The organism is Microbacterium sp. SYP-A9085 (assembly GCF_009649635.1).
In the GTDB taxonomy this organism is placed as follows: Bacteria; Actinomycetota; Actinomycetes; order Actinomycetales; family Microbacteriaceae; genus Microbacterium.
Genome location: NZ_WJII01000004.1, coordinates 57,672 through 113,871, shown reverse-complemented (window position 1 = coordinate 113,871; position 56,200 = coordinate 57,672). Strand labels below are relative to the sequence as shown.

At 71.3% G+C, this 56,200-nt stretch carries 59 protein-coding genes and 1 tRNA gene (2 of these 60 only partly in view); 46 read left to right on the top strand and 14 right to left on the bottom strand.

What is annotated here, in order from left to right:
• From GH740_RS09665 to mutM, 6 genes are all read left to right on the top strand, one after another.
• Positions 1-1,323, top strand: the 3' portion of a protein-coding gene (locus GH740_RS09665; protein ID WP_153745898.1) for an ATP-dependent DNA helicase RecG. 831 nt of this gene lie to the left of the window's left edge; the window shows 1,323 of its 2,154 coding nt (coding positions 832-2,154); its start codon lies beyond the left edge, outside the window; the stop codon is at positions 1,321-1,323.
• Positions 1,324-1,386: 63 nt separating this feature from the next.
• Positions 1,387-1,884, top strand: coding sequence for a pantetheine-phosphate adenylyltransferase (coaD, locus tag GH740_RS09660; RefSeq protein WP_367641342.1), 498 nt, complete (start codon positions 1,387-1,389; stop codon positions 1,882-1,884).
• 83 nt (positions 1,885-1,967) lie between these two features.
• A complete protein-coding gene (locus tag GH740_RS09655; protein ID WP_153746038.1) occupies positions 1,968-2,495 on the top strand; it encodes a DUF177 domain-containing protein in 528 nt (175 codons plus the stop codon).
• Entirely contained in the window at positions 2,485-2,694 is a 210-nt protein-coding gene (rpmF, locus tag GH740_RS09650) for a 50S ribosomal protein L32 (RefSeq protein ID WP_050721097.1), read from the top strand. Before GH740_RS09655 ends, rpmF begins: the two co-directional genes overlap by 11 nt.
• A gap of 10 nt (positions 2,695-2,704) precedes the next feature.
• On the top strand, positions 2,705-3,391 hold the full coding sequence (gene rnc, locus GH740_RS09645; RefSeq protein WP_153745897.1) for a ribonuclease III: 687 nt from the start codon (positions 2,705-2,707) through the stop codon (positions 3,389-3,391).
• 1 nt (position 3,392) lies between these two features.
• Positions 3,393-4,289, top strand: a complete 897-nt coding sequence (mutM, locus tag GH740_RS09640) for a bifunctional DNA-formamidopyrimidine glycosylase/DNA-(apurinic or apyrimidinic site) lyase (RefSeq protein WP_153745896.1) — start codon at positions 3,393-3,395, stop codon at positions 4,287-4,289.
• 3 nt (positions 4,290-4,292) lie between these two features.
• On the opposite strand, the gene GH740_RS09635 is transcribed toward mutM, so the two are convergent.
• Together GH740_RS09635 and GH740_RS09630 are read right to left on the bottom strand one after the other, a co-directional pair.
• The gene (locus GH740_RS09635; protein ID WP_153745895.1) at positions 4,293-5,408 is read right to left on the bottom strand and encodes a GNAT family N-acetyltransferase; all 1,116 of its coding nucleotides are present in this window, start codon (positions 5,406-5,408) and stop codon (positions 4,293-4,295) included.
• Positions 5,409-5,455: 47 nt separating this feature from the next.
• Entirely contained in the window at positions 5,456-5,713 is a 258-nt protein-coding gene (locus GH740_RS09630) for a hypothetical protein (protein WP_153745894.1), read from the bottom strand.
• A 451-nt stretch (positions 5,714-6,164) separates the two neighbouring features.
• On the opposite strand from GH740_RS09630, the gene smc reads away from it, so the two are divergent.
• From smc to GH740_RS09615, 3 genes are all read left to right on the top strand, one after another.
• Positions 6,165-9,677 carry a chromosome segregation protein SMC gene (gene smc, locus GH740_RS09625; protein ID WP_153745893.1) on the top strand — a complete coding sequence of 1,171 codons (3,513 nt, stop codon included), beginning with the start codon at positions 6,165-6,167 and terminating at the stop codon, positions 9,675-9,677.
• Positions 9,678-9,814: 137 nt separating this feature from the next.
• Positions 9,815-10,684 (top strand): signal recognition particle-docking protein FtsY, encoded by an 870-nt coding sequence (ftsY, locus tag GH740_RS09620; protein WP_153745892.1) that lies wholly within the window; start codon positions 9,815-9,817, stop codon positions 10,682-10,684.
• 45 nt (positions 10,685-10,729) lie between these two features.
• Positions 10,730-11,230: a DUF2004 domain-containing protein gene (locus GH740_RS09615; protein WP_153745891.1), complete on the top strand. Its 501-nt coding sequence runs from the start codon at positions 10,730-10,732 to the stop codon at positions 11,228-11,230.
• Between the two features lies 1 nt (position 11,231).
• Here GH740_RS09615 and lipA read toward each other — a convergent pair whose 3' ends face one another.
• Positions 11,232-12,221, bottom strand: coding sequence for a lipoyl synthase (lipA, locus tag GH740_RS09610; protein WP_367641456.1), 990 nt, complete (start codon positions 12,219-12,221; stop codon positions 11,232-11,234).
• Positions 12,222-12,226: 5 nt separating this feature from the next.
• Positions 12,227-12,865, bottom strand: a complete 639-nt coding sequence (lipB, locus tag GH740_RS09605; protein WP_367641337.1) for a lipoyl(octanoyl) transferase LipB — start codon at positions 12,863-12,865, stop codon at positions 12,227-12,229.
• An 88-nt stretch (positions 12,866-12,953) separates the two neighbouring features.
• On the opposite strand from lipB, the gene GH740_RS09600 reads away from it, so the two are divergent.
• The gene (locus GH740_RS09600) at positions 12,954-13,931 is read left to right on the top strand and encodes a TetR family transcriptional regulator (protein WP_153745890.1); all 978 of its coding nucleotides are present in this window, start codon (positions 12,954-12,956) and stop codon (positions 13,929-13,931) included.
• Between the two features lie 224 nt (positions 13,932-14,155).
• A complete protein-coding gene (gene ffh / locus GH740_RS09595) occupies positions 14,156-15,697 on the top strand; it encodes a signal recognition particle protein (RefSeq protein ID WP_153745889.1) in 1,542 nt (513 codons plus the stop codon).
• Positions 15,698-15,700: 3 nt separating this feature from the next.
• Here the strand turns inward: ffh and GH740_RS09590 are convergent, their stop codons facing one another.
• The gene (locus tag GH740_RS09590) at positions 15,701-16,357 is read right to left on the bottom strand and encodes a response regulator (RefSeq protein ID WP_367641334.1); all 657 of its coding nucleotides are present in this window, start codon (positions 16,355-16,357) and stop codon (positions 15,701-15,703) included.
• Positions 16,354-17,520 carry a sensor histidine kinase gene (locus GH740_RS09585; protein WP_153745888.1) on the bottom strand — a complete coding sequence of 389 codons (1,167 nt, stop codon included), beginning with the start codon at positions 17,518-17,520 and terminating at the stop codon, positions 16,354-16,356. The genes GH740_RS09590 and GH740_RS09585 overlap by 4 nt, the downstream gene beginning before the upstream one ends.
• A gap of 166 nt (positions 17,521-17,686) precedes the next feature.
• Here GH740_RS09585 and GH740_RS09580 point away from each other — a divergent pair, with 166 nt between their 5' ends.
• The 5 genes from GH740_RS09580 to trmD all read left to right on the top strand — a co-directional run bounded on the left by GH740_RS09580 (position 17,687) and on the right by trmD (position 20,547).
• Positions 17,687-18,355 (top strand): hypothetical protein, encoded by a 669-nt coding sequence (locus tag GH740_RS09580; protein ID WP_153745887.1) that lies wholly within the window; start codon positions 17,687-17,689, stop codon positions 18,353-18,355.
• A 192-nt stretch (positions 18,356-18,547) separates the two neighbouring features.
• Positions 18,548-18,967, top strand: coding sequence for a 30S ribosomal protein S16 (gene rpsP, locus GH740_RS09575; RefSeq protein ID WP_367641331.1), 420 nt, complete (start codon positions 18,548-18,550; stop codon positions 18,965-18,967).
• A 5-nt stretch (positions 18,968-18,972) separates the two neighbouring features.
• Positions 18,973-19,203 carry an RNA-binding protein gene (locus GH740_RS09570; protein ID WP_367641329.1) on the top strand — a complete coding sequence of 77 codons (231 nt, stop codon included), beginning with the start codon at positions 18,973-18,975 and terminating at the stop codon, positions 19,201-19,203.
• 1 nt (position 19,204) lies between these two features.
• The gene (gene rimM, locus GH740_RS09565) at positions 19,205-19,855 is read left to right on the top strand and encodes a ribosome maturation factor RimM (RefSeq protein ID WP_153745886.1); all 651 of its coding nucleotides are present in this window, start codon (positions 19,205-19,207) and stop codon (positions 19,853-19,855) included.
• The gene (gene trmD / locus GH740_RS09560) at positions 19,855-20,547 is read left to right on the top strand and encodes a tRNA (guanosine(37)-N1)-methyltransferase TrmD (protein WP_153745885.1); all 693 of its coding nucleotides are present in this window, start codon (positions 19,855-19,857) and stop codon (positions 20,545-20,547) included. The genes rimM and trmD overlap by 1 nt, the downstream gene beginning before the upstream one ends.
• An 8-nt stretch (positions 20,548-20,555) precedes the next feature.
• Here trmD and GH740_RS09555 read toward each other — a convergent pair whose 3' ends face one another.
• Complete coding sequence (locus tag GH740_RS09555) at positions 20,556-21,482, bottom strand: NADP-dependent oxidoreductase (protein WP_172978344.1); 927 nt, start codon at positions 21,480-21,482, stop codon at positions 20,556-20,558.
• 17 nt (positions 21,483-21,499) lie between these two features.
• Positions 21,500-22,282 carry a type I methionyl aminopeptidase gene (gene map / locus GH740_RS09550; protein WP_153745883.1) on the bottom strand — a complete coding sequence of 261 codons (783 nt, stop codon included), beginning with the start codon at positions 22,280-22,282 and terminating at the stop codon, positions 21,500-21,502.
• 98 nt (positions 22,283-22,380) lie between these two features.
• Between map and GH740_RS09545 the strand changes: the two genes are divergently transcribed.
• The 9 genes from GH740_RS09545 to GH740_RS09505 all read left to right on the top strand — a co-directional run bounded on the left by GH740_RS09545 (position 22,381) and on the right by GH740_RS09505 (position 29,423).
• The gene (locus GH740_RS09545; protein ID WP_153745882.1) at positions 22,381-22,893 is read left to right on the top strand and encodes an MFS transporter permease; all 513 of its coding nucleotides are present in this window, start codon (positions 22,381-22,383) and stop codon (positions 22,891-22,893) included.
• A 166-nt stretch (positions 22,894-23,059) separates the two neighbouring features.
• Positions 23,060-23,407 carry a 50S ribosomal protein L19 gene (rplS, locus tag GH740_RS09540; RefSeq protein ID WP_153746033.1) on the top strand — a complete coding sequence of 116 codons (348 nt, stop codon included), beginning with the start codon at positions 23,060-23,062 and terminating at the stop codon, positions 23,405-23,407.
• A gap of 103 nt (positions 23,408-23,510) precedes the next feature.
• Positions 23,511-24,266: a signal peptidase I gene (gene lepB, locus GH740_RS09535; protein WP_153745881.1), complete on the top strand. Its 756-nt coding sequence runs from the start codon at positions 23,511-23,513 to the stop codon at positions 24,264-24,266.
• Positions 24,263-24,922, top strand: a complete 660-nt coding sequence (locus GH740_RS13885; RefSeq protein WP_367641325.1) for a ribonuclease HII — start codon at positions 24,263-24,265, stop codon at positions 24,920-24,922. The genes lepB and GH740_RS13885 overlap by 4 nt, the downstream gene beginning before the upstream one ends.
• 45 nt (positions 24,923-24,967) lie before the next feature.
• Positions 24,968-25,288, top strand: coding sequence for a DUF2469 family protein (locus GH740_RS09525; protein WP_153745880.1), 321 nt, complete (start codon positions 24,968-24,970; stop codon positions 25,286-25,288).
• Positions 25,289-25,395: 107 nt separating this feature from the next.
• The gene (locus GH740_RS09520; RefSeq protein WP_153745879.1) at positions 25,396-25,764 is read left to right on the top strand and encodes a YraN family protein; all 369 of its coding nucleotides are present in this window, start codon (positions 25,396-25,398) and stop codon (positions 25,762-25,764) included.
• Entirely contained in the window at positions 25,755-27,284 is a 1,530-nt protein-coding gene (locus tag GH740_RS09515) for a YifB family Mg chelatase-like AAA ATPase (RefSeq protein ID WP_153745878.1), read from the top strand. Before GH740_RS09520 ends, GH740_RS09515 begins: the two co-directional genes overlap by 10 nt.
• Positions 27,281-28,501, top strand: a complete 1,221-nt coding sequence (gene dprA / locus GH740_RS09510) for a DNA-processing protein DprA (RefSeq protein ID WP_153745877.1) — start codon at positions 27,281-27,283, stop codon at positions 28,499-28,501. The genes GH740_RS09515 and dprA overlap by 4 nt, the downstream gene beginning before the upstream one ends.
• 16 nt (positions 28,502-28,517) lie before the next feature.
• Positions 28,518-29,423, top strand: coding sequence for a tyrosine recombinase XerC (locus GH740_RS09505; RefSeq protein ID WP_153745876.1), 906 nt, complete (start codon positions 28,518-28,520; stop codon positions 29,421-29,423).
• A 3-nt stretch (positions 29,424-29,426) separates the two neighbouring features.
• On the opposite strand, the gene GH740_RS09500 is transcribed toward GH740_RS09505, so the two are convergent.
• Positions 29,427-29,972: a murein hydrolase activator EnvC gene (locus GH740_RS09500; RefSeq protein WP_153745875.1), complete on the bottom strand. Its 546-nt coding sequence runs from the start codon at positions 29,970-29,972 to the stop codon at positions 29,427-29,429.
• A 304-nt stretch (positions 29,973-30,276) separates the two neighbouring features.
• Between GH740_RS09500 and rpsB the strand changes: the two genes are divergently transcribed.
• The 9 genes from rpsB (at position 30,277) to GH740_RS09455 (ending at position 36,942) form a co-directional block, all read left to right on the top strand.
• A complete protein-coding gene (rpsB, locus tag GH740_RS09495) occupies positions 30,277-31,179 on the top strand; it encodes a 30S ribosomal protein S2 (protein ID WP_367641321.1) in 903 nt (300 codons plus the stop codon).
• Between the two features lie 82 nt (positions 31,180-31,261).
• Positions 31,262-32,089 carry a translation elongation factor Ts gene (tsf, locus tag GH740_RS09490; protein ID WP_153745874.1) on the top strand — a complete coding sequence of 276 codons (828 nt, stop codon included), beginning with the start codon at positions 31,262-31,264 and terminating at the stop codon, positions 32,087-32,089.
• 87 nt (positions 32,090-32,176) lie between these two features.
• Positions 32,177-32,896 (top strand): UMP kinase, encoded by a 720-nt coding sequence (gene pyrH / locus GH740_RS09485; RefSeq protein ID WP_367641319.1) that lies wholly within the window; start codon positions 32,177-32,179, stop codon positions 32,894-32,896.
• A gap of 76 nt (positions 32,897-32,972) precedes the next feature.
• Positions 32,973-33,527 carry a ribosome recycling factor gene (frr, locus tag GH740_RS09480; RefSeq protein ID WP_367641317.1) on the top strand — a complete coding sequence of 185 codons (555 nt, stop codon included), beginning with the start codon at positions 32,973-32,975 and terminating at the stop codon, positions 33,525-33,527.
• A gap of 9 nt (positions 33,528-33,536) precedes the next feature.
• Entirely contained in the window at positions 33,537-34,577 is a 1,041-nt protein-coding gene (locus GH740_RS09475) for a phosphatidate cytidylyltransferase (protein WP_153745872.1), read from the top strand.
• On the top strand, positions 34,574-35,161 hold the full coding sequence (locus GH740_RS09470) for a DivIVA domain-containing protein (RefSeq protein ID WP_153745871.1): 588 nt from the start codon (positions 34,574-34,576) through the stop codon (positions 35,159-35,161). Before GH740_RS09475 ends, GH740_RS09470 begins: the two co-directional genes overlap by 4 nt.
• A gap of 58 nt (positions 35,162-35,219) precedes the next feature.
• Entirely contained in the window at positions 35,220-35,945 is a 726-nt protein-coding gene (locus GH740_RS09465) for a lytic transglycosylase domain-containing protein (protein WP_367641314.1), read from the top strand.
• 4 nt (positions 35,946-35,949) lie between these two features.
• On the top strand, positions 35,950-36,234 hold the full coding sequence (locus tag GH740_RS09460; RefSeq protein WP_153745870.1) for a hypothetical protein: 285 nt from the start codon (positions 35,950-35,952) through the stop codon (positions 36,232-36,234).
• On the top strand, positions 36,235-36,942 hold the full coding sequence (locus tag GH740_RS09455) for an alpha/beta hydrolase (RefSeq protein ID WP_153745869.1): 708 nt from the start codon (positions 36,235-36,237) through the stop codon (positions 36,940-36,942).
• Positions 36,943-36,951: 9 nt separating this feature from the next.
• Here the strand turns inward: GH740_RS09455 and GH740_RS09450 are convergent, their stop codons facing one another.
• Positions 36,952-38,013 carry an AI-2E family transporter gene (locus GH740_RS09450; protein WP_153745868.1) on the bottom strand — a complete coding sequence of 354 codons (1,062 nt, stop codon included), beginning with the start codon at positions 38,011-38,013 and terminating at the stop codon, positions 36,952-36,954.
• Positions 38,014-38,194: 181 nt separating this feature from the next.
• Here GH740_RS09450 and GH740_RS09445 point away from each other — a divergent pair, with 181 nt between their 5' ends.
• Positions 38,195-39,982 (top strand): glycosyl transferase, encoded by a 1,788-nt coding sequence (locus GH740_RS09445; protein ID WP_367641311.1) that lies wholly within the window; start codon positions 38,195-38,197, stop codon positions 39,980-39,982.
• The gene (locus GH740_RS09440; RefSeq protein WP_153745867.1) at positions 39,979-40,905 is read left to right on the top strand and encodes a tetratricopeptide repeat protein; all 927 of its coding nucleotides are present in this window, start codon (positions 39,979-39,981) and stop codon (positions 40,903-40,905) included. The genes GH740_RS09445 and GH740_RS09440 overlap by 4 nt, the downstream gene beginning before the upstream one ends.
• 27 nt (positions 40,906-40,932) lie before the next feature.
• On the opposite strand, the gene glgB is transcribed toward GH740_RS09440, so the two are convergent.
• The 3 genes from glgB to GH740_RS09425 all read right to left on the bottom strand — a co-directional run bounded on the left by glgB (position 40,933) and on the right by GH740_RS09425 (position 45,419).
• The gene (gene glgB, locus GH740_RS09435) at positions 40,933-43,059 is read right to left on the bottom strand and encodes a 1,4-alpha-glucan branching protein GlgB (protein WP_367641309.1); all 2,127 of its coding nucleotides are present in this window, start codon (positions 43,057-43,059) and stop codon (positions 40,933-40,935) included.
• Entirely contained in the window at positions 43,056-45,023 is a 1,968-nt protein-coding gene (locus GH740_RS09430; RefSeq protein WP_153746027.1) for a maltotransferase domain-containing protein, read from the bottom strand. The genes glgB and GH740_RS09430 overlap by 4 nt, the downstream gene beginning before the upstream one ends.
• Before the next feature lie 311 nt (positions 45,024-45,334).
• A tRNA-Leu gene (locus GH740_RS09425) sits at positions 45,335-45,419 on the bottom strand.
• A 107-nt stretch (positions 45,420-45,526) separates the two neighbouring features.
• Between GH740_RS09425 and GH740_RS09420 the strand changes: the two genes are divergently transcribed.
• Positions 45,527-46,834, top strand: coding sequence for a M20/M25/M40 family metallo-hydrolase (locus GH740_RS09420; protein ID WP_153745866.1), 1,308 nt, complete (start codon positions 45,527-45,529; stop codon positions 46,832-46,834).
• A gap of 40 nt (positions 46,835-46,874) precedes the next feature.
• Complete coding sequence (locus GH740_RS09415) at positions 46,875-47,717, top strand: undecaprenyl-diphosphate phosphatase (protein ID WP_153745865.1); 843 nt, start codon at positions 46,875-46,877, stop codon at positions 47,715-47,717.
• On the opposite strand, the gene GH740_RS09410 is transcribed toward GH740_RS09415, so the two are convergent.
• Positions 47,718-48,584: a PAC2 family protein gene (locus tag GH740_RS09410; protein WP_367641307.1), complete on the bottom strand. Its 867-nt coding sequence runs from the start codon at positions 48,582-48,584 to the stop codon at positions 47,718-47,720.
• A 95-nt stretch (positions 48,585-48,679) separates the two neighbouring features.
• On the opposite strand from GH740_RS09410, the gene GH740_RS09405 reads away from it, so the two are divergent.
• The 8 genes from GH740_RS09405 to GH740_RS09370 all read left to right on the top strand — a co-directional run.
• The gene (locus tag GH740_RS09405; RefSeq protein ID WP_153745864.1) at positions 48,680-49,372 is read left to right on the top strand and encodes an HAD family phosphatase; all 693 of its coding nucleotides are present in this window, start codon (positions 48,680-48,682) and stop codon (positions 49,370-49,372) included.
• The gene (locus GH740_RS09400) at positions 49,369-50,415 is read left to right on the top strand and encodes a tRNA (adenine-N1)-methyltransferase (RefSeq protein WP_153745863.1); all 1,047 of its coding nucleotides are present in this window, start codon (positions 49,369-49,371) and stop codon (positions 50,413-50,415) included. The genes GH740_RS09405 and GH740_RS09400 overlap by 4 nt, the downstream gene beginning before the upstream one ends.
• Before the next feature lie 9 nt (positions 50,416-50,424).
• Positions 50,425-51,381 (top strand): FKBP-type peptidyl-prolyl cis-trans isomerase, encoded by a 957-nt coding sequence (locus tag GH740_RS09395; protein WP_153745862.1) that lies wholly within the window; start codon positions 50,425-50,427, stop codon positions 51,379-51,381.
• A gap of 143 nt (positions 51,382-51,524) precedes the next feature.
• The gene (locus GH740_RS09390; RefSeq protein ID WP_153746024.1) at positions 51,525-52,454 is read left to right on the top strand and encodes a YafY family protein; all 930 of its coding nucleotides are present in this window, start codon (positions 51,525-51,527) and stop codon (positions 52,452-52,454) included.
• A complete protein-coding gene (locus GH740_RS09385; RefSeq protein WP_153745861.1) occupies positions 52,451-53,416 on the top strand; it encodes a YafY family protein in 966 nt (321 codons plus the stop codon). Before GH740_RS09390 ends, GH740_RS09385 begins: the two co-directional genes overlap by 4 nt.
• Before the next feature lie 75 nt (positions 53,417-53,491).
• On the top strand, positions 53,492-53,728 hold the full coding sequence (gene tatA / locus GH740_RS09380) for a twin-arginine translocase TatA/TatE family subunit (protein WP_153745860.1): 237 nt from the start codon (positions 53,492-53,494) through the stop codon (positions 53,726-53,728).
• 66 nt (positions 53,729-53,794) lie between these two features.
• Positions 53,795-54,541, top strand: a complete 747-nt coding sequence (tatC, locus tag GH740_RS09375; RefSeq protein WP_153746023.1) for a twin-arginine translocase subunit TatC — start codon at positions 53,795-53,797, stop codon at positions 54,539-54,541.
• On the top strand, positions 54,538-56,200 hold the 5' portion of the coding sequence (locus tag GH740_RS09370; RefSeq protein ID WP_367641303.1) for a DEAD/DEAH box helicase. The gene runs 812 nt beyond the window's last position; only the first 1,663 of its 2,475 coding nucleotides appear in the window; its start codon is at positions 54,538-54,540; its stop codon lies beyond the right edge, outside the window. Before tatC ends, GH740_RS09370 begins: the two co-directional genes overlap by 4 nt.

Here is a 56,200-nt window from a genome sequence, read left to right as displayed (position 1 = left end):
GCGGCGGACCTCGTCGGCGCGTGGCCCATGAACCGGCTCGTGCAGGGCGAGGTCGGATCGGGCAAGACGCTGGTCGCGCTGCGAGCGATGCTGCAGGTGGCCGACGCGGGCGGCCAATCCGCCCTGATCGCCCCCACCGAGGTGCTCGCCGGCCAGCACCTGCGCTCGATCACCCGCATGCTCGGCCCGCAGCTGGCCCCGCAGATCATCCCGACCCTGCTGACCGGGCAGCTGTCGGCGGCGGAGCGGCGCCGCGCCGCCCTGCGCGTGGCATCAGGACAGGCGCTCATCGTGGTGGGGACGCACGCGCTGCTCAGCGACAGCACCACGTTTGCCGACCTGGGCCTTGTCGTCGTCGACGAGCAGCACCGCTTCGGTGTGGAGCAGCGCGAGACGCTGCGCGCGAAGGGCAGCAGCCCGCACGCCCTCGTCCTCACGGCCACGCCGATCCCGCGCACTGTCGCAATGACCGTGTTCGGCGACCTCGACGTCTCCACAATCCGGACGATGCCGGACGGACGCGCCGGGATCCAGACGTTCGTGGCGCCCGCCGAGAAGCCGTCCTGGTTCGCCCGGGTGTGGCAGCGCGTGGCCGAGGAGGTCGCCGCCGGCCATCAGGCGTTCGTCGTGTGCCCCGCCATCGACGCAGAGGCGACGGCGGGCGGCGAGGACGCGGACGCACCGGAGCAGGAGGACCCGGCCCGCCCCGCGCACTGGGGCGTGGTGCAGGCGGCCCGGCTGCTGGAGCAGCATCCGTCGTTCGCCGGACTGCGCGTGCAGATTCTGCACGGGCGGATGACCGGGGACGAGAAGGATGCCACGATGCGCGCGTACGCGGCCGGCGACATCGACGTGCTCGTGGCCACCACCGTGATCGAGGTCGGCGTGGACGTCCCGAACGCGTCCACCATGGTGATCCTGGAGGCGGACCGGTTCGGCGTGTCGCAGCTGCATCAGCTGCGGGGGCGCGTCGGGCGCGGCGGCGTCCCCGGCCTGTGTCTGCTCGTGACCGATGCCGAGCCCGGCTCGCCCGCCCGCGAGCGCGTCGACGCCGTCGCCCGCACCACGGACGGGTTCGAGCTGGCCGAGACCGATCTGGAGCTGCGGGGCGAGGGGGACGTGCTCGGGGACGCGCAGTCCGGCATCCGGTCGTCGCTGCGGATGCTGCGGGTCGTCAAGGACGCCGACCTGATAGCGCTCGCCCGGCAGGAGGCGGAGAGGATCCTCGACGACGATCCGGCACTGCTGCGGCATCCCGGGCTCAGCCAGGCGATCGAACGCCGCCTTGACGCCGCCGAGCGCGCCGCCCTCGCGAAGAACTAGGACCGCGCGCATTCGGCGTCACACCGCTCGGAATGCGGGCGGGATCCCCGGTAGGCTGGACGGGTGAGCAACCGGATCGCCGTCGTCCCCGGGTCGTTCGACCCGCCCACCCTCGGTCACCTGGATGTCATCCGTCGCGCCGCGCACCTGTACGACACCGTGCACGTGCTCGTCGTGCACAACCCCGACAAGCAGGCGATGCTCCCGATCGCACAGCGGCTGTCGCTGCTGGAACAGTCGATCGCCGAGCAGTCCATCGACGGCGATATCGTCGTGGCATCCTGGTCGATGGGCCTGCTCGTGGACTACGCGACGGACGTGAACGCCGGCGTGCTCGTGAAGGGCATCCGCTCCCAGGTGGATGTCGCGTACGAGACGCCGATGGCGATAGTGAACCGCAACCTCGCCGGCATCGAGACGGTGTTCCTGCTGCCCGATCCCGCCCACACGCTCGTGTCCAGTTCGCTCGTGCGACAGGTCGCCGGCCTCGGCGGCGACGTCACCCCGTACGTGCCCGGCCCCGTCGCGCGGTTCCTCGACACCGGCGCCCGCGGCATCTGAGCCGGTAGACTTCCCCGGTGAGAAAACACCGCCCCGGCGCCTTCAGCGTGCCCGTCCGCGACCTCATCGGCCGCCCCGGCGAGATGCGCGAGACGCAGATCGACGCCACCCTGGCCGCCGCGTGGGGCGAGGGACTCGTCTCGATCCCCGCCGGCGAGAGCGTGCACGTGGACGTGCGGCTTGAATCCGTGCACGAGGGGATCCTCGTCTCCGCCACGGCCCGCACGCGCTCGGAGGGGGAGTGCAGCCGGTGCCTGATCGAGATCACGGCGCCCGTCGAAGTCGAGTTCCAGGAGCTTTTCGCGTATCCTGGTCAGGAAGCGGATGACTTCGAGGTTCAAGACGACCACGTGGATCTTGAAACTCCGGTCAGGGACGCCATAGTCCTCTCGCTTCCCTTTCAGCCGGTGTGCCGGCCGGACTGCCCGGGGTTGGACCCGATCACGGGTGCGCGTCTGGCCGACCTGCCGGACGCCGAACCCCACCAGAACGTCGACCCGCGCTGGGCCGCGCTGATGGAGTTCGCGTCGGAACCGGCACAGGGCGCGGACGACTCCGCCCCCGACTCCCAGGTCTCACAAGAACGAAGGAAGAACAGCCATGGCAGGTAACCCCCCGAAGCGGAAGGTCTCGCGCTCCAACACCCGTTCGCGGCGCGCGCAGTGGAAGGCGGAAGCCCCCGCTCTGGTGAAGACCGTCGAGAACGGCAAGGTCGTCTACAGCCGTCCGCACCAGGCCAAGGTCGTGACCGACTCGCAGGGCACCGAACTGTTCCTCGAGTACAAGGGCCGCAAGGTCGCCGACGTCTGATCGGCAGTCGATGAAGCAGCCGGCGGGAGTCTCCTCCCAGCTGATGGATGAGCTCGGGGTCGACATCGATCCCGAGCTCCTCTCGCTGGCACTGACGCATCGCTCGTACGCGTACGAGCACGGTCACCTGCCGCACAACGAGCGCCTCGAGTTCCTCGGCGACTCCGTGCTGGGGCAGGCCGTGACGGTCCTGCTGTACACGCGGCATCCCGACCTGGACGAGGGGTCGCTGGCGAAGCGGCGGGCGAGCGTCGTGTCCACGGTGGCCCTCGCCGAGGTCGCCCGGGGCATCGGCCTGGGCGCGCATCTGCGGCTCGGCCGTGGCGAGGACCAGACCGGAGGCCGCGACAAGGACTCGATCCTCGCCGACACGATGGAGGCCGTGATCGGGGCCACGTACCTGTCGGCGGGTCCCGAGGCCGCGACCGGGCTCGTGCACCGGCTCGTGGCGCCCCTGCTGGCCGATCCCGACCGGTACGGCGCCGCCGTCGACCCGAAGACGAGTCTGCAGGAGCTTGCGGCGCGCCGCGGGTCCCCGCCGCCGGTGTACCGCGTGGAGGCGGAGGGCCCCGATCACGACCGGGTCTTCACCGCCACGGTGTCGGTGGGGGACGTCTCGTCCACGGGTGTCGGCACCAGCAAGAAGCACGCGGAGATGGCCGCAGCACTGCGGCTGTGGCGCTCCCTGTCTGACTGACATGCCCGAACTTCCCGAGGTCGAGATGGTCCGGCACGGCCTCGCACCGGCGGTGACCGGGGCGCGCGTGGTCGCCGTCACCGTCCGCGACGCGCGTGCGCTGACCCGTCACACCGGCGGCGCCGACGACTTCGAACGGCGCCTGACCGACGCGACCCTGCGCGCCGCGGTGCGGCGCGGCAAGTTCCTCTGGATGCCGCTGGACGGCCGCCATGACGCCGTGCTCGGCCATCTCGGCATGAGCGGGCAGCTGCTGCTGCGCCCGGCCGGCACTGCCCCCGAGCGGTTCGAGCGGATCCGGATCGACATCGAGCATCCCCTGCACGGCGAGCTCGCCGTCGTGTTCGCCGATCAGCGCACGTTCGGCTCGCTCGCTATCGACGAGCTGAGGCCGACCGCCGACGGCGCCCCGGGCGGAGCCGGCGACGATGCGCCGCTGATCCCGGTGCAGGCTGCGCATATAGCCCGCGACCCGCTGGACCCTGCGTTCTCCGACACCGCCTTCCGGCTGGCCCTGCGCCGCCGGGCGTCCGCCGTGAAGCGGGTGCTGCTGGATCAGACCGTGATCAGCGGCGTGGGCAACATCTACGCCGACGAGAGCCTGTGGGCGGCCCGCATCCACCCGGAGACCCCGGCGCAGGCCCTGGCGACCCGCGCCGTGACCCGCCTGCTCGGCGAGATCCGCGGCGTCCTCGTGAAGGCGCTGGCCGAAGGCGGGACGAGCTTCGACGCCCAGTACGTCAACGTCAACGGGCAGGCCGGCTACTTCGCGCACTCGCTGAACGCCTACGGGCGCACCGGTCTGCCGTGCGCGCGCTGCGGCCGCCCGATCCTGCGGCTGTCGTTCATGAACCGCTCCAGCCACCTCTGCCCGCGCTGCCAGCGCGTGCCGCGGTGAGGCTCAGCCGACGAGCGTCTTCTTCCACGCGCCGTTGTAGGCGACCGGCGCGAAGCCGATCCGCTCGTTGATATCGAGCATCGGCCGGTTCTCCTCGGCGTTGTACGTGATCACGCGGGGCGAGTCGGGGGCGAACGTGCGCCAGTCATGCAGCGCGGCGCACTTCACGAGCATCCCGAGCCGGTGGCCGCGGTGCGCGGCCAGCACCAGCGTGTCCTCCTGATGCGTGGCCTCGCCGTGGTCCGCCCCGATCACGAGCTCGTTGAACGCGGCCAGCTCGCCGGTGGCGATGTGCTCGGCGGCGGTGACGTGCAGCGTCCGGCCCGCCGCGAGGTAGGGCCGCTCGTGGTCGGCGATCCGCGCGGCATCCCACACCTCCTCGTCGAACTCCATCCCGGCCGCCGGCGCGTCCGTGACCATGCGGGATTTCATCCAGGCGTAGCCGTCGACGCGCTCGGCCGGCGTCGGGGCGGTCCACTGGACGACGCGGTATCCGACCGCGGCGGCGCGCGCCTCGGCCAGCAGAGCGTCGACGTGCGCGGCGGCCGCGGCGGTGAGCTCCAGCGCGCTCTTGCGCTCGATCTGCTCGAGCGCATAGCCGCGACGGCGCAGGAAACGGGCGGTGTGATCCAGCGGGATGGTGCCGAAGCCGGTGGGCGCGCTCAGCCGCTCGGGAGCGTCCGCATCGGTGTGCGCTGCCCAGGTCTCCAGCACGGTCCGACCCTCGGCCAGCGCCGTGCGCTCCAGCAGCCGCGTCGCGGCGGAGCCTATCCCGCGGCCCCACGCCTCGCGCAGGAGCTCGGCGTTCACGAACGCCGCGCGCGATCCCTGCTCGCCCGGCAGCGTGAGGATCGCCCGCCCCACCGGACGTCCGTCGAGGAACGCCAGCCAGATGAGGTTGCGCTCGTACTTCTCGTCCTGATAGTTCGGCAGGATCTCGGCCGCGGTGTTGCTCTCGTCGTCGTCCCCGTTGATCTCGCGGTAGACGGCGTTGCGCACCTGGACCATCGCGGCGAAGTCAGCCGCATCGGCGGCATCCAGCGATTGTGGGATGACCAGCCGACGCAGCTCGACTCCGGTGGGCAGCGGGGGTTCGTCGATGGCGACGCGCTGTGTCATGTCGGCTCCTCAGGGTTGTCGATCGCTGATGCGGTGGATGCCGCCGGTCAGCGGTATTGCATGAGGACCATCGCGCGCACCAGCGCCGTCTCGCGCTGGGTGCGGGTGTACGTCTCGCGGGCCAGCGCGCGACGTGCCTCGCGGGTGGTGTCGCGCGTCCGGCGCTCGGTCCGCAGCAGCAGCCACAGGCCCAGGCGCAGGGCGAGTCGGTCGGTCAGGGACACGCGTGTGTCGCGCGTCAGTTCGGTCAGGGCGTCCAGACGAGACTGCTCGTCAGGACGGGTGAGGTCCAGCAAGGTGTTCATGAGAGGTCTTTCGAAGTCGAACGAGCGTGCCGGTGGGACACCGACGGGATGCCGCGGGGCGGCGAAGCGCACGAACTGACGGTCGTGCGGGGGCCGTCGACAGGAGACGGCGCAGGGCAGCACGGAACGGGGCGAAGCAGACGCTTCTGACCCGCTAAGCGGCCGTGGGCAGATCTGCGGCGAAGGACGCGGCCGCCGAGCGTGTGCACGCAAGTGCAGCGGCACGGAACGCGATTGGTTCGGTGATCATCATCGGCGGCCTCCCTTCGAATCGGACGCGGTTAGCGACACTAGCGTGGCGGGACCGATGCCGTCAAGCACATTCTCAGGTCCGGGCTCCGCCCGGGCGCGCCGCGCGGCGGGAATCCCCGTGCGCGGCCGGTCGGCCCGGGACCCGACATCCCATCCGATAGCGTGTTCCGGTGACGGAGTGGGACGGAGGGGCCGGGCCATGCACCTGAAGAGCGTGACGCTCAAGGGGTTCAAGTCGTTCGCTCAGCCGACCACGTTCGCCCTCGAGCCCGGAGTCACCGCCATCGTCGGCCCCAACGGGTCGGGCAAGTCCAACGTCGTCGATGCACTGGCATGGGTGATGGGGGAGCAGGGCGCGAAGACCCTGCGCGGCGGGAAGATGGAGGACGTCATCTTCGCCGGCACCTCCACCCGCGGCCCCCTCGGCCGCGCCGAGGTGCGCCTGACGATCGACAACGCCGACGGGGCGCTGCCGATCGAGTACGCCGAGGTGACGATAAGCCGCACGCTGTTCCGCAACGGCACGAGCGAATACGCGATCAACGGGAACGCGTGCCGCCTGCTGGACGTGCAGGAGCTGCTCAGCGACTCCGGCCTCGGCCGTGAGATGCACGTCATCGTCGGGCAGGGCCGGCTGGACACCGTGCTCCAGGCGAGTCCGGAGGAGCGCCGCGGTTTCATCGAAGAGGCCGCCGGCATCCTCAAGCACCGCCGGCGCAAGGAGAAGACCGTCCGCAAGCTCCAGGCGATGGAGGTGAACCTCACCCGCCTCAGCGACCTCGCCGGCGAGCTGCGGCGTCAACTCAAGCCGCTCGGCCGGCAGGCCGAGATAGCGCGCGAGGCCGCCACTATCGCCGCCGAGGTGCGGGATGCCAAGGCGCGGCTGTATGCGGACGAGCTGATCGCGCTGCGCGGCGAGCTTGCGGCGGCCGCGCAGAGCGAGCACCAGCGGCACGCCGAACGGCTCGTCCTGCAGGACCGCACGGAGAGCCTGCGCGCCCGGATCGAGGAACTCGAGGCCGACCAGCGCTCCGAGGCGGTCGACACCGCCCGCGGAGTCGTGTTCGCACTGGAGCAGGTGCAGGAGCGGCTGCGCGGGCTGTACTCGCTGGCGGGTCAGCGGCTCTCGCTGCTGGCCGACGACGACGTCGAGGCGCTCGCACCGCCGCAGACCGTGACGCTCGCGATGATCGACGAGGTGCGGGGCGGCATCGACGAGATGGCGTCGGGGCTGGACGCGGCGCAGGATGCCGCCGCGGCGGCCGCGCGCGAGGTCGTGCACGCGCGCGGCGAGCTCGACGCCCTCGATGCCGACATCGCCGCGCAGAGTGCGCTCGTCTCGGACCACGACATGCGGATCACGGCGCTGCGCGGGTCGGCGGAGGCGGCGGCATCCGGCCTGTCCGCGGCCCAGACGGCGGTGGCGCGTCAGCAGGCGGCCCTGGACGCGGCGCTGAACCGTCGTGCCGAGGCGGAGGCGGTCCTGGCCGACCTCGACCCGGCGTCGGTGGCGGATGCGGCATCGGCCGAGCACACGGCCGCGTACGAGCGGAGCCAGCGCGAGGCGACGGACGCCGAAGCCGCGGTCGCCGAGCTGCGCGACCGGCTCCACGCCGCGGAGCGGGAGAGGGACGCGCTCGCGGCGCAGACGGCCGCCCTGTCCCGCGCTCTCGACGTGCGCAACGGGGCGGCGCAGCTGATGGCGACGGCGGGCGCCGGCATCAGGGGCCTCGTCTCCGACGCCGTCCAGGTGCGACCGGGATACGAGGCGGCGATAGCGGCCGCCCTCGGTCCGCTCGCGGAGGGCTTGCTGGTGGATGCCGCCGCCGATGCCGTGGACGTGGCGCACGCCGCCGGGAGCGCGGATGTGGGCGTGGTCGATATCGTCATCGCCGCCGCCGGCGATGCTGTCACAGACACACCGACTCCGGCGGGGCTGACGCCCGCGCGGGACGTCGTCACGGCGCCGCCGGGGATCATCGGCGTCCTGCGCGCGATGTACGTCGCCGAGGAGCTGCCCACGGCGCTGTCCGCGGTCCGCGACGACACCGGGCGCACCATCACCGTCGTCACGCGGACCGGCGAAGTGGTGACGCCGTTCACGCTGCGCGCCGGCACCGGGCCGGGGCGTTCACGTCTGGAGCTGTCGGCGGAGCGGGATGCCGCCGCGGAGCGGCTGGACGAGGTGACCGTGGTCTCCGACTCGCTCCGGGAGGCCCTCGCCGGGCGGGTGCAGGGCCTGGATGACGCGCGGCGGCGTGCGAAGGCCGCGCTGCAGGCGCTGCGCGCGCACGACGCCGCCCTCGCCGCACAGGCCGAGACGATGAACCGGGCTGCCGTGCGTCACGAGGCCGCGGCTGCCGAGTGCGAGCGCCTGGCCACCACGCTGCGGCAGGCACAGGCCGCCGTCGAGGAGGCGTCGGGATCTGCACGCGTGGCGAAAGAGCGCCTGGACGCGGCCCTCGAGGCGCCGCGCCCGATTCTCGACGCCTCCGCGCGGGACGGCATGCTGGATGAGCTGGAAGCCGCGCGGGACGCCGAGATGCGGGCACGCCTGGACGTGGAGACGCTGAAGGAGCGCGTGCGGTCCGAACAGGCGCGGGCCGTGGCGCTCGAGCGGCAGCGGGAGCGCGAGCAGACCGCCGCGGCCGAGACGGCGCGCCGCGCCGTGATCCGCCGTGCGCAGCGCGAGGTCGCGGCCGGCGTCGCGCAGCGGCTGCCCCCGCTGCTGGATTCGGTGGACCGCTCGGTGAGCGAGGTGCGCGTGGAGTTGGCGACGGCGGAGTCCGCGCGCACGGCGCTCACAGCAGAGCTGACGCAGCTGCGCACCGAGGAGTCCGGCGTGCGCGAGCGCCTCGCCCGCCTGACGGAGAGCGTGCACGGCCTCGAGCTGGAGATCCACGAGAAGCGCCTGCACGTGACGGCCCTGCTCGAGCGCGTCCAGTCCGAACTGGGCGTCGACGAAGACATTCTCGTTTCGGAATACGGGCCTGCGCAGGGATCCGAAGAGGACGCGCCGGAGCCGTTCGACCGTGCCGCGCAGCGGCGCCGGCTGCAGGATGCGGAACGCAAGCTCGCGCAGTTGGGTCGGGTCAACCCGCTCGCGCTGGAGGAGTTCGAGGCGCTCGAGCAGCGGCACAAGTTCCTCACCGAGCAGCTGGCCGACCTCACGCAGACGCGCAAGGACCTGCTCACGATCATCGACGAGCTCGACGAGCGGATGCAGAGCATCTTCCTCGCCGCGTTCGAGGACACCCGGGTCGCGTTCGGCGAGGTGTTCCCGATCCTGTTCCCCGGCGGGACCGGCAGCATCTCGCTCACCGACCCCGACGATCCGCTGGCGACTGGGATCGAGGTCGCGGTCCGGCCGGTCGGCAAGAAGATCGAGCGCCTGTCGCTGCTGTCCGGCGGGGAGCGCTCCCTCGCCGCGGTGGCGCTGCTCACGGCGATCTTCAAGGCGCGGCCGAGCCCGTTCTACATCCTGGACGAGGTCGAGGCGGCCCTCGACGACGCGAACCTCGGACGCCTGCTGGGCGTGTTCGAGCAGCTGCGGGCGTCCAGTCAGCTGATCGTGATCACGCATCAGAAGCGCACGATGGAGATCGCCGACGCCCTGTACGGGGTCTCGATGCGTCAGGACGGCGTGTCGGCCGTCGTCGGCCAGCGTGTGGGCGACCGCAGGACGCGAGCGGCAGAGCCCGCCGCGGTCTGAGCACCGCGACCGCTGCAGTTCGCGGCATCCGCTGCGCTGATCGGTGGCGCGGATGCCGGAATGTGGCGCGGTCCTGTGACGCGGCGTCGCGAACGCCACCGCACGGCGGCGCGCGGCCCGCCCCGTAGGCTGGGGGCATGGCGGAGAAGTGGTCCCTGGGGCGCGCGCTGCGCGGCATGTTCGTCAAGCCCGTGATCGACGACTCGACCTGGGATGACCTTGAGACGGCGCTGCTGACGGCCGACTTCGGCCCCGACATCACCGAGCGCATCGTCGGCGACCTGCGAGCGAAGGTCGACCAGTACCACACCACCGATCCGGGGGACCTGCAGCGGATGCTGAAGGAGACCCTCGAGGAGCACTTCGCCCGTTTCGACACGACGCTCAAGCTCACCGAGCGCCCGGCCGTCGTGCTCGTGGTCGGCGTCAACGGCGTCGGCAAGACCACGACGATCGGCAAGTTCGCGAAGTTCCTGCAGCGCTACGAGCGCTCCGTCGTCGTGGGCGCCGCCGACACGTTCCGCGCCGCCGCCGTCGACCAGCTGGCCACATGGGCCGACCGTGCGGGCGCGGCGATAGTCCGTCCCCAGCAGGAGGGTCAGGATCCGGCATCCGTCGCATTCCAGACGATCGAGTACGCGAAGAACCACGGCACCGAGATCGTCATCGTCGACACCGCGGGGCGCCTGCACACCAAGGGCGGCCTGATGGACGAGCTGACCAAGATCCGGCGCGTGATCGAGAAGCTCGCGCCGATCAGCGAGGTGCTGCTGGTCCTGGATGCCACCACCGGGCAGAACGGGGTGATGCAGGCGCAGGCGTTCCTCGAGCACGCCGGTGTCACCGGTCTCGTGCTCACGAAACTCGACGGATCGGCCAAGGGCGGCTTCGTGCTGGCGGTCCAGGAGCGGACCGGCATCCCGGTCAAACTCCTCGGCCAGGGCGAGGGGATCGGCGATCTCACCGGGTTCACGCCGCACGTTTTCGCGGCATCCCTGGTCGAATAGGCGCGCGGTCTACCGGATCGACCGGGACCCTGGTTTCATAAGGGCATGGCCATCGAACACGACTACTTCGGACTCCTCGAATCCGGCCCCGACGGTTCGATCTTCTGGTCCGAGACGATTGAGCTGGGCGATCAGGCCGTTTCCGTGGACCTCACCGCGCCTGACGAACACGACGTCTCGCGGGCGGCTCTGGATGTCGCGGCGGCCATGATCACGTCGCTCGAATCGCTCGACCAGGCCGCCCGCAATGCGATGCTCGCCGAACTCGACGACCGCACCAGCGAGGTCATCGAGTACATCCTCCAACAGCAGCAGACGCTGGGGGCCGACCTCGAGGACATGCTCGTGGACATCTCCGGCGACACCCACGTCGACATCATCCGCTCGCTGCGCCTGATGAGCATGACGATCCTCGCCGACGAGCACGGCGGCAGCGAGCCGTTCGCCGTGCTCGAGTACGCCTTGGACCCGGACAGCACCGACGAGGTGCTGCTGGTGAACCTCGACACGGACGGCGACGTCCAGTCCGTCACGAGCGCAGACTGAGTCACACCGCCTGCGCGAAGCCCCGTTCGGCGTGCACGTCGGCGGCGATGTGCGCGAGGTGCTCCGGGATGTCGCGGCCCTTCGAGATCATCGACTGCGCCCACAGGCGCCCGGCCCGGTACGACGAGCGCACGAGCGGGCCGGCCAGCACGCCGAGGAAGCCGATGCCCTCTGCCGCCTGCTTGTAGGCGACGAACTCGTCCGGCTTCACCCAGCGTGCCACCGGCAGGTGCCGGGGGGAGGGACGCAGGTACTGCGTGATCGTGATGATGTCGCATCCCGCGTCGTGCAGATCCTGCAGGGCCTGCTCGACCTCGGCGGGGACCTCGCCCATGCCCAGGATCAGGTTCGACTTCGTGATGAGGCCCGCCGCGCGCGCCTGCGCGAGCACGTCCAAGGAGCGCTCGTAGGAGAACGCCGGCCGCACCCGCTTGAACAGGCGCGGGACGGTCTCGACGTTGTGTGCGAACACCTCGGGGCGCGCGCCGAACACCTCGCCCAAGAGTTCGGGGCGTCCGTTGAAGTCGGTGGCCAGCAGCTCGACGCCGGTTCCGGGGTTGACCGCGTGGATCCGCCGGACGGTTTCCGCGTTCAGCCACGCGCCGCCGTCGGGCAGGTCGTCGCGCGCCACGCATGTCACGGTCGCATAGCGCAGGCCCATCCGCTGCACGCTCTCGGCGACCCGGCGCGGCTCGTCCGTGTCGTACGCGGCGGGCTTGCCGGTGTCGATCTGGCAGAAGTCGCATCGTCTGGTGCATTGCGAGCCGCCGATGAGGAACGTGGCCTCGCGGTCCTCCCAGCATTCGTAGATGTTGGGGCAGCCGGCCTCCTGGCACACCGTGTGCAGCCCCTCGTCCCTCACGAGGTGCTGCAGCTGCGTGTACTGGGGACCCATCCTGGCCTTCGTGCGGATCCATTCGGGCTTGCGCTCGATGGGGGTCTGCGCGTTGCGGACCTCCAGGCGCAGCAGGCGCCGCCCGTCCGGGTGCACCGCGCTCACGCCGCGACTCCCGCGTATTCGGCGGCGAACGCGGCGGCGACGATGTCGAGGATGTCGGCGGGCGCGACATCCCGCCCCACCACCTCGCTGACGGTCGTCACCCCGGCATCCGTGATCCCGCACGGGATGATGCCGCGGAAGCCCGCGAGCGTGTTGTCGCAGTTGACGGCGAAGCCGTGCATCGTGACGCCCTTCTCGACCCGCACGCCGATCGCCGCGATCTTGTCCTCGGACAGCGGGCGGCGCACCCACACACCGCTGCGCCCGGCGACCTGGTGGCCGGTGACGCCGTGCCGGGCGAGGACGTCGATGAGGACGCGCTCGATGCGCCGGACATGCGCCACGACGTCGACCGGTTCGCGCAGGCGCACGATGGGGTAGCCGACGAGCTGTCCGGGACCGTGCCACGTGATCTTCCCGCCGCGATCGACGTCGATCACCTCGGTTCCGTCCTCGGGGCGCTCGTGCGGCTCCGTGCGCTTGCCGGCCGTGTAGACGGGCTCGTGCTCGAGCACGATGAGCGTGTCCGGGCGGACGCCGCGCACGACGTCGTCGTGGATGCGCCGCTGCAGCGCCCAGCCGTCCCGGTACGGGACGAAGGTCGGTGCGAGACCGGCGTTCAGGATGGCGAGCACGACTCCTCCTCAATATTGTTGAATGCCGTCCAACAATACGCATCCGGAGCGGCGGCCGCACGCCGCGGCGCGCCTCTACGCTGAGATCATGGCTGCAGAGTCCGATTCCCGCGCCGGCCGGCCCCGTGCATCGTCCCGGGAGACCCTCGCCGAGGCGGCGTGCGAGCTGTTCTTGGAGCAGGGCTACGACGCGACATCCGTCGCCGACATCACGCGACGGGCGGGCGTGAGCCGCTCGAGTTTCTTCAACTACTTCTCCGCCAAGGGGGATATCTTCTGGGCGGCGTTCGACGAGCGAATCGCGGATGTCGAGGGGCGGCTGGACGTCGCGGCCGACGCGGTCGCGACAGTGCTCGCGGATGCCCTCGCGGGCTTCGTGCCAGACAGCCTCGCGCTGGCCGTCGTGAACGCGCAGGTGATGGGCATCGACACGGAGCTCGCGCGGGAGGCCGCGGTGCGAAGGACGCGTCTGGGCGATGCGGTCACGGCCCGACTCGTTCGCGACGGCGCCGATCCGCTTCGCGCGGCGATCTGCGGCGCCGCGTATGCCGCGGCCGTGTTGGCGGCGCTGTGGTCGTGGGCACGGGAGGGCGCGGGACGCGCTCCGCTGGAGCCGATCCTTCAGCGCGCGCTGGCCATGGTTCCGGCGGTAGTGCCCGAGGGGCGCGTGTCGCAGCTGCGCGTGGTCGTGCGGGCGGATGACCTGGATGCCGCTCTCGCGGTGTACCGCGACGCGCTCGGCCTCACCGAACAGGAGTCATACGCCGGCGACGACGGCGCGCGCGTCGTGATCCTCGGCGCGGGGCGTGCGACGCTCGAGCTGTCCAACCCGGAACAGGTGCGGTTCATCGACCGCGTGGAGACCGACGGAGTGACGAGCCCCGGCATCCGGCTCGCGTTCGAGGTCGCCGACACCGCCGCGGAGACGTCCCGTCTGGCGGATGCGGGGGCGGAGGTCCTCGCGTCGGCCCGCGAGACGCCGTGGCGCTCGGTCAATGCGCGCCTGGCGGGCCCGGCGGATCTGCAGTTCACGCTGTTCCAGGAGCTCGGCCCGGCCGAGGGGTGACGCGCGCGCCCCGCGCGTGGCCGGTCGCGTCGCAGAAGATGCGGGTTGGGGTGCCGCTATGCCGCATGTTGTGCGACAGCACGCGCACCGTGTCGCAGGAGATGCGGGTGCGGATGCCGCTATCCCGCATATTGTGCGACCCGAGGTCGCGGCACGTCGCACCGCGCCACGGACATCCCGGCCGGGGCGGTCCGCGGCATCCCCTCACGTAGAATCGGGGGATCATGGCTACTTTCGGCACGCTCTCCGACCGGCTCACCGAGACTTTCCGGAACCTCCGCACCAAGGGCAAGCTGTCGCCCGCCGACGTCGACGGCACCGTCCGTGAGATCCGTCGCGCCCTGCTGGACGCGGATGTCGCGCTGACCGTCGTCAAGGACTTCACCGCGAAGGTGCGCGAGCGCGCTCTCGGCGACGAGGTGAACCGCGCGCTGAACCCCGCGCAGCAGGTCGTGCAGATTGTGAACGAGGAGCTCGTCGCCATCCTCGGCGGCCAGCAGCGGCGGCTGCAGTTCGCGAAGAACCCGCCGACCGTGATCATGCTCGCGGGGCTGCAGGGGTCGGGCAAGACGACGTTCGCCGGCAAGCTCGCCCGCCAGCTGGAGAAGGACGGGCACACCCCGCTCCTGGTGGCCGCGGACCTGCAGCGCCCGAACGCCGTCAACCAGCTCCAGGTGGTGGCCCAGCAGGCCGGCGCCGCCATCTACGCGCCGCAGCCGGGCAACGGCGTCGGCGACCCCGTCCAGGTCGCCCGCGACGGCGTCGAGCAGGCACGCCGCGCGCAGCACGACATCGTCATCATCGACACCGCTGGGCGGCTCGGCGTCGACGCCGAGCTGATGGCGCAGGCCGCCGACATCCGCACCGCCACCGACCCCGACGAGGTGCTGTTCGTCATCGACGCGATGATCGGACAGGATGCCGTGAACACCGCCCGGGCGTTCCAGGACGGCGTGGACTTCACCGGGGTCGTCCTGTCCAAGCTCGACGGCGACGCCCGCGGCGGCGCCGCACTGTCGGTCGCCTCGATCACGGGCCGGCCGATCATCTACGCATCCACCGGCGAGGGGCTGGACGACCTCGAGGCGTTCCACCCCGACCGGATGGCCAGCCGCATCCTCGACCTCGGCGACATCCTCACCCTCATCGAACAGGCCCAGCAGGCGTTCGACGAGGATGAGGCGCGCAAGGTCGCCGACAAGCTGGCGACCGAGCAGTTCACGCTCGAGGACTTCCTCGAGCAGATGCAGCAGATGCGCAAAATGGGCTCGATGAAGAAGATGCTCGGGATGCTGCCGGGCATGGGCCAGATGAAGCAGCAGCTCGAAGACTTCGACGAGCGCGAGATCGACCGCACCGAGGCCATCATCCGGTCGATGACGCCCTCCGAGCGGCGGAACACGAAGCTCCTGAACGGCTCGCGACGACTGCGCATCGCCCGAGGGTCCGGGATGACCGTGACCGATGTCAACCAGCTCGTCCAGCGCTTCGACCAGGCCGCGAAGATGATGAAGACGGTCGCCCGCGGCGGCGTCCCCAACATCCCCGGCATGGGCGCGATGGGCAAGCCGGGCGCGTCCAGCAAGCGCGGCAAGCAGCAGAAGAAGAAGGGCTCGCGCTCCGGCAACCCCGCCAAGCGCGCGGCCGAGAACGCCGGGGTGGCGCCGGCGGCGGAGCCCACGGGATCCGGCTTCGGGCTGGCCGGGACGAAGGCGCCGACCGCATCCGACCTCGCCGACCTGCAGAAGATGCTCGGCAACCGCTGAGCCTCATTCACCAGGACGCACGAAGCCCGTCTCATAGGCGAGCACGACCGCCTGGACGCGATCTCGCACGCCGAGCTTCGTGAGGATCCGTGCCACGTGCGTCTTCACGGTTGCCTCGCCGACGAACAGGCTGGCCGCAACCTCCGCGTTGGACAACCCCCGGGTGAGCAGCCGCAACACCTCGCCCTCGCGATCGCTCAGCGCCGCGAACGCGCGCCTCGCCGCGGGATCCCGGGATGCCGGCGGCGCGTACCGTTCGATCAGGCGGCGCGTGATCGCCGGAGCCAGAAGTGCGTCGCCGTCGGCCACCTGGCGGATCGCCGACACCAGCTGCGCGCGCGGAGCGTCCTTGAGCAGGAACCCTGCCGCCCCCGCCCGCAGCGACTCGTACACGTATTGGTCGGCGTCGAACGTGGTCAAGATCAGCACGCGCGCCGCGCTGCCGTCGGCGACGAGCCGGCGCGTCGCCTCGATCCCGTCGACCCCCGGCATCCTGATGTCCATCAGCACGACGTCGGGCCGCCGCTCGCGGGCCAGGCGCACGCAGACGGCGCCGTCGTCTGCTTCGCCGACCACCTCCATCCCCGGTTCCATCTCGAGGATGAGCCGGAAGCCGGTGCGCACGAGCTGCTGGTCGTCCGCGATCAACACGCGGGTCACGGCGCCTCCGCCGGAACGGGGACGGGCAGCGGGATGTCGACGTCGACGGCGAAGCCGCCGTCGGGCGTGGGCGCTGCCGTGACGCGCCCGCCGACGCCGAGCACGCGCTCGTGCAGACCGGTCAACCCGTATCCCGCCGCAAGGCCGACGCGCTCCGGGCTCGTCGCGGCGGTGTTGCGCACGGCGATGTGAAGGCTCCGCTCGCGCTGGGCGATCGTCACCGCGGCATGGGAGCCGGGGGCATGCGTCAGGATGTTCGTCAGCGACTCCTGGACGACCCGGTAGGCGACGAGGTCGATCGCCGCGGGAACAGGTCCCGCTGTCAGCTGCACCGCCAGGTCAACATCGACGCCGGTCGCACGGGCGGTGTCGACGAGGGCGTCCACGGCGGACAAGCCGGGGGAGCGGGTGCCGGGAAGGTCGGCATCGTCCCCGCGCAGCAGATCCAGGAGCGATCGGATCTCGGCCAGCGCGCGGCGCGCCGTCGCGCCGATCACGCGGATCGGCGCGACGGCGCGGTCGGCGTCGGTCGCGATGGCGGCTTCCGCGGCGTCTGACTGCACGGCGATGACGGCGAGGCTGTGTGCCACGACGTCGTGGAGCTCCCGCGCGATCCGCACGCGCTCCTGCGCGGTGGCCAGGCGCGCGGCGTCGCGCTGTCGCCGCTCGGCCGTGTGCACGCGGCGACGCCAATACCGGCTCGCTCGGCCGAGCAGCCAGAGACCGCCGAACAGCAGGACGATGAAAAGGAAGTCGACGCCGTCGTCCAGACGCTCCTGCACGAGCAGCGCCGCCATGAACACGGCGCCCACGAGAGCGGCCCTGCCTTCCGGATTGTGCGCGGCCAGTGAATACATCGCTATCGCATACACCACGAGCGACCACAGCGAACCCGGCGCCGACGCCAGCAGCGTCTGCGCGACGCCCGTGACGACGAGCAGGGCGATGCACAGGATCGGCGCGCGCACCCTCCACGCCACGGCGAGCGTGGAGACGACAGCCACCGGCACCGTCACCGCGACAGGCCCCTCGTCGGGATTGCCGGTGAGGACGCTGGCCACCGCTATCAGGCAGAGCGCGAGCGCGAGCGCGACGTCCAGCGCTGGCAGACCCGCGACGGCGCGGCCCTGCAGTCGACGCAGCGCTGCGCTCGCGCGGTTCATGCGGCCACTCTAGTGCGGCACCCCGCCCGCACACGTCCACCGAAAGGATGACTGCGGTCACCCGGGCTGCGGACCGGAATCCCCCCGGTTCCGGACGCGGGGCGGGTGCGCGCCGCGACACCGTTGCAGGTGGACACACGTCCGCCACGATCAAAGGAGACCCATCATGTCGCACACCACACGCGCCCGCATCGCCGCCACCACCGCGCTGTCCGCGGGCGTGCTCAGCCTGATCGCCACCACCGTCCTGCAATGGAGTGTCCAGCCCGCAGGAGCGAACCCAACCCCGGCGGATGTCGCCGCCCAGTTCCCGGCCGTGTGGTCGGTCATGGGGCTGCTCGCCGTGTTCGGACCCGTGCTGTGGCTGGCCGCCGTCCCCGCGATGCGCATGCCGGGGCGAGGAGGCGTGCTGACCGCAGTCGGCGCAGGCGTCACCGGGCTCGGACTGGCCGCCGGGATCGCCCACCTCGCGCTGTTCTTCGGCCTGTTCGGCACCATCGCGGCGGCGGGCGTCGGCGAAGCGGACGCCGCGCGGCTTGGGGCCGGCTCCGACGCGGACCTGCTCACCGGCGTACTCCTGTACGTCTTCCTCGTCGCATTCGCGGTGGGACCGATCCTGCTGACCCTCGGGCTGCGGATCTCCCGAATCGTCGCCGTCTGGGTGCCGGTGGCGGCACTTGTCACCGCCGTCGCGAGCATGCTCGGCGGCCCGATCGCCGGAGCCGTGCAACTGATCGCGCTGGCGGCGACCTGGGCGCCCGTCGCGGTCGCGATCCTGCGCGGTGCGCGCTCCCTGCCGGCCGCCGTAGCGGTCGGCGCGACAACGACGGCATGAGCGCCGGACGACGGATGCCGGGCGACGCGCGCGCCGGTTCGCGGCATCCGTCGTCATCTGGCAGAATTGACCGTTGGGACGCCGCCCGACCCTCTATCCGGCACGCGCCCCCCGATCTCGAGCTTCCGCCGGGTGTGCACCCCACGCTCCAGGCGACTGGTTCATCGTTTCCCACACACATTCAGGAGAATCGTGGCTGTCAAGATCCGTCTCAAGCGGCTCGGCAAGATCCGTGCCCCGTACTACCGCATCGTCGTCGCCGACTCGCGCACCAAGCGCGACGGACGCGTCATCGAGGAGATCGGCAAGTACCACCCCACCGAGGAGCCCTCGTTCATCGAGGTGGACTCGGCGCGCGCCCGGTACTGGCTCGGCGTCGGCGCGCAGCCGACCGAGCAGGTCCTCGCCATCCTCAAGCTGACCGGCGACTGGGGCGCCTTCAAGGGCGAGGCGAACGCGACCTCGACCGTCAAGGTCAAGGAGGAGAAGGTCGCCTTCTCGGCCGACGACGCCAAGAAGTCCGTGATCAAGCCCAAGGCCGAGAAGAAGAAGGCCGACGCCGAGGCACCCGCGTCCGACGCCGGGGCCGACGCCCCGGCCGACGCCGAGTAATCGTCGTGCTGGCCGCTGCGCTCGAGCACATCGTCAAGGGGATCGTGGATCACCCCGACGATGTGCGCATCGATGAGTCCACGTCGCCGCGCGGCGACGTGCTCGAAGTCCACGTGCACCCCGACGACCGGGGGCGCGTGATCGGACGCAGCGGTCGCACTGCGAAGGCACTGCGGACGCTGATCTCGGCCCTCGCCGACGGTCGGCGTGTCCGCGTCGACGTCGCGGACGACTGAGATGACCTCGCCGGACGGGCCCGACGGCGCCGCGGCGTCCGCGCGGCCCCCGAAGAAGCGGACCCCCAAGCCCGCCGGCACGCAGCTGCGCGTCGCCCGCCTGCTGAAGGCGCACGGGCTCAAGGGCGCGCTCAAGCTCGAGCTGTACACCGACGATCCGGACGGCCGGTTCGTGCCGGGCGCGACGTTCACGCTGCAGGTGCCGGAATCGTCGCCGTGGCACGGGAAGAGCCTCACGGTGCGCGAGTTCCGCTGGATGAACTCCCACCCTGTGGCGTTCTTCGAGGGCGTCGCGGATCGCACCGCCGCCGAGGAGCTCGTCAAGGCGATCCTCTGGGTCGACGCCGACCCCACCGAGGCGGCCGAGGACGACGCCTGGTACGACCACCAACTGATCGGCCTGGACGTGCAGCGCGACGGTGTCAGCGTCGGCCGCGTCATCCGCGTCGACCACCTCCCCGCCCAGGACCTGCTGATAGTCCGGCACGAGGACCGCGAAGTGCTGGTCCCATTCGTGAAGGCCATCGTCCCGGAGGTGGATGTCGTGGTCGGCCGCGTGGTGGTCACCCCGCCGGCCGGTCTTTTCGAGGACCTTCCCGCCGACGACGCCTCCGGGCGGGGCGAGGGCGGGGCGACCGCGCAGGACGACTGATGCGCATCGACATCGTCACCATCTTCCCCGCATTCTTCGACGTGCTCGAGGTCTCGCTGCTGGGCCGGGCCCGCGCGACGGGCCTGCTCGACGTGCGCGTGCACGACCTGCGCGACTGGACGCACGACCGGCACCGCACCGTGGACGACACCCCCTACGGCGGCGGGGCGGGCATGGTCATGAAGCCCGAGCCGTGGGGGGAGGCGCTGGATGCCGTCGCCGCCGGCGACGCGCGGCCGACGATGGTGTTCCCGTCGCCCGCCGGCGAGGTCTTCACGCAGGCCACCGCACGCCAACTCAGCACCCGCGAGCACCTGGTCTTCGGCTGCGGCCGCTATGAGGGCATCGACGAGCGGGTCTTCGACTACGCCGCCGAGCTCGGCGAGGTGCGCCTGCTCAGCCTCGGTGACTACGTGCTGAACGGCGGAGAGGTCGCCGCGATGGCCATGGTGGAGGCCGTCGCCCGGCTCATCCCGGGTGTCGTCGGCAATCCCGACAGCCTCGTCGAGGAGTCGCACGAGGACGGCCTGCTCGAGTACCCCAGCTACACGAAGCCTTCGCTGTGGAGGGACCGGGCGGTCCCGCCGATCCTGCTCAGCGGAAACCACGGCGCGGTGGACGCGTGGCGCCGCGGTCAGCAGGAGGAGCGCACCCGCGCGCGGCGCCCGGATCTTCTCGGCCCCGACGACTGAGTCTGCGGTCAGGGGATCAGGGCGAGCTTGCCTCCGGGATGCCCGTGCTGCAGGAACCGGAGTGCTTCGTGCGCGTCATCGAACGGGAATGTCCGGGAGACCGGGACGACGAGGTCGCCGGCGGCCGCCGCGGCGATCAGCGCACGCCGTGCGCCATCGCGGAACGCCCTGCTGGCGGGCATCGCGCTGCCGATAGCGGTGAAGCCCGCGGCATCCGTCCGTGGTCCACGCACTATTGTGACCGCGCGCGCCGGATACCGCAGGACCGCCGTCGACACGTCCACCGCCTCGTCGGTGCCGGCGGTGTCCAGGACCGCGTCGACGCCGTCCGGCGCGAGGGCCCGCACGCGCTGCTCGAGCCCGGGCCCGTAGGCCACCGGCTCGGCCCCGAAGCTGCGGAGCCGGTCGAAGCTGGAAAGGCTCGCGGTGCCGATCACCCGTGCGCCGCGGGCCCGGGCCTGCTGGATGGCGCTGACGCCGACGGCGCCGGACGCGCCGTGGATCAGCACGGCATCGCCCGTGCCGACGGCCGTGACGTGGAGCATCTCGGCGGCGGTCGTCCCCGCCAGCAGCAGGTTCGCCGCCTCGGCGAAGGACAGGTTCGCGGGCTTGCCGAACACGTCGGCCGCCGGCACCGTGACGGCGGTCGCGTACCCGCCGCTGATCCGGAACGCGAGCACGTCGGTGCCGACCGCCGCCTCGCCGGTCGCTATCGTCGTGTCCGGTCCGAGGGCCGTGAGCGTGCCCGCCACTTCGTAGCCGAGCCCGATCGGGAACGCGTCAGCACGGGACAGATGCTTGTAGTCGGCGGGGTTCATGCCCACCGCGTGCACCGCTATCGTCACCTCGCCGGCCGCCGGAACCGGCGGCTCGGTCTCCACCCGCTCGAGGACCTCGATGCCGCCCGCGCGGGGCGCGATCCATCTGTACGCCATGACCCCAGTCAAGCAGGTCAGGCGACGCCGAGGAACGACCGGTCGGTCAGGACGACGGGACCGTCCGCGGTGACCGCTATCGTGTGCTCGGAGTGCGCGCCGCGGGAGCCGTCGGCGCTGCGCAGCGTCCACCCGTCCGGGTCCGTGATCAGCTCGTCGGTGGTCGCCAGGAACCACGGCTCGATCGCTATCACGAGCCCCTCCCGCAGCGGGTAGCCGCGGCCCGGACGCCCGTCGTTGGCCACGTGCGGATCGCCGTGCATGATGTGCCCGACACCGTGCCCGCCGAAGTCGGTGTTTATCGAATAGCCGTCCGCCCGGGCGATGTCCCCGATCGCGGCGGAGATGTCCCCGATCCGGTTGTCGGTCGTGGCCGCGGCGATGGCGGCATCCAGCGCCCGCTGGGTCGTGTCGATCAGGGCGAGGTCCTCGTCGCGGGGTGTGCCGACCACGAACGAGACCGCCGAGTCGGCGACCCACCCGTCGATCGACACTGCGAAGTCGAGGGAGACCAAGTCGCCGTCGCGCAGCACGTAGTCGTGGGGGAGACCGTGCAGCACCGCGTCGTTGACGGATGTGCAGATGACCTTGCCGAACGGGCTGGCGCCGAACGACGGGTGGTAGTCGATGTAGCAGGACTGCGCGCCCGCACGCCGGATCATCTCGTGCGCGCGCCGATCGATGGCGAGCAGGTTCGTGCCCACCCGGGTCTCGTCGCGGAGTGTGGCCAGAGCCTCCGCCACAAAGCGACCCGCGGGCCGCATCGCCTCGATCTCGGCGGGCGTGCGCAACTCGATCATCGTCTTCCTCTCGTTCCTTCCATTCTCGCGGATGCGGCGGCCCGGTGCCGGGCGGGCGGGCACATCTGCGGCACAGGGAAGCGGCGTACCATCGGGGCATGTGGTTGCGACGTGGCTTCTTCCACTGGCTGCTGCCGGCGGCGATCATTCTGCCGGTGTGGCTGGTGGTGGGCTGGGCGATCTTCAGCGCCAGCGGCTGGGCCCTGTTCGGGGTGCTCCTCATCGCCGGTCCCTCGGTCCTGGTGGGCGAGCTGATCGCGGCGCTCCTGATCCGTGCGCGCCCGATCGTGCGCAGGCAGCGCGCCGTCTCCTGGTGGGACGTCCTGGCGATCACCGTGTGGCACGGGCTGGTGATCCTGTTCGGATGCTTCATCGAGAACGCTTTCGCCCTGATCCTCGCCCTCGCTGTCCTCGCGTTCCTGGGCCTGGTCTGGTCGTCGCTGTGGCAACTGTGGCGTGAGGCGCGCGGATCGTTCGCGCGGATGGCGCCGGGCGTCGGCCCCGCCGAGCTGCCCGGCGACGAGACGCTCGCGGAGCGGGCACGCCGGCACGCCGACGTGATCGTGGTCAACGAGGTCGGGCGCCCCGGCGACGGGCGCAACGTGCACTGACGTCGTTTTGGCGCGTCCCGGCATCCGTGGCAGAATGGATGCTTGTGCTCGCGCACCGGCTCTGCCTCAGGGGAGCCCGCGCATCCCTCGGATGACGCAGCGGGCGCCGATCCTCGTATCCCACCATTTCGCGGTCGACCTGTGGCGGCCGCAGAGAGACACGATCATGCAGATCCTCGACGTCGTCGACGCGGCATCGCTCCGCTCCGACATCCCCGCATTCCACGCCGGTGACACCGTGAAGGTGCACGTGAACATCACGGAAGGCAGCCGCAGCCGCATCCAGGTCTTCCAGGGCGTGGTCATCGGCCGTTCCGGTGACGGTGTGCGCGAGACCTTCACGGTCCGCAAGATCAGCTTCCAGGTGGGCGTGGAGCGCACGTTCCCGGTGCACAGCCCGGTGATCGACCGTATCGAGGTCGTCACCCGCGGCGACGTGCGCCGCGCCAAGCTCTACTACCTGCGCAACCTCCGTGGCAAGAAGGCCAAGATCAAGGAGAAGCGCGAGCGCTGACAGGCCTCGTGACGACGCCCCGCGGCGGTGTGCCGCGGGGCGTCGTCCTTTTCGACGTCCGGAATGTGCGACGCTGTAGTGTGCGATCGTCGAAGGGCCTGGAATGACCGACCACTCCGCTCCCGCGGCGACACGCGACCGTCCCGTCCGCCGCCGCGGAGCGCTGACGTTCCTGCGCGACGTCGTCGTGATCATCGTCATCGCGCTGATGGTGTCGTTCCTGGTCAAGACGTTCCTTGTCCGCTCGTTCTACATCCCCTCCGGGTCGATGGAGAACACGCTGCAGATCAACGACCGGATCCTCGTCGACGAGATGACGCCCCGGTTCACCGGCTATCAGCGCGGCGACGTCGTCGTATTCCGCGACCCGGGCGGATGGCTGCCGGTGACATCCGGGGCGGACCCGCGGCCGTGGCCGGTCGCCGCAGCGGACTGGGTGCTGTCGCTGGTCGGCCTGTCCGCGCCGGACAGCGACGACCACCTCATCAAGCGCGTGATAGGCCTGCCCGGCGACCACGTCGTCTGCTGCAACGCGCTCGGCCAGGTCACCGTGAACGGCGTGCCCGTCGACGAGTCCGCGTTCGTCAAGCTGCAGCCCGGCGAGACCGCGCCGGAGGTTGTCCCCTTCGACGTGACGGTCCCGGCCGATTCGCTGTGGGTCCTCGGCGACAACCGCGATCGGTCGCGCGACTCCCGCTACAACCAGAACCAGCCCGGAAAGGGCTTCGTGCCGATGGACAACGTCGTGGGACGCGCGTTCGTCATCACGTGGCCGTTCGGCCGGTTCGGTCTCATCGACTTCCATCACGGCGTGTTCGCCGGCATCCCCGAATCCGCCGGAGCCGGGACATCGCCGTGACCGTCGTCGAGCCCCGGCTCACCCTCGAGCGGCGGCTGCTGCGCGAGCGCACGCTGCTGATAGCGTGCGACGAGGTGGGCCGCGGCGCCCTGGCCGGCCCCGTCGCCGTCGGCGCCGTCGCCATCGATGCGCGCGCCGCGAGGCGCCGGATCCCCGCCGGACTGCGGGACTCCAAACTCGTCCCCGAGAAGCGGCGGGCGGATGTCGCGCAGCGGGCGATCGACTGGGTCGGTGCCCACGCCATCGGCTACGCGTCCGCCGCCGAGATCGACGAGGTCGGGATCATCCGGGCCCTCGGCACCGCGGCGCTGCGCGCCATCGACCAGCTGCGCTCGTTCGGCGTCGTCCCCGAGGACGCCTCGATCCTGCTGGACGGGAACCACGACTACATCTCGCCCGCGGGCGGGGCCGGACTGTCGATCCGTGTGCAGATAAAGGCAGACCGGGACTGCGCGAGCGCCGCGGCGGCATCCGTGATAGCGAAGGTCGCCCGGGACGCGCTCATGGTGACACTGCACGACGAGCACCCGGCCTACGAATGGGCGCACAACAAGGGATACGCGAGCATCGCCCACCGCACCGCCATCCGCGAGTACGGCCTGAGCCCCTACCACCGCTCGTCCTGGGCGATCGCCGATGCGCCGACCCTGTTCTGAGCCGGCGGGCGGGCCGCGACCCGGCCGCGCCTAGGATGGGACATCATGGACGATGACTTCGACGACTACGACCGCGAGCTCGAGCTGGCGCTGTACCGCGAGTATCGCGACGTCGTCGCGCAGTTCCAGTACGTCATCGAGACCGAGCGGCGGTTCTACCTCGCCAACGAGGTGAACGTCGTCCGGCGCGACACCGAGCACGACTTCTACTTCGAGATCACGATGACCGACGTGTGGGTGTGGGACATCTACCGCGCCGACCGGTTCGTCAAGTCCGTGCGCGTGCTCACGTTCAAGGACGTGAACGTGGAGGAGCTGCAGCGCCGCGACCTGCACCTTCCCGAAGAGCTCTCGCTCGACTCCTGAGCATCACCGCCTCCCCAGACCCTCCGATGTCGGCGTTTCGGCCGGACTTCCCACAGATGTCGTGACGGCCCCGCGGCACGGGCCGCGCACGCGTCAGCATGCTGTGCATGGCAGCGAAGGACGAGTTCGGCAGAGCGGGCGAGCAGCGCGCCGCCGCGCACCTGCGGGCGCGCGGGTTCGACGTCCTCGACCGCAACTGGCGGACCGCCGGCGGTGAGGTGGATGTCGTCGCACGGCGTGCCGACGCCCTCGTCTTCGTCGAGGTGAAGACCCGCACCACCGACGGCTTCGGGGACCCGCTGGAGGCCGTCGACGCGCGCAAACGCGCGCGGCTGTGGCGCCTCGCGAACGCGTGGTGCGCGCAGCATCCGGAGCTCGCGCGCGGGAGAGCGCGCCGGTTGGACGTGATCGGCATCACCGGCGCCGACCCGGCCACCGCCCGCCTGGAGCACGTCGAGGACGTGCCATGGGCGTGATGCGCACGTGGGCTGTCGCGCTGTCGGGCCTGGAGGGCACCCTGGTCGAGGTCGAGGCCGACCTGACCCATCAGCTGCCGGAGTTCCACATCATCGGCCTGCCCGACAAAGCGCTCGGCGAGGCCACGCAGCGGATCCGCAACGCGAGCGAGAACAGCGGACTGGCCCTGCCCAAGCGCCGGCTCACCGTCAACCTGTCCCCGGCGAGTCTGCCCAAGCAGGGGTCGGGCTTCGATCTGGCCATCGCGGTGGCGGCGCTGGGCACCGCGGGCGGGATGGATGCCGCGTCCATCGCCGCGACCGCGCATATCGGCGAGCTGGGGCTCGACGGCCGGCTGCGCCCCGTCCCCGGCGTGCTGCCGGCGGTGCGCGCCGCGGCCCGCGCGGGGGTGCGACGGGTCGTGGTGCCGTGGGCGAACCGCGCCGAAGCGGAGCTCGTGACGGGCGTGCAGGTCACCGGGGCGGTGTGCCTGGCCGACGTCGCCCGGCTGCACGGCGCAGACGTGGAAGAGCTGCCGCCGCTGGAGCCGGTCGCCGCCGCCGCCGACGACCGCCCGCCCGGCGAGCCGATGGATCTGGCGGAGGTGATCGGTCAGGAGGCGGGCGTCGAGGCGCTGATCGTCGCCGCCGCCGGCGGGCATCATCTGCTGATGACGGGCCCGCCGGGGGCCGGCAAGACGATGCTCGCTCGGCGGCTGCCGGGGATCCTGCCCGAACTCGACGACGAAGCGGCCCTGATCGCCGCATCCATCCGGTCGCTCGGCGGAACGGCGGTCACCCGGCTGGACCGGACACCGCCGTTCGAGGCCCCGCACCACAGCGCCAGTGTGGCCGCGCTGGTGGGCGGCGGGTCGCGGATCGTCCGCCCCGGCGCCATCGTCCGTGCGAGCGAAGGCGTCCTGTTCCTCGACGAAGCCGCAGAGCACCGCGCGGGCACGCTGGACGCGCTGCGCCAGCCGCTGGAGACGGGCAGCATCGTCATCCACCGGGCCGGGTTCACGGCGTCCTTCCCCGCGCGGTTCCAGCTGGTGCTCGCGACGAATCCCTGTCCCTGCGGCAACTACGGGGTGCGCGGGGCCGTCTGCACCTGCCCGCCGATAGCGATCCGGCGGTATCTGGGGCGGCTGTCCGGCCCGCTCCTGGACCGGATCGACATCGAGGTCACCGTGGAGCGGGTGTCGGTGGCGCACGCCGACCGGGGACGCCCGAGCGTGACCACGGCGCAGGCGCGTCAGCGGGTGATCGAGGCGCGTGCGCGTGCCGCGGCGCGGCTGCGGGACACGCCCTGGCGGCTGAACTCGCAGGTGTCCGGAGGCTGGCTGCGGCAGGGGCCGGTCACACCCCCGCCGATCGTCCGCCGGCCGCTGGACGCGGCCCTGCACCGCGGCTCGCTCACGCTGCGCAGCTATGACCGCGTGCTCCGCGTCGCGTGGTCGCTGGCCGACCTCGCCGGCGACGACCGCCTCGGGCCCGACCACATCGGGCGGGCCCTTTACCTGAAGAAGGGGATACCCATATGAGCGCCTTCCACTGGGATGCCGCCGCCGTCCGGGCGGTGGTCCCGCTGCGCCCCGACGGCACGCCACGATCGGTTGCGGATCACGAGCGCGCGTACGCCGCCGCCGTGTGGAGCTGCCTTGCGGAGCCCGGGGACGCCGTCGCGGGAGCGCTGATCGACGCACTCGGGCCCGACGACGCGCTGCGCGAAGTGATCGCCGGGTGCCGTGGCACGCTTGCAGCCGACGCCGCCGGCATCCCACCCGACGAACTGCGGGCCGGGGTGCGCCGGTGGCAGCCGCGGCTGGAGGCAGAGTCGATAGCCTTCGCGCTGCACCTCGCAGTCAGCGCCGGCGTCCACCTGGTGACTCCCGACGACGACTGCTGGCCGGCCGCCCTGGACGACCTGGGCCCGCACGCGCCGGTGGCGCTGTGGGTGCGGGGCGATCCCGCGGTGCTGACCAGGCTGGACCCCGCGATAGCCCTCGTGGGCGCGCGTGCGGCCACCGGCTACGGGGAGCACATCGCGGAGGAGTTCGCCGCCGACCTGGCAGGGAGAGGCGTCGCCGTGGTCTCCGGCGCGGCCTACGGCATCGACGGCGCCGCCCACCGTGCGGCCCTCGCCGCCGGCGGCATCACCGTGGCGCTGCTGGCCGGGGGCGTCGATCGTCCCTACCCCGCGGGACACACCGACCTGCTGCGGCGGATCGCCGCGTCCGGCGCGGTGCTCGGCGAGGTCCCGTGCGGGTCCGCACCCACGCGATGGAGGTTCTTGCAGCGCAACCGGCTCATCGCCGCGCTCGGCGACGCCACCGTGGTGATCGAAGCGGGGTGGCGCAGTGGATCACTGAACACCGCGGGACACGCGGCGACGCTGGGGCGCCCGCTGGGCGCGGTCCCGGGTCCGGTGACCAGCGGGTCATCAGCAGGCTGCCATCGGCTGCTGCGCGAGTTCGACGCGCGCTGCGTCACCACATCGGACGAGGCCGCGGAGCTGCTCGGCCTGGACGCCGCGCACGGGAGCGAACGCGAGGAGCGCGAGGACGACCGGACCGGCGAGCGGACCCGGGTCAGCGACGCTCTCAGCGCCCGCGCCTGGCGGACCGTCGACGACGTCGCCAGGCGCAGCGGGATGGCCACGGCGCAGGTGCGCGCACACCTGGGCATGATGGCGCTGGAGGGCGTCGCCGCGAACGAGGGCGCGCGGTGGCGGCGCGTCGTGGCGGGCGCCGGCGACTGACCGGCATCCTGGAGGCATGAGGATCGGGGACGCGGCCGACGCGTACGCGCGCCACCTCGCCGACGTGCGCCGCCTGTCGCCGGCGACTGTGCGGGCGTACCGATCGGACCTCGCAGACCTCGCCGCGTCCGTGCATGACGCGCCGCTGACCGAGATCGACCTCGAGGCGCTGCGCGAATGGCTGTGGCAGGCCACCCGCCGCGGTGACGCGCGCTCCACCATCGCCCGGCGCACCGCCGCGGTGCGCGGATTCTTCTCCTGGGCGCACGAGAGCGGAAGAGTGCCCGTCGACCCCGCGGTCCGGCTCGTCTCACCCAAGCGCGGACGCACACTGCCGAAGGTCGCCACCGCCGACGGCATGGCTGGGCTCTTGGACGCTGCGGCGGCGACCGCGGCAGGGGGGGATCCGCTCGCGCTGCGCGACCACGCGATGCTCGAGCTGCTGTACGGCGCGGCCCTGCGCGTCTCGGAGCTGTGCGGGATGGATGTGGACGCGCTGGACCGTCAGGCGCGCACCGTCCGCGTGCTCGGCAAGGGCGGGAAGGAGCGGGTCGTGCCCTACGGGCTGCCGGCCGCACGCGCCCTGGACGCCTACCTCGTCCGCGCGCGGCCGACGTTGGCCGCCGACGGGAGCGGTGGGCGGGCGCTGTTCCTCGGCGCCCGCGGCGGTCCCATCGGCCCCCGCACCGTATACGCCGTCGTGTCCCGCATGCTCGGCCCGGTCGTCGGCGCGCCCACCGTCGGCCCGCACGCGCTGCGCCACTCCGCCGCCACGCATCTGCTGGATGGCGGAGCGGATCTGCGCACGGTGCAGGAGATGCTCGGGCACGCGAGCCTGGGCACGACCCAGATCTACACTCACGTCTCCAGCGAGCGGCTCCTGAGCAGCTACCGCCTCGCGCACCCGCGCGCCGAGAAGTGACGCTCACGAGCAGCACGGCAGCAGCACGGCACGCGGCACGCCGCCCAAGAGCACCCACGGGTTGATGTACACCCCGTCCCTGCGCACGCCGAAGTGCAGCGCCCCCGGCGCGGTGTGTCCTCCCGTCGACAGCGTCCCGACCGTCTGACCGCGCAGTACCCGGTCGCCGGCGACGAGAGCGGACGTGATCGGCTCGAGCGTGGTCACCAGGCCGTCGCCATGATCGATGGTGAGGATGCCGCGACCGGCCACCCGCCCCGAGAAGGCGATCACGCCGCCGGCAGGCGCGCGCACCCCGTGCTGCCCACGAGGCTCCAGGTCGATCCCGCGGTGGCCGGGCGCGTACGCGTGCGCCGGTGCCCGGTAGGGCTGCACGATCCGGAACCCGGCGAGAGGCCACAGCCATCCGGCGGTGGACGGCACGGGGGTGGTGGATTCGGACGGCCGGCCGACGGGCTCCGCCGCAGCCGGCGCCGGGGTGGCCGCCACCAGAACGGCGGTCAGCACCAGCACGAGCGTCGCACGGACAGCCCCATGGATCGTCCTCATCCCGCCATGCTGGCAGCCGGGACATCCCGCAGCCGGCGCTGCGCCGGATCTGTGGAGAAGCAGGACCGGCACCCCCGGCGGACCGCATCGGGGGAGGAGCCCCCGGCTGATACACTGGACGCGCACCTCGCACGTCGAGGTGACTACGCGTGCCCACAGCGAGCGGAGCTCTCCGCGAGTGGCACTCATCCCCACGGTCCCCGAATCGGGGCGGGACGTGTGCCGGGCACCAGGATCAGCGGGCACCCGCCCGTCTGTGACAACCGGAAAGCGGCGCACACGCGCCGAGAACAGGAGAACGGCCGTGGCCGTCGTCACCATCCGCCAGCTGCTCGATGCCGGCGTTCACTTCGGACACCAGACCCGTCGGTGGAACCCGAAGGTGAAGCGATTCATCCTCACCGAGCGCAGCGGCATCCACATCATCGACTTGCAGCAGTCGCTGGCCTACATCGACCGTGCGTACGAGTTCGTCAAGGAGACCGTCGCCCACGGCGGCACGATCCTGTTCGTCGGGACGAAGAAGCAGGCGCAGGAGGTGCTCGCCGAGCAGGCCACCCGCGTCGGCCAGCCGTACGTCAACCAGCGCTGGCTGGGCGGGCTACTGACCAACTTCAGCACCGTCAGCAAGCGGCTGCAGCGCATGAAGGAGCTCGAGGAGCTCGACTACGAGAACCCCTCGGAGAGCGGCTTCACCAAGAAGGAGCTGCTGCTGAAGAAGCGCGAGCTCGACAAGCTGCACAAGTCGCTGGGCGGCATCCGCAACCTGCAGAAGACGCCGTCGGCGCTCTGGGTCGTGGACGCCAAGCGCGAGCACCTCGCGATCGACGAGGCCCGCAAGCTCGGCATCCCGGTGATCGGCATCCTCGACACGAACGCCGACCCCGACGAGATCCAGTACCCGATCCCGGGCAACGACGACGCCATCCGCTCGGTGAGCCTGCTCACCCGGATCATCGCCGACGCCGCCGCCGAGGGCCTCATCCAGCGCCACCAGCCCGCGGACGAGGCGGCGGCGCCTGCCGAGCCCCTCGCCGAGTGGGAGCGCGAGCTTCTCGAGCAGGGCACGGCCGCCCCCGCCGCGGACGCGGCGCCTGCCGAGGCCGAGCCCGTCGCAGCCGAGACCGTCGCGGCGCCTGCCGAGGCCGAGCCGGTCGCCGAGACCGCTGCCGCCGAGAGTGACGCCACGGTCACCCCGGCCGAGTAGTTTCCTGCACGCGACGGGGTCGTCTGCGGACGGCCCCGTCGCGGTATCCACGAGTACTCAGACACACAAGGAGCCGCCACCCATGGCAAACTTCACCATCGCCGACATCAAGGCCCTGCGCGAGCAGCTCGGCACGGGCATGGTCGACACGAAGAAGGCGCTCGAGGAGGCCGACGGCGACATCGAGAAGGCCGTCGAGATCCTGCGCCTGAAGGGCGCGAAGGGCAACGCGAAGCGCGCCGACCGCTCGACCACCGAGGGCCTCGTCGTGGCCCGTGAGTCCGACGGCGCCGTGACGCTTGTCGAACTGGCATGCGAGACCGACTTCGTCGCCAAGAACGACCGGTTCATGGCGCTGGCCGACAAGGTGGCCGATGCCGCCGCCGCCGCCTCGGCCGACTCGGCCGAGGCCGCCCTGGCCGCGCCGGCCGGCGACCAGACCATCGCGCAGCTCATCGCCGACGAGGCCGCCATCATCGGCGAGAAGATCGAGCTGCGCCGGGTGCGCACTCTTTCCGGTGACAAGCTGGAGGTCTACCTGCACAAGACCAGCAAGGACCTCCCGCCGCAGATCGGCGTGGTCCTCGCCTACACCGGCGACGACGCGACGACCGCGCGCAGCATCGCCCAGCACATCTCGTTCGCGAACCCGTCGTACCTCAGCGAGGCTGACGTCCCCGCGGCCGAGGTCGAGAAGGAGCGCGAGATCGTCACCGAGATCTCCCGGAACGAGGGCAAGCCGGAGGCCGCCCTCCCGAAGATCGTCGAGGGGCGCGTGCACGCGTTCTTCAAGCAGGTCGCGCTGCTGGAGCAGGACTACGCGAAGGACAACAAGCTGTCCGTGGCGCAGGTCGCCAAGGACGCCGGCATCACCATCACGGGCTTCGCCCGGTTCAAGGTCGGCGCCTGACAGTGCCCGAGGGCCCGCATCGACCCATCGATGCGGGCCCTTGCCATGCCCGTTCGCTAAGGTGTGATCGCGACGAGAGGACTGCACGTGATCAATGAAGCCACGGGGCGCCGGCGCGTCCTTCTCAAACTCTCCGGCGAGGCCTTCGGAGCCGGATCCCTCGGCGTGAACCCCGACGTGGTGAGCCAGATAGCGCGTGAGATCGCCGCGGCCACTGACGATGTCGAGATCTCCGTCGTCGTCGGCGGGGGAAACTTCTTCCGCGGCGCGGAGCTCAGCCAGCGTGGGATGGACCGCGGCCGGGCCGACTACATGGGGATGCTCGGCACCGTGATGAACGCGCTGGCCCTGCAGGACTTCCTCGAGCAGGCCGGCGCCGCCACCCGCGTGCAGTCGGCCATCCAGATGACCCAGGTCGCCGAGCCGTACATCCCCCTGCGCGCCGAGCGGCACATGCAGAAGGGCCGCGTCGTGATCTTCGGCGCCGGCGCCGGACTGCCCTACTTCTCCACCGACACCGTCGCCGCCCAGCGGGCACTCGAGATCCGTGCCGACGAGGTCCTCGTCGCCAAGAACGGCGTGGACGGGGTCTACACCGCCGACCCGAAGAAGGATGCGTCGGCCACCCGGATCGATCGCATCACGTATCTGGATGCCCTGCAGCGCGGCCTCAAGGTCGTCGACTCGACAGCGTTCAGTCTGTGCATGGACAACCGCATGGACATGCGCGTGTTCGGGATGGAGCCGGCCGGCAACGTCACGCGGGCCCTGCTCGGCGAGCAGATAGGGACGCTCGTCACCGCCTGAACGACGCCGGCAGCAGGGGAGCGGCGGATGCGCCGCGGCTAGACTGGGCGGGAACGCCCGAGCGAATGGAGAGACCGTGATCGCGGACGTATTGACCGATGCGGAAACCCGGATGGACAAGGCCGTCGAATCGGCGAAGGAGGACTTCGCCACCGTGCGCTCGGGCCGTGCCAACCCGCAGCTTTTCCAGAAGGTGCTCGTCGACTATTACGGCACGCCCACGCCGCTCGCCCAGCTCGCGTCGCTGAACGTCCCCGAGGCGCGCTCGCTGATAGTGACGCCGTACGACAAGTCCGCGCTGAAGGCCATTGAGCAGGCCATCCGCGACATCCCGAACCTCGGCGCGAACCCCACGAACGACGGCAGCATCGTCCGCATCACGATGCCCGAACTCACCGCCGACCGCCGCAAGGAGTTCGTCAAGATTGTGCGCACCAAGGGCGAGGACGCGAAGGTGCGTCTGCGCGGCATCCGCCGCAAGATCAAGGACGAGCTCGACGCCCTCAAGAACGACGTCGGAGAGGACGAGCTGGCGCGCGCCGAGAAGGAGCTGGACGCCATCACCCGGACCCACGTCGACGCCATCGACGATGCGCTCAAGCGCAAAGAAACCGAGCTGCTCGAAGTCTGAGGAAGACGCATGACGGACGGGTCCGCACAGCCGCCGGGCGACGGGTCGCGTCGCCGGGACCGTCGAGCGCGCCCTGACTCACCCCCCGCCGATGCCGCCGGCGACCCGAGCGCGGTGCTGCACGCACACCTGCGCGCGGCGCGCAGCGAGTTCGAGAACCAGGTCGCCCGCACCCGGGCGGACTTCGAGGAGGCCAACGAGCGGCTCAAGGAGCGCACGGGGCGGGACCTCATCCTCGCCATCCTGATCGGACTGGCCATCGGCGCCGTGCTGATAGCGTCGCTGATCATCTGGAAGCCGGTCTTCCTGATCCTCGCCGGCGCCGCAGCCATCCTCGGCGTCTTCGAGTTCACGCGCGCGCTGCAGGTGGCGGGCCGGCGCGTCGACCTCGTCCCGCAGCTGTTCGGCGCCGCCGCGCTGCTGCTGTCGGCGTGGTTCTTCGGCGACTGGCTGCACTGGGTCGTGCTGTGGGCCGTCGTCACCGTCGTCGTGGTCTGGCGCCTGCTCGGGCAGATGGTCGCACGCGACGGGCGACGCTACGCCGACGTGTGGGACGACGTGGTCACCGGCGTGCTCGTGCAGCTGTACGTGCCGTTCCTGGCGAGCCTGTGCGTGGTCCTGCTGCGGCAGGACCGCGGCGAATGGTGGGTCCTCGCGTTCATCATCATCGCCGCGGCCGCCGACACCGGCGCCTACGCCACCGGCCTGACGCTCGGCAAGCACCCCATGGCGCCGCGGATAAGCCCGAAGAAGACGTGGGAGGGCTTCGCCGGTGCGGTGCTGGCAGCCCTCGTGGCCGGCGTCCTGCTGGCCGCCCTCATGCTGCACCTGCCGTGGGGGACCGGCCTGTTGATCGGCGCCGTGATCCTCGCCACCGCCACCGTCGGCGACCTCGGCGAGTCCATGATCAAACGTGACCTCGGCATCAAGGACATGAGCTCGTGGCTTCCCGGTCACGGCGGCGTCCTGGACCGTCTGGACTCCATCCTCCCCTCCGCCGGCGCCGCGCTGGCCCTGTACTACCTCCTGACCCCCTTGGTGACGCAATGACGACCCGTTCCCCCGAATCCCGCCGCCCCGCCGCGGCCTCGCCGCGCTTCCCCCTGACATCCCGTCGCGAGAGGGGCTACGACGCCAAGATCGTCGACGCGTTCCTGGATCGGGCGCGGGCGGCGTTCGAGGAGGACCCGGATGCCGCGTCCCTGGCGGCCTCCGACGTCCGGGCGGTCGCGTTCCCGCTCGTGCGCCGTGGCTACCGGCCGGAGGCGGTGGATGCCGCGCTCGCCCGCGTGGAGGACGCTTTCGCGGTCCGGGAGCGGGAGCGGGCGCTCGCTCACGCCGGTACTGGCGAGTGGATCGGGCGGACCCGTGAGCGTGCGCAGGAGATCCTGGACCGGCTCAGCCGCGATCCCGGCCGGCGCTTCGACCGCGTCCGCGGACTCGGCTACGGGTACCGCGTCGAAGAGGTCGACATCGTCGCGGACAAGGTTGCGGCGTTCCTGGCGGAGGGGCGGCCGGTGACGGTCGAGCAGGTGCGCACGGTCGCGTTCCGCATGCAGCGCGGCGGCTACCGCGAGGCGCAGGTGGACGCGGTACTGGACGCCGTGGTCGACGTCATGCTGGCCGTCGGCTGACGAACCGCCGCACCGGAGATGGCGCCGGCCCCGGGGCGACGGTAGACTCTGGCACACTGTGACTTCCGGCACCGAGATGACACCCGAGGCCTCCCGCGCGATGCTCCGCCGCGACCTGAAGGCGGCGGCAGCGGCATCCCGGGCTCCGAAGCATCCGCGGCCGACCCGGTTCAGGCGCGGCCGCGGCGTCATGGCGGGCTTCGCCGTTTTCGCTGTCGTCGGCATGGCGGCGGCCTACCTGAGCCCGCTCGGCACCGCCATCTCGTTGCGCGCAAGCGCCGAAGTCACCCCCGCCGTCACCCTGTACGCCAGCGCGCTCGGGGATGCGCAGACCGTTGAGGTGGCCTCGCGGGTCACGGCGTCGCCCGCGTCGCTGGACCGTGACAGCTACGGCGCTGTCGTCAAGCCCCGCCTGCGCCAGAACCCGGTGGCGGTCGAGGGGCGGGCGGCATCGTTCAGCGTGCCGTTCGTCGCCCCGAACCCGGGCACCGCGCAGGCCATCGCGTACGACATGGTCAAGGCGCGCGGGTGGAGCGACGGCGAGTTCTCCTGCCTCGTGGCGCTGTGGAAGCGCGAGTCCGGATGGCGGGTGAACGCGTACAACTCCGGGAGCGGGGCGTACGGCATCCCGCAGGCATTGCCCGGCAGTAAGATGGCCTCCGCCGGCGCCGACTGGGCCACGAACCCCGCGACCCAGATCACCTGGGGCCTCGGCTACGTCAGCGGCCGGTACGGCACCCCCTGCGGCGCGTGGGGCCACTCGCAGTCCACCGGCTGGTATTGAGCGGATGCCCCGGTCTCACCGGCGGCGCCCCGACCCTCCGCGCGGCGACTCGTTCGATCGGTTCCTGGCGGGCTTCAAACACTCCGAGGTCCGGCGCGGCAGTGAATGGATCGTGCAGCCGGTCGCGGCCGGCCACGCGGAGAAGACCTACACCTGCCCGGGATGCGGCGGGACGATCGAGGCCGGGGTCGCACACGTCGTCGTGTGGCGCGCCGACGGCGTCCTCGGCGACGCGGCGGACCTCGCCGCACGCCGTCATTGGCACACGCACTGCTGGAAGGTGTATTGAATGGAGATCCGCGGACCGGTCCTGCTGCCCGCACGGCGCGAGGACATCGAGCTGCACACGTCGGACGATCTGACGCTGGTCGGTGAGCTCGCCCTACCCATGGACCGCGACCCCGTCGCGACGCTCGTCACGCTGCACCCGCTGCCCACCGCGGGCGGCTTCATGGACTCCCACATCATCCGCAAGGCCGCCGCGCGCCTGCCCGCCCTGGCCGACCTCGCGGTGCTGCGGTTCAACACCCGCGGCACAACCTCGCCGCGGGGAACGAGCGAGGGGACGTTCGACGGGGGAGAGGCGGAGAGACGGGATCTCGCCGCCGCGATGGACCTGGTGGCGCAGCGCCGCCTGCCGCATCCGTGGCTGGTGGGATGGTCGTTCGGCACCGAGGTCGCTCTGCGGCACGGGCGCTCCCACCCCGTGGACGGGATCATCCTGCTCTCCCCGCCGCTGCACCGCACCAGCGACGCGGAGCTCGCCGCCTGGGCGGGCGACCCGCGTCCCGTGGTGGCGCTGATCCCCGAGCACGATGACTACCTGCGACCTGCGCAGGCGCGGGAACGGTTCGCCGCGATCGGGCACGCCGACGTCATCGCGGTCGACGGCGGGCGCCACCTCTGGGTGGGGGAGAACCAGACCCGCCGAGTTCTCAGTGAGATCGTCGCCGCGGTGAACCCGTCGGCGCTCCCGCTGCCGACAACGTGGGAATAGGCGGCGGCGTCAGCGCTCATTCTGCCGAGGGATCACGACCTGCCGGTAGATGATCAGGATGCTGGCGGCGACCGGGATGGCGATGAGCGCGCCCAGCAGCCCCAGCAGCGATCCGCCGGCCAGCGCGGCGACCACGACGACCGCCCCGGGCACGGAAACCGCCCGGTTCATGATCCGCGGTGAGATGACGTATGCCTCGAGCTGCATGTAGATGAGGTAGTAGACGGCGGCGATGAGCGCCGTTGTGGGACTGCCGAGCCCCGGGATGAGGCACGTCAGGACGATGATCGCCGAACCCGTCAGCGTGCCCACCAGCGGGATCAGCGAGAAGAAGAACGCGATCACGGCCAGCACCGCGGGGAATGGCGCATGGATGACCGACAGGAAGATCGAGCTCAGGATGCCGTTGATCAGGCCCAGCGTGACTTGCCCCATCACGTAGTAGCCGACCGAGTCCGTGATCTGCTCGGCCAGGTCGATGAAGCGGGGCCGCTTCGACGCGGGGACCAGCTGGTACACCGCGCCCTTCAGGGACGGGGTGGACGCGGTGAAGTAGATGGTGAGGATCAGCACGATGAACGCCCCGAACAGCCCGCCGAAGAACGCGATGCCGACGTTGATCACGCCGCCGGTGATCGACCCCCAGTTCGCGAGCAGCCACTTCTGCGCGTTGGCGATGGCGTCGTCCACCGCCGACTCCTGGATCGCCGGGAACACGGAGTGGATCCAGTGCTTCACGTCCACGAGCGAGAGCGCCGTGTCCTGCAGGAACGTCTGGATCGCCTGCACCAGCTGCGAGATCTGGCTGACGATCGTCGGGACTATCAGCAGCACTATCCCGGCGAACACCGCCAGCACCAGGAGGATCGTCACCAGCACGGCCGCCCACCGGGGCAGCCGGCGGCGCACGAGGAACGCCACGACCGGCTCCAGGCCCAAGGACAGGAACAGCGCCGTGCCGATGTAGAGCAGGATCGTGGACAGCGTCTGGATGCTGCCGATGAGCAGGAGACCGAGTCCGACGCCCAGGGTCGCGACGAACGCGATCCGGAACGGATTCTGCACCTTCATCGGGACTCCTCGCCTGTCCACGGCCGACCGCGACATCCGCGCGCCGTGCCGTCAGGATACTTTCCCCGACGGCGACGACCCACCAGCGACCCTCCCGGGCGCCACACAGGTCTTCTTCGCTAGTCTGGAACGTCGAGTCATTCGCCCCGATCGTGCCGTCGTGGGCCGGGAGGATACATTCGTGCGCTTCGTATGGGCTGTGGCCGCCTTCGTGCTGGCCGCTCTGATGATCGCGACCGGCATCGCACAGCGGACCGTGTTCCAGGGTCCGAAGAGCGAGACGACGGCGATCACGGGGACCGCCGATACCTCCTACACGCTGATTGACGGAGCCGTACTGAACCGCCACACCGGCTCGCAGACGCTGCGCGCCGCCGCCGAGGGCACTATCTTCGCAGCGTACGGCCGCACCGACGACCTCAAGGCCTGGCTCGCCGACGCCGAGTACACCGCCGTCACACTGGACGGCGCGCACCACGTGACATCCACCGTCGTCGAGCCGACCGACGCAGCCCAGGCGCAGCACCGCAACCCGGCGGGGTCCGACCTGTGGCTCGACCAGTTCACGCAGGACGACATCCTCATCCAGCACCTGCAGCTGCCGGCGACGATGAGCGTGCTCGTCGCCACCGACGGCACTCAGCCCGCGCCGGCCCGGGTCTCCGTGACGTGGCCGCTGCAGACGGCGACCCCGTGGGCGGGGCCCCTCATCGTCGGCGGTGGCATCCTGATGGCCATCGGCGTCTTCCTGTACATCCTCGGCATCCGCCGGCTGCGCCGCTCCCGCGGGCCGCGCCGGAAGGCTCTCCCGCCTCTGCCGGAGACCGAATCCGTGGACCTCTCCGTGGAGGCCTCGGACAAGGGCGTGATCAGCGCCGGCAGGACCCGCACGCGCGCGGTGACCGGCCGACGGCGCTCGTTCGCTGTGATCCCGGTGCTCGCCGTCTCGTCGCTGCTGTTCGCGGGATGCTCCGCCGACGCGTGGCCGCAGCTGGGCACCACGCCCACGCCCACCCCCACCGCGACCGTCGTCGACCCCGGCAGCGTGCAGCCTCCGGCCGTCACGCAGCCGCAGGCCGAGCGCATCCTCTCGCACATCGCCGGAACGGTCGCGAAGGCCGACGACGGCAACGACGCCGCGCTGGCCGCGACCCGGCTGGACGGCGCCGCCCTCGCCGAGCGGCGGACGAACTACACGCTGCGCGGCAAAATCGCCAAGGAGGCGGCTCTTCCCGCGATCCCCGCCGGTGGGTTGAAGGTCGTCCTGCCGCAGGCGTACGAGGGTTGGCCCCGCATGGTGATGCTGATCGCCGAGCAGAAGTCGGCCGATACGGTGACCTCGAACGTCATGATGATCGCGCAGAAGGATCCGTGGTCGCCGTACAAGCTGTCCTACGTCGGGCAGCTGGAAGCGGAGCGGCTTCCTGAGGTGGCGCCCGCGTATGTCGGGGCGACCGCGGTGCAGCCGGATTCGTCGTTCCTGGTCATGCCGCCGGGCGGCATCGCGGCGGCGTACGCCGACGTGATCGACAAGGGTGACAAGAGCGCGCACGCGGCGGAGTTCGACACCGCGAACGACGTCTTCCTCGCCGGGGTGGCGGCCAAGCGGAACGAGCAGCTCGCGGAGTTCAACAAGACCGCGTCCAAGACGGGCCGGCTCACGTTCGCCGCAGCGGCCGGCAGTCAGGCGCCGCTGGCACTGGCCACTCTGGAGTCCGGGGCGATAGTGGCGGTCACCGTCAACGAGACGGAGACGGCCAAGCCGACGAACAGGGAGGCTGTGGTCAAGCTCGAGAACAACCCCCGGGTGAAGGCGCTCACCGGCGTCAAGGAGTCTCAGACCGGGTTCATCACGACATACAGCGATCAGCTCTTCTTCTACGTCCCGGGCGTCGGCGCCGGGGACGCGAAGATCCGGCTGCTCGGCTATTCGTCCAACATCCTCGGTGCGAAGGTGGTCAGCAAATGAGTCAGCCCAATCCCGGTGCCGTGCTGCGCGGTGCGGTCGACCTGTCCGGGCTGCGCAACCGCCCGGCGGCGCCGCCCGCCACCGACGGGGCACCTCCCGCATCCGGCGGGCTTGTGGTGGACGTCACCGACGCGACGTTCCCGCAGGTGCTCGAGCTGTCGCGCACCGTCCCCGTGGTCGTCGACCTGTGGGCGGAATGGTGCGGGCCGTGCAAGCAGCTCAGCCCGATCCTGGAGAAGGTCGTCATCGAGCTCGCCGGCCGGGTCGTGCTGGCAATGGTCGACGTCGACGCGAACCCGCAGCTCGCGCAGGGCTTCCGGGCGCAGTCGATCCCGATGGTGGTGGCGCTGATCGCCGGGCAGCCGGTTCCGCTGTTCACCGGTGCCGTGCCCGAGCAGCAGGTGCGCGAGGTGTTCGACCAGTTACTGCAGGTCGCGGCGCAGAACGGCGTGACCGGGTCCGTCGACGCGGGTACCGAGGAGCCCGGCGCCGAGCCGGCCGAGCCCCCGCTGCCGCCGCTGCATGCGGAGGCGTACGCGGCCATCGAGGCCGGAGACTATGCCCGCGCCGCCGACGCATACGAGCGGGCCCTCGCGGAGAACCCGGGCGACGAGGATGCCCGCGCCGGCCTCGGCCAGGTGCGGCTCCTGCAGCGGGTCGAGGGCGTCGACGCCGGTGCGGTGCGGGATGCCGCCGCGGCAGCACCGCGGGATGTGGCCGCACAGCTGACGGTCGCCGACCTGGATGTCGCGGGCGGTCACGTCGAGGACGCGTTCGGACGGCTGCTGGACCTGTTCGCCGCCGTCGACGGCGACGAGCGGGTCGCCGTCCGGGAGCGACTCGTGGAGCTGTTCGGGCTCGTCGGCGACGCCGACCCGCGCGTCGGCGACGCGCGACGCCGGCTGGCGTCGCTGCTGTTCTGACAACGCCGAGCCGCGGCCGGTCTTCGGTCAGTCCGCGAGCCAGAGCACGGCCAGCGCCGGCAGCACCATGACCGCCCGCCCGGCCGGGTCCGCGGTGACCTCACCGAGGTTGCCCACCCCGGAGCCGCCGTATTCAGCGGCATCCGTGTTCAGCACCTGACGCCACCGGCCGCCGTGCGGCAGGTCCAGCTCATAGCCGTCGAGAGCGGCGCCGGAGAAGTTGCACACCGCCACGAGGGTCGCGTCGCCGTCCCGGCGACTGAACGCGAGCACATCGGGGTCCCACTGCGGAGCGCCCAGGTGGGCGAACGCGTCGGGATCGGCATCCCGCCGCCACAGCGCCGGGGTGGCGGCGTAGGCACGGTTCAGCGCGCCGACGAACTCCTGCAGCCGGCGGTGGCTGGGCTGGTCGAGCAGCCACCAGTCCAAACCCCGGGATTCGGACCACTCCGACAGCTGTCCGAACTCCTGCCCCATGAACAGCAGCTGCTTGCCGGGATGCGCCCACATGTACGCGAGGAAACCGCGCATGCCGGCGAGCTTGCGCTCGTGGTCGCCGGGCATCTTCGCGAGGAGGCTGCCTTTGCCGTGCACGACCTCGTCGTGGCTGATCGGCAGGACGAAGTTCTCGCTGAAGGCGTACGCGAACGAGAACGAGAGGTCGCCGGCGTGATGCCTCCGGTACAGCGGGTCGCGCTGGATGTACACGAGCGCGTCGTTCATCCAGCCCATGTTCCATTTGAACCCGAACCCCAGCCCGCCGCGCTCGGTGGGCGCCGTCACGCCCGCGAAGCTCGTGGACTCCTCGGCGATCATCACGATGCCCGGATACAGCCGGTACGCCGTGGCGTCGACCTCCTGCAGGAATCGGATGGCCTCGAGGTTCTCCCGCCCACCGTGGATGTTCGGCTCCCATTCGCCGTCGGCGCGCGAGTAGTCCAGGTACAGCATCGAGGCGACGGCGTCGACCCGCAGCCCGTCGACGTGGAACTCATGCAGCCAGTACAGCGCGTTGGCGACCAGGAAGCCGCGCACCTCATTGCGGCCGTAGTCGAAGATGTACGTGCCCCAGTCGCGATGCTCGCCGCGGCGCGGGTCGGGATGCTCGTATACGGGCCGCCCGTCGAAACGGCCGAGCGCGAAAGCGTCTTTCGGGAAGTGGCCGGGCACCCAGTCCAGGATCACACCGATCCCGGCGCGGTGCAGCTCGTCGATGAGATGCCGCAGGTCGTCGGGTGCGCCGAACCGGCTCGTGGGCGCGTAGTAGCCGCTGACCTGATAACCCCACGAGCCGCCGAACGGGTGCTCCGCGAGCGGCATGAACTCCACATGGGTGAAGCCGAGGCGGTGCACATGCTCGATGAGCGGTGCCGCCAGGTCACGGTAGCCGAGGCCGGGCCGCCACGAGCCCACGTGCAGCTCGTACACCGACATCGGCTGCGCGACCGGCTGCGCCGCCGCCCGTGCCGCGATCCATTCGCCGTCGGACCAGGTGTGGTGGGAGACGGTCACCACCGATCCCGTCGCCGGCGGCGTCTCCGCGCGCTGCGCCATCGGGTCCGCCTTCAGAAGCCAGGGGCCGTCGGCGGAGAGGATCTCATACTTGTAGACGGTGCCCTCCCCGGCATCCGGGGCGAACAGCTCCCAGACGCCGCTGGCGCCCAGCGACCGCATCGCGTGTCCGGCGCCGTCCCAGGCGTTGAAGTCGCCCACCACGCGCACGGCACGGGCGTGCGGAGCCCACACGGCGAACGCCGTGCCGACGACGCCGGCATCCTCGCGGACGTGCGCGCCGAGGACCTCCCAGAGGCGCTCGTGCCGGCCCTCGGCGATGAGGTGCAGATCGAGCTCGCCGAGCGTGGGCAGGTGCCGGTAGGGATCGTCGGCGGTGAACCCGGGGCCGTCCGGGTACGTCGTCTCCACGACGTACGGGCGGACGGTGCCGGTCCACCGGCCCTCCCAGATGCCGGCGCGCCGGTGGGCGAGCGGGACGCGCGCTCCGTCGGCGAACACCGCGGTCACGGTCTGCGCGAGGGGCCGGCGCACTCGCACGGTCCCGCCGCCGGTGGCATCCGGGCGCAGTCCCAGCACGTCATGCGGGGCGTGGTACGCGCCCGCCGCGACGGCGTCGAGAACCTCCTCGGAGACGCTCACGGACCCGCCTCGACCGCCACGACGTGGACGGGCTCGGCGAACGCGTCCAGGCGCACGAAGTTGTGGTCGGTCCAGTCCCACTCGGCGCCGGTGATGAGGTCCCGCACCCGGTAGCCGTCGCCGGGGCGGACGCCGAAGATCGTCGTGTCCAGGTGGATCATGGTCTGCCGCACGGAGTGCGGATCCAGATTGGCGACCACCACGACGGTGTCCGCCCGCCCGGTCGGCGAGAACGCGGCATCCAGGTGCTTCACATAGACGAGGATCGCGTCGTCGTCGCTGTACTGCACTGTCAGGTTCCGCAGCTGCCGCAGCGCCGGGTGCTCGGCGCGGATCTCGTTGAGACGGCGCAGGTACGGCGCGAGCGAGTCGCCGGAGGCCTGTGCACCCTCCCAGTCGCGCAGCTTGTACTCGTACTTCTCGTTGTCGAGGTTCTCCTCAGAGCCCGGCCGGGCGACGTTCTCGTACAGCTCATAGCCCGCGTACACGCCGTAGGAGGGGCCGGCGGTCGCGGCGATGGCGGCACGGATGCGGTACGCCGGCCGTCCACCGAACTGCAGGTACTCGGTGAGGATGTCGGGGGTGTTCACGAAGAGGTTCGGGCGCAGGAAATCGGCGGTGTCGTTCGCGACGCCGGTGAGGAACTCCTCGAGCTCGGGCTTCGTGTTGCGCCACGTGAAGTACGTGTAGCTCTGCTGGAACCCCGCCCGCGCGAGGGCGTGCAGCGGCGCGGGCCGCGTGAACGCCTCGGCGAGGAACACGACGTCGGGGTGGGCTCCGGTCACGGTGCGGATGAGCCACTCCCAGAACCACAGCGGCTTCGTGTGCGGGTTGTCGACGCGGAAGATCCGCACGCCCTGCGCGATCCAGTGCTCGACGACGCGCAGCACCTCGGCGCGGAGGCCCTCGGGGTCGCCGTCGAAGTCGATCGGGTAGATGTCCTGGTACTTCTTCGGCGGGTTCTCCGCATAGGCGATCGAGCCGTCGGGGAGCGTCGTGAACCACTGCGGGTGCGTGGCGACCCACGGATGGTCGGGGGACGCCTGGAGGGCGAGGTCCAGCGCCACTTCCAATCCGGCCGCCTCGGCGGCCTTCACGAACGCCCGGAAGTCCGCGAGCCGGCCGAGATCGGGGTGGATGGCGTCGTGGCCGCCGGAGTCGGCGCCGATCGCCCACGGCGAGCCGGGATCGTTCGGGCCCGCGGTCAGCGTGTTGTTGGGGCCCTTCCGGTTCGTGTTCCCGATGGGGTGGATCGGCGGCAGATAGACGACCTGGAACCCCATCTCCGCGATCGCCGGCAGCCGCTTCGCGGCGGTGCGGAACGTTCCGCTGCGGATAGCGCCGTCCGGCATCCGGTGCGCGCCCTCGGAGCGCGGGAAGAACTCGTACCAGGCGCCGACGCCGGCGCGTTCGCGTTCGACCCGCAGGGCGAGCTCGCCGCCTGCCGTGGCCAGGGACTGCAGCGGACGGTCACGGAAGATCGTCGCGAGGTCCTCGTCCCGGACGACGGCGAGCGCCGCGGCGGGGTCGCCGGCAGCATCCAGCGTCTTGGCGGCCCGGCGCAGGGCTGTGCGCTGCGCGGCGGGACGTTCGGACTCTGCGGCGGCGCGCAGGAACAGCTGCGTGCCGAGAGTGCGCATGACCGCGACATCCACCCCCGCCTCGATCTTGACGTCGGCCGCGTGGCGCCAGGTGGCGTAATCGTCCGCGAACGCCTCGAACCGGTACGTCCAATCGCCCTGCTCGAGCAGGGCTATGTCGGTGCGCCACCGGTCGAACCCGTCGCCGAGGGGGAGCACGCGATGCAGCGACTCGTCGCCGGCGGGCGAGCGCAGCCGCACGTGCACCCCGATCCTGCCGTGGCCCTCCCGGAACGCCGTCACCCGGAACGGCACGACCTCGCCGACGAAGGCCTTGGGCAGCAGCCCGTCGCATCCGGGCAGTGCGGGCGCCGGCGCCAGCAGCGGAATGCGCCCGGCGACGGTGCCGGTGTCAGGCGGCGAGGGCGGCAGCGGCCGCACCGGGATCGCGGTCCGGCTGCGCCAGCCGGAGTCGCGTCGCGGAGAACGGGATGCCACCTGACGAACCTATCGCGCCCGACGTCCGCGCAGGGGTGCGCGCGGCGTCCGGCAGGCAGGACATGCTGCACCGGCGGCCGCGACACGCCGGATGACCGGCGCGCGTCGACAGGATGTCCTGCGAGATGAACAGGTCCGGCCGGCCGAGGGCGGCCGGGGCAAACGGAAAAGGCCCCTGACGGGGCCTTTTCTGAATGTGCGCGAGGGGGGACTTGAACCCCCACGCCCTATACGGGCACTAGCACCTCAAGCTAGCGCGTCTACCTATTCCGCCACCCGCGCAGGTGGTGATGCTTTACGCAACCGAGGAATGACAATATCACGTTCTCACGGCGCCCCGGACCCCGGCCGCCCCTGCGCGCGCACGCCGACCGAGTAGCCTGGACCGCATGCCCGATGCCGCGGATGAGCCCACTCTCACCGAGGTCGCCCGCATCGCGCGCGATCTCATCCGCATCGACACCACGAACCACGGCGGCGGCCGCTCGGCGGGGGAGCGGGAGGCGGCCGAGTACGTCGCAGCGCGCCTGGAGGGACTCGGACTGACGCCGGAGCTCTACGAGCCGGTCCCGCGGCGCACGAACGTCTGCGCCCGGGTGCCCGGCCGCGACCGCGACCGGCCCGCCCTCGTGGTGCACGGCCACTTGGATGTCGTCCCGGCGGTCGCCGACGACTGGTCCGAGGACCCCTTCGCCGGGGTGGTCCGCGACGGGATGCTGTGGGGCCGCGGCGCCGTGGACATGAAGGACATGGATGCCATGATCCTGGCCGCCGTCGGCGACATCCTCGGCGCCGGGGAGCAGCCCGCGCGCGACCTCGTCCTGACCTTCTTCGCCGACGAGGAGAACGGCGGGGTGGAGGGCTCCGCCCTCGTCGTCCGCGACCGTCCCGACTGGTTCGCGGGCGCGAGCGAGGCCATCAGCGAAGTGGGCGGCTACTCGATCACGGTGGCGGGACGCCGCGCGTATCTGCTGCAGACGGGGGAGAAGGCGCTGCTCTGGCTGCGCCTGCGCGCCCGCGGCCGGGCGGGTCACGGCAGCGGGTTCCACCCCGACAATGCCGTCACCCGGCTCGCCGAGGCCGTCGTCGCGCTCGGGCGCACGCCGTGGCCGGTACGGCTCACCGAGACCACCCGCGCGCTGCTGGACGAGTTTGCCCGGCTCAGCGGCGCCGGCGACGCCGACCCGGACGCCCTCGCCGACCTGGCCGGGTCGGCCGCGCCCTTCATCCGCTCCACCCTGCGCACCACCACCAACCCGACGGGACTGACGGCCGGCTACAAGCACAACGTCATCCCGGACACGGCCGAGGCGCTCATCGACGTCCGCGTGCTCCCGGGCACCGAGGACGACGTGCTGGCCGAGATCGGCCGCATCGTCGGGACGGATGTCGAGGTGTCCGTGGTCACGCGCGACATCGGACTCGAGGCGCCGCTGCACGGGGACCTCGTCGACCGGATGGTGCAGGCCCTGGGCCGGCACGACCCCGGCGTCCCGGTGATCCCGTATCTGATGGGCGGGGGCACCGACAACAAGGCGCTGGCTCGCCTGGGCATCACCGGCTACGGCTTCGCGCCGCTGCGGCTTCCCGCAGGACTCGACTTCACAGGGATGTTCCACGGGGTCGACGAACGAGTGCCGCTGGACGCCCTCGAGTTCGGCCGCGCCGTACTCACCGACCTGCTCCGCGACTGCTGACCGCCGCGCCGCACACCACTTCACGCACGAAAGGCGATTCATGCAGCATTTCCTCGAGGCCATCCTCCTCGGTCTCGTGCAGGGCCTGACCGAGTTCCTGCCGATCTCCTCGAGCGCACACCTGCGTATCGTGGGCGCGTTCCTCCCCGACCTCGGAGCGAACGCCGACCCCGGTGCGGCTTTCACCGCCATCACGCAGATCGGCACCGAGGCGGCCGTCGTGGTGTTCTTCTGGCGCGACATCGTCCGCATCATCGGGCACTGGTTCCGCGCCCTTGTCGGCCGCATCCCGCGCAACGACCCGGACGCGAAGATGGGCTGGCTGATCATCGTCGGCACCATCCCGATCGTCGTGCTCGGCCTGCTCTTCCAGACCCAGATCGAGACGGTGCTGCGGTCGCTGTGGGTCATCGCCGTCACGCTGATAGTGTTCGGCGTGATCCTCGGCATCGCCGACATGATCGGCGCCGAGCGGCGCAAACTCGACGACCTCACGGTCGGGCACGGCATTGTCTACGGCCTCGCCCAGTCGCTCGCCTTGATCCCCGGCGTGTCCCGCTCCGGCGGCACCATCACGGCGGGACTGCTGCTCGGCTACAGACGCGAGGCCGCCGCGCGCTACGCGTTCCTGCTGGCGATCCCGGCCGTGTTCGGCAGCGGCTTCTACGAGCTGTACAAGGTGCTGAAATCCCCGGCGCCGGAGGTGTTCACGATGGGGGAGACTGCGGTGGCCACGATCGTCGCGTTCGGCGTCGGGCTCGCGGTCATAACGTTCTTCATGAAATGGATCTCCCGGCACAGCTTCCTGCCGTTTGTCCTGTATCGCGTCGCGCTCGGCACCGCCCTCATCGTGCTGCTGAGCACGGGCGTCATCGCGGCGTAATCAGCGCCCGCGCGGGTCGTCGCGGCCCGGCTTGCCCGGGCCGTCGCCCCGGCGGCGCAGGTAGCGCTCGAACTCCTTGGCGATGGCGTCGCCGGACGCCTCGGGGGAGTCCCACGTGTCACGGGCCGCCTCCAGCTGCCGGATGTAGGCGGTCATCTCGTCGTCCTCGGCGGCGGCCGCGTCGATCGACGCCTCCCAGGCTGCCGCCTGCGTCGCAAGGTCGCCGCGGGGGACCGCTGCCCCGGTGATCTCCTCGAGCCGGTCCAGGAGGGCCAGCGCGGCCTTCGGCGACGGGGTGTGGCCGGCGACGTAGTGCGGCACGCTCGCCCACAGGCCCACGGTGGGAATGCCGGCGGTCTCCGCCGCCGCGGCCAGCGCGCTCAGGATCCCGACCGGACCCTCGTATGTGCTCCGCTCCAGATCCAGGGCCGTGCGCAGCTGCTCGTTGTCGCTGCCGGCGAACACCGAGATGGGGCGGGTGTGCGGCACGTCCGACATCATCGACCCCAGTGCCACGAACCCCGTGACATCCTCGCGCAGCAGCACGTCGATGATCTCGGTCGCGAACGACTGCCACGCACGCGCGGGCTCCACGCCCGCCAGCAGCCACAGCTGAGTGCCCCGGGTGCGCCGGGTCGGGCGGTACAGCGTGGTCTCCGGCCAGCGCAGCACCCGTCTGCCGTCGTCGTCGATGACCATCTGCGGACGCGTGTACTGGTAATCGAAGTACAGCTCGGGGTCCACCGAGAACACCGGCTCGTACGAGCCGCTCTCCTTCAGCAGCATCGCAGCCGACGTTGCGGCCTCTCCGGCGTCGTTCCATCCGTCGAATGCGGCCACGACGACCCGGCGGCCCAGTGAATCCACGCGCGCTCCCTCCGGTGTCCGGCGCTTGCATCCAGGATAGGTGAGCGCACCGGTCCTGCGCGCGGGGCTCGGACGCCCGCCGATACGATGGACGGATGACCCCCTCCGTGCCCGCCGCCGTCCTGTGGGACATGGACGGAACGCTCGTGGACACCGAGCCGTACTGGATGGCCGCGGAGACGCCACTCGTGGAGTCGTTCGGCGGGACCTGGTCGCACGAGCAGGCCCTGCAGCTGGTGGGGCTGGCACTGGACGAGACGGCGCGGATCTTCCAGGCGCACGGCGTGCGCATGGATGCCGACGCCATCGTGCACCGCCTCACCGACGACGTGCTGGCGGGCCTTGCCCGCGACGGCGTCCCATTCCGGCCGGGCGCGCGGGCGCTGCTGCGGAGCCTCCGGGATGCCGGAGTGAAGACGGCGCTGGTGACGATGTCGATGCGGCGGATGGCGCGCTCGATCATCGACCTCATCGACTTCGACGCGTTCGACGTGATAGTGGCCGGAGACGACGTGACGCGGCCCAAGCCCTACCCGGACCCCTACCTGCAGGCGTGCGCACAGCTCGGCGTCGAGCCCGCGGACGCCGTCGCACTCGAGGACTCGCCGAACGGGCTCCGCTCGGCAGTGGCCTCCGGCGCCGTCACGATCGGCGTGCCGCACATGGTCTCGCTGACCGGCGTCGGCGCGCACGTCCTCTGGCCGACGCTCGACGGGCGCGGCGTCGCGGACGTGGCTCAGGCGTACGCGTCGCACCGTGACGGACATCGGTCGAAGGGCCGCCCATGACGACATCCGCGCCGCGCCCGAGCGGCCCGTTCCGCTACGGCGACCGCGTCCAGCTCACCGGCCCCAAAGGCCGGCTGCACACTGTCACGCTCCGCGAGGGCGGCGAACTGCACACACATCGCGGCGTGCTGCGCCACGAGGCGCTGATCGGCCTGCCGGATGGGTCGGTCGTCCGCAACAGCGGGGACGCCGAGTACCTCGCGCTGCGTCCGCTGCTGCGCGACTTCGTGATGTCGATGCCGCGCGGCGCCGCCATCGTCTACCCGAAGGACGCCGCGCAGATCGTCGCGCAGGCGGATGTATTTCCTGGAGCCGTCGTCGTGGAGGCCGGCGTGGGCTCCGGCGCCCTGTCGCTGTCGTTGCTGCGGGCCGTCGGGGACGCCGGCCGCCTCGTCTCGTTCGAACGCCGCGAGGAGTTCGCCGACGTCGCGAAGGCCAACGTCGCGACGTTCCTCGGCCGCACCCCGGCGAACTGGCAGGTCGTGCTGGGCGACCTCACCGAGCAGCTTCCGGAGGCGATGCCGGACGGGAGCGTGGACCGCGTCGTGCTCGACATGCTCGCGCCGTGGGAGTGCATCGACGCTGTCGCCGCCGCGCTCACCCCTGGCGGCGTGGTGCTCTGCTACATCGCCACCGCCACCCAGCTCAGCCGGGTGGCGGAGTATCTGCGAGGCACGGGCCTTTTCACCGAGCCCGAGGCCAGCGAGACGATGATCCGCGGGTGGCACGTCGAGGGCCTGGCCGTCCGCCCCGACCACCGGATGGTCGCGCACACCGGGTTCCTCATCAGCGCACGCCGCCTCGCGCCGGGCGCTGTCCCGCCGGATGTCCGCAAGCGCGCCGTGCGCAAGACGGCGTACGGGGACGAGGATGTCGAGCTGTGGACGCCGGGCGCGGTGGGCGACCGCCAGATCACCGACAAGAACCTCCGCAAGCGCGTTCGCGAGGCCCGGCGCGCGGCTGACGGAGCCCAGCAGGCGGCCGACGACGCCCGGCGCGCGGACCGGCGCCCGGCGACGGGGGACGACAAGGCGAACGCCTAGACTGGTGCGGTGCGCAAACTCCCCGCCGTCTTCGCCACCCTCTCCCTGACCGCCGTCGCTCTCGTCGGCTGCGCCTCGACGACCGACGCCGCGGCCGCCTGCGGCCGGCACACCGATGCGGGCTCGTCGACGATGAACCTCATCTCGGTGACGGGTGCGCAGACCGCGGTCCCCGTCGTGAACGTGCACACGCCGTTCCACACCTCCACGACCCGGTTCGCGGATGTCGACCCGGGCACCGGGACGGTGCCGATCACGAGCGCGTCGCAGATGATCGTGCTGGATGTCTCGCTGGTCAGCGCGACCACGGGGAAGACCCTTATCAGCACGCCGTACGACGGTGACGAGTCGCGCGCGATGGCCTTGTCGCAGTGGGCGCAGTCGTTCCCCGCGTTCAGCACCGCCCTGCACTGCGCGACGGCGGGCACCCGCGTGGCGGTGGCGATAGCGCCCGGCGGCGTGGACGCGTCCCCCGCGCAGAGCCTCGGCCTGTCCAAGGACGACTCGCTCGTGGCGATCCTCGATCTGCGGCGCGTGTATCTCGGGGCGGCGAACGGCTCGCTCGTGTACAACTCGGGCTGGGGGATGCCGGCGGTCGTGCGGGCTCCCGGCGGGCGTCCCGGCGTCATCGTCCCGGACGGTCCGGCCCCGCAGCAGACCACGGTGCAGACGCTCAAGCGCGGCGACGGGGCGAAGGTCACCGCCGACGACTCCGTGCTGGTGAACTACACGATAGTGAACTGGACGGACAAGACCGTCGCCGACGACACGTGGGACAGCCAGCCGCAGTTCGTGACCCCGTCGTCCAAGTCGAAGGGCTTCCAGGCGGCGCTGGAGGGCCAGACGGTCGGGTCGCAGGTGATGGCGATCATCCCGAAGGCGGACGGAACGTCGGACGCTCGCGACACCCAGGTCGTGGTGATCGACATCCTCGGCATCGGCCCGGCGCCGAAGACGGCGCAGTAACCCGCGTCGGCCGCGTCACCCGGGCCGCGCGCGGCGGGCAGCCCTAGGATGGCCTCGTGTCTGCCGAACCCACGTCTTCCGCGCCCCGCTCCGACGAGCGTGGCGCGCCCGAGGAGCGGCTGCTGAACCTCGTGGTGGCGCTCATGGCGACCGAGCAGGGGCTGACGAAGGACGCCATCCTCGGGTCCGTCTCCGGCTACCGGGAGCAGTCCGAGGCGGGCGCGTCCAAGGACGCCCTCGAGAAGATGTTCGAGCGGGACAAGGAGAACCTGCGCGGACTGGGCGTGCCGATTGAGACGATCGGGGACCGGCTCGACCCCGACGACCTGCGCGAGGCGCGCTACCGCGTGCCCACGGCGGAGTATGCGCTGCCGGCCGACATCACTTTCACCCCGGCCGAGATCGCCGTGCTCAACCTCGCCGGCGGGGTCTGGAGCCAGGGGTCGCTGTCCGCGGACGCCCGCAGTGGACTGCGCAAGATCCGGTCCCTGGGCATCGACGTGGACGAGCCGATCATCGGCTACTCGCCGCGGATAAGCCTGCGCGAGGCGTCCTTCGGTCCGCTGCAGCGCGCGATCGAACAGAGCCGGATCGTCACGTTCCCGTACCTGAAGCCGGGGGAGGCCGCGGCGCGTGTGCGCACCGTCCGCCCGCTCGCGCTCGTCGAGTACGAGGCGCGGTGGCACGTGTACGGCAGCGACGTGGATGCCGAGGCAGACCGCACATTCCTGTTGTCCCGGATCGTCGGGGACGTGAAGATCACCCGGCGGGGGTTCGACCCGGCGCTGCGGACGGGAGCGGGGGAGCGCGCCCTCGCGGGGCTGGAGGCTGTGGCCGCCCGACACAGCGCGCTGCTGGAGGTCCACCCGGGCACCGAGGCCGCACTCCGGCTGAACCGCCGGGCGACCCCGGCCGAGCAGGGCATCCGGGTGCCGTACGTCGACGTGCACATCTTCGCCGACGAACTGGCCTCGTACGGACCCGAAGTGCGCGTCGTGGAACCGCCCGAGCTGCGCGATCAGGTGGTGCGGCGCCTGAGCGCGGCGGCGGCCGTGCACGGGGAGACGCGATGAACGCCCAGCGACCGGTGCTTGCCACCGACCGGGCCGCGCTGATGATGCAGCTGGTGCCCTACCTCATCAATCAGGGCGAGGTGTCGGTCGACGAGGCTGCGCGGGAGTTCGACGTCACGCCCGCGCAGATGCGCGACATGGTGCAGCGGCTCACGATGATCGGACGCCCGGGGGACAGCGGCTTCTGGCAGCTGCCGAACGACCTGTTCGACATCGACTGGGATCTCCTGGACGAGCAGGACCGGATCGTCATCACGAACGCCGTCGGCCTGGAGGAGTCGCCGCGCCTGACCGCCCGCGAGGCGGCGGCGCTGCTGGCCGGGCTCCAACTCGCACAGTCGCTGCCCGGCCTCGGGGACAGCGGCGTGATCACGGGCCTGCTGGCCAAGCTCGCCAAGGGCGCGTCCAGTGCGCCCGCCGACGTCATCGTCGCGCCCGGCCCCGTCGACCAGGTGCGGGTCGCCGTCGACGATGCGCTGCGCCACCGCGTCGCCGTCTCGTTCACATACAAGGCGCCCGACGCGCCGGAGACCACCCGCACCGTGGACCCCGTGAAGGTGCACATAGCGAACGGGCAGTGGTACCTGCAGGGCTGGTGCCACCTGCGGCAGGCCATGCGCACGTTCCACCTCGACCGGGTGAGCGAGCTCAGTCTCACCGACATCCCGATCACGCATGGCGAGGAGCCGGTGCCGGCGCTGTTCGAGACCGGCGAGGCCGACATCGTCGCGCGGCTGCGGTTCCCCCCGACCGTGGCGCCGCTGATCGGCGGCTACCTCGACCAGGCCCGGGTGACCACGCACGGCGATCTCAGCGAGGCGACGCTGCGCGTGGCCGACGTGCAGAGCCTGAAGCGGCTCGCCACGAGCCTGGGCGGGGACCTGGAGATCCTGGAGCCGCCGCAGGCACGGGACGCCGCCGCCGACTGGGCCCGGGCAGCCCTCGCGCAGTACACCGAGTGATCCGCGCCGTGCCGGGCCGACCGCCGGACGATCCCCGGGTTAGACTTTGTGGACACCGCACGACAAGGAGACATCATGGGCGCATTCGGGTGGCCGCACCTCCTGATCATCCTGGCGGTGATCCTGCTGCTGTTCGGCGCCGCGAAGCTGCCGGCCCTCGCCAAGAGCCTCGGGCAGTCCGCCCGCGTGTTCAAGGGCGAGATGAAGGCGATGAAGGACGACGACCGTCCCGTCGGCGGCGACGAGACGCCGACGACGGATGTCGCAGGCAGTACCACCACGACCAGCGGCACCGGCGATACCAAACCGTAGTCGGACGTGACTGAAACCGGTTCGCCGCACCTCGAGGAGCCGGCGACACCGCCGCATGACAAGCGGATGTCGCTCGCGCAGCACCTGCGCGAACTCCGCAAGCGGCTGATGATCGCCGCCGCGGGCCTCGTGCTGGGGATGATCGTCGCGTTCATCATCACCGAGCCGGTGATCGACCTGCTCACCCTGCCGATCGAGCAGGTGGCGGCCGCGCACGGGCAGTCCTACGTGCGGCTGAACTTCGACACCGTCACCAGCGGCTTCGACCTGCGCATGCGGATAGCGTTCGCCATCGGCCTGCTGCTGTCCGCACCGGTCTGGCTGTGGCAGCTGTGGGCGTTCATCATGCCGGGACTGACCCGCAAGGAGGTCCGGTACACGGTCGGATTCGTCGCCGCCGCGATTCCGCTGTTCGCCGGGGGACTGTACGTCGGATGGCTGATCATGCCGCACATGGTCGAGCTGATGGCCAGCTTCGTCCCGAACGGGATGGCGCAGTTCTACAAGTACGACACCTACTACGACTTCGTGTTCAAGCTCCTGCTCGTGGTGGGCGTCTCGTTCGTCACCCCCGTCTTCCTCATCGCGCTGAACCTCGCCGGCATCATGACCGGACGGACGATCGTCAAGGGCTGGCGGGTCGCGATCATCATCATCGTCGTGTTCGCCGCGGCCGCCACCCCGGCAATGGACATCACCTCGATGCTGCTGCTGGCCGGCATCCTCTGCATCCTGTATTTCGCCGCGGCGGGTCTGTCGCTCCTGTTCGACCGGCGCCGGGCGAAGCGCCCCCCGGTGGGACCGATCGCGTGAGCGCACCCGATCCGGCGGAGCGGTTCGCGCGCGCCCAGGCCGCCCAGCGGCATCCGCTGACCGCGTCGTTCGCCGACGCGCAGCGGTTCGAGCTCGACCCGTTCCAGATCGCCGGCTGCCAGGCGCTGGAGGATGGGCGCAGCGTGCTGGTGGCCGCCCCCACCGGCGCCGGGAAGACTGTCGTCGGCGAGTTCGCCGTGCACCTGGCGATGCGCGAACCATCCGACAAGGCGTTCTACACGACCCCGATGAAGGCGCTGTCGAACCAGAAGTACCGGGAGCTCGCCGCCGTGTACGGCGAGGACGAGGTGGGGCTGCTGACCGGCGACGTGAGCGTGAACCCGGGCGCACGGGTGGTCGTGATGACCACCGAGGTGCTGCGCAACATGCTGTACGCCGACTCGGCGGCGCTGCGCCACCTCCGCTTCGTCGTGATGGACGAAGTGCACTATCTCGCCGACCGGTTCCGGGGCGCGGTATGGGAAGAAGTGATCATCCACCTGCCGCAGACCGTGCGCCTCATCTGCCTGTCGGCGACGGTCTCCAATGCCGAGGAGTTCGGCGACTGGCTGGACACCGTCCGCGGCGACACCGAGGTCATAGTCTCCGAGACGCGGCCGGTCCCGCTGGAGCAGCACGTGCTCGTACGCGGGGACCTGCTGCCGCTGTTCGACGACCGCGCCGGCGTTGCCACGGCCCGGGTGAACCAGGAGCTGATGCGGATCCGGTCGTTCGGCGGCCAGCGGTACGAGAGCAACCGGACGGCGTCGCAGTTCCGCAGCGCCGGCGGCCACGAGGCCGGACGGCGTCCCCCGCGCGGGGGACGCCGTCCGGTGCGCTCCGCGAACGTCCGGCGCATCGAGCGCATGGACCGCCCGGACGTCGTGCACCTGCTGGAGCGAGACCGGCTGCTGCCCGCGATCTTCTTCGTGTTCAGCCGCGTCGGCTGCGAGGCCGCCGTACAGCAGCTGCGGCGCGCCGGCGTGCGGCTGACCACGAGCGAGGAGCGCACGCAGATCCGCCGGATCGTCGATGAACGCACCCGGACGCTGCAGGACGAGGACCTCGCCGTCCTCGGCTACTGGGAGTGGCGGGAGAGCCTGGAACGCGGCGTGGCCGCGCACCACGCCGGACTCCTGCCAGCGTTCAAGGAGGTCGTCGAGGAGCTGTTCCAGCGCAAGCTCGTCAAGGCGGTGTTCGCGACCGAGACTCTGGCGCTGGGCATCAACATGCCCGCGCGCACCGTCGTGCTCGAGAAGCTCGAGAAGTTCAACGGCGAGGCGCGCGTTGCCATCACGTCGGGGGAGTACACGCAACTCACCGGACGGGCGGGACGGCGCGGCATCGACGTGGAGGGGCACGCCGTCATCCAGTGGACCGAGGCGATGGACCCGCAGTCGGTCGCGGCCCTCGCCTCGCGCCGCACCTACCCGCTGAACTCGAGTTTCCGCCCCACCTACAACATGGCGGTCAACCTGATCGACCAGTTCGGGCGGGGCCGCGCCCGGGAGATCCTCGAGTCCTCCTTCGCGCAGTTCCAGGCCGACCGTGCCGTCGTGGGCCTGGCCCGTCAGGTGCGCGACCAGGAGGAGTCGCTCGCCGGCTACGCGAAGGCGATGACGTGCGATCGTGGCGACATCGTCGAGTACTCCGGCATCC

Coding starts and splice junctions, on each gene's coding strand:
- GH740_RS09655 (WP_153746038.1), top strand. CDS start 1,968: ATGCGCGAGACGCAGATCGACGCCACCCTGGCCGCCGCGTGGGGCGAG.
- rpmF (WP_050721097.1), top strand. CDS start 2,485: ATGGCAGGTAACCCCCCGAAGCGGAAGGTCTCGCGCTCCAACACCCGT.
- rnc (WP_153745897.1), top strand. CDS start 2,705: ATGAAGCAGCCGGCGGGAGTCTCCTCCCAGCTGATGGATGAGCTCGGG.
- mutM (WP_153745896.1), top strand. CDS start 3,393: ATGCCCGAACTTCCCGAGGTCGAGATGGTCCGGCACGGCCTCGCACCG.
- GH740_RS09635 (WP_153745895.1), bottom strand. CDS start 5,408: ATGACACAGCGCGTCGCCATCGACGAACCCCCGCTGCCCACCGGAGTC.
- GH740_RS09630 (WP_153745894.1), bottom strand. CDS start 5,713: ATGAACACCTTGCTGGACCTCACCCGTCCTGACGAGCAGTCTCGTCTG.
- smc (WP_153745893.1), top strand. CDS start 6,165: ATGCACCTGAAGAGCGTGACGCTCAAGGGGTTCAAGTCGTTCGCTCAG.
- ftsY (WP_153745892.1), top strand. CDS start 9,815: ATGGCGGAGAAGTGGTCCCTGGGGCGCGCGCTGCGCGGCATGTTCGTC.
- GH740_RS09615 (WP_153745891.1), top strand. CDS start 10,730: ATGGCCATCGAACACGACTACTTCGGACTCCTCGAATCCGGCCCCGAC.
- GH740_RS09600 (WP_153745890.1), top strand. CDS start 12,954: ATGGCTGCAGAGTCCGATTCCCGCGCCGGCCGGCCCCGTGCATCGTCC.
- ffh (WP_153745889.1), top strand. CDS start 14,156: ATGGCTACTTTCGGCACGCTCTCCGACCGGCTCACCGAGACTTTCCGG.
- GH740_RS09585 (WP_153745888.1), bottom strand. CDS start 17,520: ATGAACCGCGCGAGCGCAGCGCTGCGTCGACTGCAGGGCCGCGCCGTC.
- GH740_RS09580 (WP_153745887.1), top strand. CDS start 17,687: ATGTCGCACACCACACGCGCCCGCATCGCCGCCACCACCGCGCTGTCC.
- rimM (WP_153745886.1), top strand. CDS start 19,205: ATGACCTCGCCGGACGGGCCCGACGGCGCCGCGGCGTCCGCGCGGCCC.
- trmD (WP_153745885.1), top strand. CDS start 19,855: ATGCGCATCGACATCGTCACCATCTTCCCCGCATTCTTCGACGTGCTC.
- GH740_RS09555 (WP_172978344.1), bottom strand. CDS start 21,482: ATGGCGTACAGATGGATCGCGCCCCGCGCGGGCGGCATCGAGGTCCTC.
- map (WP_153745883.1), bottom strand. CDS start 22,282: ATGATCGAGTTGCGCACGCCCGCCGAGATCGAGGCGATGCGGCCCGCG.
- GH740_RS09545 (WP_153745882.1), top strand. CDS start 22,381: ATGTGGTTGCGACGTGGCTTCTTCCACTGGCTGCTGCCGGCGGCGATC.
- rplS (WP_153746033.1), top strand. CDS start 23,060: ATGCAGATCCTCGACGTCGTCGACGCGGCATCGCTCCGCTCCGACATC.
- lepB (WP_153745881.1), top strand. CDS start 23,511: ATGACCGACCACTCCGCTCCCGCGGCGACACGCGACCGTCCCGTCCGC.
- GH740_RS09525 (WP_153745880.1), top strand. CDS start 24,968: ATGGACGATGACTTCGACGACTACGACCGCGAGCTCGAGCTGGCGCTG.
- GH740_RS09520 (WP_153745879.1), top strand. CDS start 25,396: ATGGCAGCGAAGGACGAGTTCGGCAGAGCGGGCGAGCAGCGCGCCGCC.
- GH740_RS09515 (WP_153745878.1), top strand. CDS start 25,755: ATGGGCGTGATGCGCACGTGGGCTGTCGCGCTGTCGGGCCTGGAGGGC.
- dprA (WP_153745877.1), top strand. CDS start 27,281: ATGAGCGCCTTCCACTGGGATGCCGCCGCCGTCCGGGCGGTGGTCCCG.
- GH740_RS09505 (WP_153745876.1), top strand. CDS start 28,518: ATGAGGATCGGGGACGCGGCCGACGCGTACGCGCGCCACCTCGCCGAC.
- GH740_RS09500 (WP_153745875.1), bottom strand. CDS start 29,972: ATGAGGACGATCCATGGGGCTGTCCGTGCGACGCTCGTGCTGGTGCTG.
- tsf (WP_153745874.1), top strand. CDS start 31,262: ATGGCAAACTTCACCATCGCCGACATCAAGGCCCTGCGCGAGCAGCTC.
- GH740_RS09475 (WP_153745872.1), top strand. CDS start 33,537: ATGACGGACGGGTCCGCACAGCCGCCGGGCGACGGGTCGCGTCGCCGG.
- GH740_RS09470 (WP_153745871.1), top strand. CDS start 34,574: ATGACGACCCGTTCCCCCGAATCCCGCCGCCCCGCCGCGGCCTCGCCG.
- GH740_RS09460 (WP_153745870.1), top strand. CDS start 35,950: ATGCCCCGGTCTCACCGGCGGCGCCCCGACCCTCCGCGCGGCGACTCG.
- GH740_RS09455 (WP_153745869.1), top strand. CDS start 36,235: ATGGAGATCCGCGGACCGGTCCTGCTGCCCGCACGGCGCGAGGACATC.
- GH740_RS09450 (WP_153745868.1), bottom strand. CDS start 38,013: ATGAAGGTGCAGAATCCGTTCCGGATCGCGTTCGTCGCGACCCTGGGC.
- GH740_RS09440 (WP_153745867.1), top strand. CDS start 39,979: ATGAGTCAGCCCAATCCCGGTGCCGTGCTGCGCGGTGCGGTCGACCTG.
- GH740_RS09420 (WP_153745866.1), top strand. CDS start 45,527: ATGCCCGATGCCGCGGATGAGCCCACTCTCACCGAGGTCGCCCGCATC.
- GH740_RS09415 (WP_153745865.1), top strand. CDS start 46,875: ATGCAGCATTTCCTCGAGGCCATCCTCCTCGGTCTCGTGCAGGGCCTG.
- GH740_RS09405 (WP_153745864.1), top strand. CDS start 48,680: ATGACCCCCTCCGTGCCCGCCGCCGTCCTGTGGGACATGGACGGAACG.
- GH740_RS09400 (WP_153745863.1), top strand. CDS start 49,369: ATGACGACATCCGCGCCGCGCCCGAGCGGCCCGTTCCGCTACGGCGAC.
- GH740_RS09390 (WP_153746024.1), top strand. CDS start 51,525: ATGGCGACCGAGCAGGGGCTGACGAAGGACGCCATCCTCGGGTCCGTC.
- GH740_RS09385 (WP_153745861.1), top strand. CDS start 52,451: ATGAACGCCCAGCGACCGGTGCTTGCCACCGACCGGGCCGCGCTGATG.
- tatA (WP_153745860.1), top strand. CDS start 53,492: ATGGGCGCATTCGGGTGGCCGCACCTCCTGATCATCCTGGCGGTGATC.
- tatC (WP_153746023.1), top strand. CDS start 53,795: ATGTCGCTCGCGCAGCACCTGCGCGAACTCCGCAAGCGGCTGATGATC.